This is a genomic window from Neisseria maigaei (genome assembly GCF_958267405.1).
Taxonomy (GTDB): Bacteria; Pseudomonadota; Gammaproteobacteria; order Burkholderiales; family Neisseriaceae; genus Neisseria; species Neisseria bergeri.
The window spans coordinates 1-55,570 of sequence record NZ_CATQFT010000051.1 but is presented as its reverse complement, the minus strand read 5'-3'; the positions used below and the strand labels follow the sequence as shown (position 1 = coordinate 55,570).

Annotated in this window: 60 protein-coding genes and 1 pseudogene (1 of these 61 cut by a window edge); 33 read left to right on the top strand and 28 right to left on the bottom strand. The window is 53.6% G+C overall.

The genetic code is table 11. The annotated features are described in order from the left end of the window. Both lepA and Q3O06_RS09155 read right to left on the bottom strand, forming a co-directional pair. Window positions 1-1,591, bottom strand: partial view of a translation elongation factor 4 gene (lepA, locus tag Q3O06_RS09160; protein ID WP_036490455.1) — the 5' portion only. 203 nt of this gene lie to the left of the window's left edge; 1,591 of the gene's 1,794 nt are visible here — the first part of the coding sequence; it begins with the start codon at window positions 1,589-1,591; its stop codon lies off the left edge, out of view. A 141-nt stretch (window positions 1,592-1,732) separates the two neighbouring features. Beyond that, complete coding sequence (locus Q3O06_RS09155) at window positions 1,733-2,434, bottom strand: 5'-methylthioadenosine/adenosylhomocysteine nucleosidase (protein ID WP_301818534.1); 702 nt, start codon at window positions 2,432-2,434, stop codon at window positions 1,733-1,735. 167 nt (window positions 2,435-2,601) lie between these two features. On the opposite strand from Q3O06_RS09155, the gene Q3O06_RS09150 reads away from it, so the two are divergent. The 14 genes from Q3O06_RS09150 to hemE all read left to right on the top strand — a co-directional run bounded on the left by Q3O06_RS09150 (window position 2,602) and on the right by hemE (window position 13,345). Continuing rightward, window positions 2,602-3,732, top strand: coding sequence for a PilT/PilU family type 4a pilus ATPase (locus Q3O06_RS09150; protein ID WP_025457249.1), 1,131 nt, complete (start codon window positions 2,602-2,604; stop codon window positions 3,730-3,732). A gap of 33 nt (window positions 3,733-3,765) precedes the next feature. Then, on the top strand, window positions 3,766-4,743 hold the full coding sequence (locus Q3O06_RS09145) for a DNA polymerase III subunit delta' (protein ID WP_301818513.1): 978 nt from the start codon (window positions 3,766-3,768) through the stop codon (window positions 4,741-4,743). Between the two features lie 3 nt (window positions 4,744-4,746). Then, window positions 4,747-5,097, top strand: a complete 351-nt coding sequence (locus Q3O06_RS09140; protein WP_301673577.1) for a PilZ domain-containing protein — start codon at window positions 4,747-4,749, stop codon at window positions 5,095-5,097. Between the two features lie 4 nt (window positions 5,098-5,101). After that, window positions 5,102-5,881 carry a TatD family hydrolase gene (locus Q3O06_RS09135; RefSeq protein WP_301818512.1) on the top strand — a complete coding sequence of 260 codons (780 nt, stop codon included), beginning with the start codon at window positions 5,102-5,104 and terminating at the stop codon, window positions 5,879-5,881. A 48-nt stretch (window positions 5,882-5,929) separates the two neighbouring features. Then, the gene (locus tag Q3O06_RS09130; protein ID WP_301818511.1) at window positions 5,930-6,136 is read left to right on the top strand and encodes a putative hemolysin; all 207 of its coding nucleotides are present in this window, start codon (window positions 5,930-5,932) and stop codon (window positions 6,134-6,136) included. 100 nt (window positions 6,137-6,236) lie between these two features. Further along, on the top strand, window positions 6,237-6,548 hold the full coding sequence (gene grxD / locus Q3O06_RS09125) for a Grx4 family monothiol glutaredoxin (protein ID WP_002214004.1): 312 nt from the start codon (window positions 6,237-6,239) through the stop codon (window positions 6,546-6,548). A gap of 105 nt (window positions 6,549-6,653) precedes the next feature. Next, on the top strand, window positions 6,654-7,280 hold the full coding sequence (upp, locus tag Q3O06_RS09120; protein ID WP_002217598.1) for a uracil phosphoribosyltransferase: 627 nt from the start codon (window positions 6,654-6,656) through the stop codon (window positions 7,278-7,280). A 22-nt stretch (window positions 7,281-7,302) separates the two neighbouring features. Next, window positions 7,303-7,623, top strand: a complete 321-nt coding sequence (locus Q3O06_RS09115; protein ID WP_301818510.1) for a DUF2322 family protein — start codon at window positions 7,303-7,305, stop codon at window positions 7,621-7,623. 250 nt (window positions 7,624-7,873) lie between these two features. Then, window positions 7,874-8,296, top strand: coding sequence for a protein Gly1ORF1 (locus Q3O06_RS09110; protein WP_301818509.1), 423 nt, complete (start codon window positions 7,874-7,876; stop codon window positions 8,294-8,296). Between the two features lie 17 nt (window positions 8,297-8,313). After that, window positions 8,314-9,036 carry a uroporphyrinogen-III synthase gene (locus Q3O06_RS09105; RefSeq protein WP_301818508.1) on the top strand — a complete coding sequence of 241 codons (723 nt, stop codon included), beginning with the start codon at window positions 8,314-8,316 and terminating at the stop codon, window positions 9,034-9,036. 65 nt (window positions 9,037-9,101) lie between these two features. Further along, window positions 9,102-10,436, top strand: a complete 1,335-nt coding sequence (locus Q3O06_RS09100) for a uroporphyrinogen-III C-methyltransferase (RefSeq protein WP_301818507.1) — start codon at window positions 9,102-9,104, stop codon at window positions 10,434-10,436. Continuing rightward, the gene (locus Q3O06_RS09095) at window positions 10,433-11,656 is read left to right on the top strand and encodes a heme biosynthesis protein HemY (RefSeq protein WP_301818506.1); all 1,224 of its coding nucleotides are present in this window, start codon (window positions 10,433-10,435) and stop codon (window positions 11,654-11,656) included. The genes Q3O06_RS09100 and Q3O06_RS09095 overlap by 4 nt, the downstream gene beginning before the upstream one ends. A 32-nt stretch (window positions 11,657-11,688) precedes the next feature. Then, entirely contained in the window at window positions 11,689-12,159 is a 471-nt protein-coding gene (locus Q3O06_RS09090) for a hypothetical protein (RefSeq protein WP_301818505.1), read from the top strand. Between the two features lie 121 nt (window positions 12,160-12,280). Next, window positions 12,281-13,345, top strand: a complete 1,065-nt coding sequence (gene hemE, locus Q3O06_RS09085; RefSeq protein ID WP_301818504.1) for a uroporphyrinogen decarboxylase — start codon at window positions 12,281-12,283, stop codon at window positions 13,343-13,345. Here the strand turns inward: hemE and Q3O06_RS09080 are convergent. Next, window positions 13,333-13,503, bottom strand: coding sequence for a hypothetical protein (locus Q3O06_RS09080; protein WP_301818503.1), 171 nt, complete (start codon window positions 13,501-13,503; stop codon window positions 13,333-13,335). The two genes, hemE and Q3O06_RS09080, sit on opposite strands and share 13 nt — an antisense overlap. Window positions 13,504-13,530: 27 nt before the next feature. On the opposite strand from Q3O06_RS09080, the gene radA reads away from it, so the two are divergent. Beyond that, complete coding sequence (gene radA, locus Q3O06_RS09075; RefSeq protein WP_301818502.1) at window positions 13,531-14,910, top strand: DNA repair protein RadA; 1,380 nt, start codon at window positions 13,531-13,533, stop codon at window positions 14,908-14,910. Window positions 14,911-15,185: 275 nt separating this feature from the next. On the opposite strand, the gene Q3O06_RS09070 is transcribed toward radA, so the two are convergent. From Q3O06_RS09070 to Q3O06_RS09055, 4 genes are all read right to left on the bottom strand, one after another. Next, window positions 15,186-15,665, bottom strand: coding sequence for a DUF302 domain-containing protein (locus Q3O06_RS09070; RefSeq protein WP_301818533.1), 480 nt, complete (start codon window positions 15,663-15,665; stop codon window positions 15,186-15,188). A gap of 133 nt (window positions 15,666-15,798) precedes the next feature. After that, window positions 15,799-16,158 carry a rhodanese-like domain-containing protein gene (locus Q3O06_RS09065; RefSeq protein ID WP_301818501.1) on the bottom strand — a complete coding sequence of 120 codons (360 nt, stop codon included), beginning with the start codon at window positions 16,156-16,158 and terminating at the stop codon, window positions 15,799-15,801. 38 nt (window positions 16,159-16,196) lie between these two features. Further along, complete coding sequence (recB, locus tag Q3O06_RS09060; protein ID WP_301818532.1) at window positions 16,197-19,811, bottom strand: exodeoxyribonuclease V subunit beta; 3,615 nt, start codon at window positions 19,809-19,811, stop codon at window positions 16,197-16,199. 77 nt (window positions 19,812-19,888) lie between these two features. Continuing rightward, on the bottom strand, window positions 19,889-20,797 hold the full coding sequence (locus Q3O06_RS09055) for a Dyp-type peroxidase (RefSeq protein ID WP_301818500.1): 909 nt from the start codon (window positions 20,795-20,797) through the stop codon (window positions 19,889-19,891). A gap of 269 nt (window positions 20,798-21,066) precedes the next feature. On the opposite strand from Q3O06_RS09055, the gene Q3O06_RS09050 reads away from it, so the two are divergent. From Q3O06_RS09050 to Q3O06_RS09040, 3 genes and pseudogenes are all read left to right on the top strand, one after another. Then, window positions 21,067-21,894, top strand: coding sequence for an amino acid ABC transporter substrate-binding protein (locus Q3O06_RS09050; protein WP_301818499.1), 828 nt, complete (start codon window positions 21,067-21,069; stop codon window positions 21,892-21,894). Then, window positions 21,884-22,601, top strand: a pseudogene (locus Q3O06_RS09045) (amino acid ABC transporter permease). The gene Q3O06_RS09050 and the pseudogene Q3O06_RS09045 overlap by 11 nt, the downstream one beginning before the upstream one ends. Before the next feature lie 9 nt (window positions 22,602-22,610). Continuing rightward, window positions 22,611-23,366: an amino acid ABC transporter ATP-binding protein gene (locus tag Q3O06_RS09040; protein ID WP_301818498.1), complete on the top strand. Its 756-nt coding sequence runs from the start codon at window positions 22,611-22,613 to the stop codon at window positions 23,364-23,366. A 54-nt stretch (window positions 23,367-23,420) separates the two neighbouring features. On the opposite strand, the gene Q3O06_RS09035 is transcribed toward Q3O06_RS09040, so the two are convergent. From Q3O06_RS09035 to Q3O06_RS08990, 10 genes are all read right to left on the bottom strand, one after another. After that, window positions 23,421-24,803 carry a phosphomannomutase/phosphoglucomutase gene (locus tag Q3O06_RS09035; protein ID WP_301818497.1) on the bottom strand — a complete coding sequence of 461 codons (1,383 nt, stop codon included), beginning with the start codon at window positions 24,801-24,803 and terminating at the stop codon, window positions 23,421-23,423. A 163-nt stretch (window positions 24,804-24,966) separates the two neighbouring features. Beyond that, window positions 24,967-25,476, bottom strand: coding sequence for a peptidylprolyl isomerase (locus tag Q3O06_RS09030; RefSeq protein ID WP_301818496.1), 510 nt, complete (start codon window positions 25,474-25,476; stop codon window positions 24,967-24,969). Between the two features lie 105 nt (window positions 25,477-25,581). After that, the gene (locus Q3O06_RS09025; protein WP_301818495.1) at window positions 25,582-26,997 is read right to left on the bottom strand and encodes an SLC13 family permease; all 1,416 of its coding nucleotides are present in this window, start codon (window positions 26,995-26,997) and stop codon (window positions 25,582-25,584) included. Window positions 26,998-27,226: 229 nt separating this feature from the next. Then, window positions 27,227-27,586, bottom strand: a complete 360-nt coding sequence (locus Q3O06_RS09020) for a VanZ family protein (protein WP_118820039.1) — start codon at window positions 27,584-27,586, stop codon at window positions 27,227-27,229. Next, on the bottom strand, window positions 27,583-27,789 hold the full coding sequence (locus tag Q3O06_RS09015; protein ID WP_118820038.1) for a dioxygenase: 207 nt from the start codon (window positions 27,787-27,789) through the stop codon (window positions 27,583-27,585). The genes Q3O06_RS09020 and Q3O06_RS09015 overlap by 4 nt, the downstream gene beginning before the upstream one ends. Window positions 27,790-27,849: 60 nt before the next feature. Beyond that, window positions 27,850-28,428, bottom strand: coding sequence for an aminoacyl-tRNA hydrolase (gene pth / locus Q3O06_RS09010; protein ID WP_301818494.1), 579 nt, complete (start codon window positions 28,426-28,428; stop codon window positions 27,850-27,852). A gap of 52 nt (window positions 28,429-28,480) precedes the next feature. After that, a complete protein-coding gene (locus tag Q3O06_RS09005; RefSeq protein ID WP_002217575.1) occupies window positions 28,481-28,759 on the bottom strand; it encodes an RnfH family protein in 279 nt (92 codons plus the stop codon). Further along, on the bottom strand, window positions 28,752-29,183 hold the full coding sequence (locus tag Q3O06_RS09000; RefSeq protein WP_301818531.1) for a type II toxin-antitoxin system RatA family toxin: 432 nt from the start codon (window positions 29,181-29,183) through the stop codon (window positions 28,752-28,754). Before Q3O06_RS09000 ends, Q3O06_RS09005 begins: the two co-directional genes overlap by 8 nt. Before the next feature lie 221 nt (window positions 29,184-29,404). Beyond that, on the bottom strand, window positions 29,405-31,372 hold the full coding sequence (gene ftsH, locus Q3O06_RS08995) for an ATP-dependent zinc metalloprotease FtsH (RefSeq protein WP_301818493.1): 1,968 nt from the start codon (window positions 31,370-31,372) through the stop codon (window positions 29,405-29,407). A gap of 63 nt (window positions 31,373-31,435) precedes the next feature. Then, window positions 31,436-32,056 (bottom strand): RlmE family RNA methyltransferase, encoded by a 621-nt coding sequence (locus Q3O06_RS08990; RefSeq protein ID WP_301667891.1) that lies wholly within the window; start codon window positions 32,054-32,056, stop codon window positions 31,436-31,438. Window positions 32,057-32,164: 108 nt separating this feature from the next. Here Q3O06_RS08990 and yhbY point away from each other — a divergent pair, with 108 nt between their 5' ends. Both yhbY and hemB read left to right on the top strand, forming a co-directional pair. After that, window positions 32,165-32,449 carry a ribosome assembly RNA-binding protein YhbY gene (yhbY, locus tag Q3O06_RS08985; RefSeq protein WP_118791821.1) on the top strand — a complete coding sequence of 95 codons (285 nt, stop codon included), beginning with the start codon at window positions 32,165-32,167 and terminating at the stop codon, window positions 32,447-32,449. A 171-nt stretch (window positions 32,450-32,620) separates the two neighbouring features. Next, window positions 32,621-33,622 (top strand): porphobilinogen synthase, encoded by a 1,002-nt coding sequence (gene hemB, locus Q3O06_RS08980; protein WP_107859197.1) that lies wholly within the window; start codon window positions 32,621-32,623, stop codon window positions 33,620-33,622. A 63-nt stretch (window positions 33,623-33,685) separates the two neighbouring features. Here hemB and Q3O06_RS08975 read toward each other — a convergent pair whose 3' ends face one another. Beyond that, window positions 33,686-34,843: a trans-sulfuration enzyme family protein gene (locus Q3O06_RS08975; protein WP_301818492.1), complete on the bottom strand. Its 1,158-nt coding sequence runs from the start codon at window positions 34,841-34,843 to the stop codon at window positions 33,686-33,688. Window positions 34,844-35,045: 202 nt separating this feature from the next. Between Q3O06_RS08975 and folE2 the strand changes: the two genes are divergently transcribed. The 3 genes from folE2 (at window position 35,046) to Q3O06_RS08960 (ending at window position 37,165) form a co-directional block, all read left to right on the top strand. Next, window positions 35,046-35,819 (top strand): GTP cyclohydrolase FolE2, encoded by a 774-nt coding sequence (gene folE2, locus Q3O06_RS08970; RefSeq protein WP_373323518.1) that lies wholly within the window; start codon window positions 35,046-35,048, stop codon window positions 35,817-35,819. Window positions 35,820-36,044: 225 nt separating this feature from the next. After that, window positions 36,045-36,464: a hypothetical protein gene (locus tag Q3O06_RS08965; RefSeq protein WP_002232153.1), complete on the top strand. Its 420-nt coding sequence runs from the start codon at window positions 36,045-36,047 to the stop codon at window positions 36,462-36,464. Window positions 36,465-36,499: 35 nt separating this feature from the next. Further along, on the top strand, window positions 36,500-37,165 hold the full coding sequence (locus Q3O06_RS08960) for an NAD(P)H-dependent oxidoreductase (RefSeq protein ID WP_301818490.1): 666 nt from the start codon (window positions 36,500-36,502) through the stop codon (window positions 37,163-37,165). A gap of 54 nt (window positions 37,166-37,219) precedes the next feature. On the opposite strand, the gene Q3O06_RS08955 is transcribed toward Q3O06_RS08960, so the two are convergent. The 7 genes from Q3O06_RS08955 to norM are packed head-to-tail and all read right to left on the bottom strand — an operon-like array spanning window position 37,220 to window position 43,486. Beyond that, a complete protein-coding gene (locus Q3O06_RS08955; RefSeq protein WP_301818489.1) occupies window positions 37,220-37,978 on the bottom strand; it encodes a pseudouridine synthase in 759 nt (252 codons plus the stop codon). Between the two features lie 24 nt (window positions 37,979-38,002). Then, window positions 38,003-38,893, bottom strand: a complete 891-nt coding sequence (locus Q3O06_RS08950) for an NAD(+) kinase (protein ID WP_301818488.1) — start codon at window positions 38,891-38,893, stop codon at window positions 38,003-38,005. A gap of 19 nt (window positions 38,894-38,912) precedes the next feature. Next, window positions 38,913-39,479, bottom strand: a complete 567-nt coding sequence (locus tag Q3O06_RS08945; protein WP_301818487.1) for a ubiquinone biosynthesis accessory factor UbiJ — start codon at window positions 39,477-39,479, stop codon at window positions 38,913-38,915. Between the two features lie 50 nt (window positions 39,480-39,529). Beyond that, window positions 39,530-40,306 (bottom strand): SDR family oxidoreductase, encoded by a 777-nt coding sequence (locus Q3O06_RS08940; protein ID WP_301818486.1) that lies wholly within the window; start codon window positions 40,304-40,306, stop codon window positions 39,530-39,532. Between the two features lie 54 nt (window positions 40,307-40,360). After that, the gene (locus Q3O06_RS08935; protein WP_301818485.1) at window positions 40,361-41,011 is read right to left on the bottom strand and encodes a TetR/AcrR family transcriptional regulator; all 651 of its coding nucleotides are present in this window, start codon (window positions 41,009-41,011) and stop codon (window positions 40,361-40,363) included. Between the two features lie 11 nt (window positions 41,012-41,022). Next, window positions 41,023-42,063 carry a UDP-N-acetylmuramate dehydrogenase gene (gene murB, locus Q3O06_RS08930; RefSeq protein WP_301818484.1) on the bottom strand — a complete coding sequence of 347 codons (1,041 nt, stop codon included), beginning with the start codon at window positions 42,061-42,063 and terminating at the stop codon, window positions 41,023-41,025. 43 nt (window positions 42,064-42,106) lie between these two features. After that, window positions 42,107-43,486 (bottom strand): multidrug efflux MATE transporter NorM, encoded by a 1,380-nt coding sequence (norM, locus tag Q3O06_RS08925; RefSeq protein WP_301818483.1) that lies wholly within the window; start codon window positions 43,484-43,486, stop codon window positions 42,107-42,109. A gap of 334 nt (window positions 43,487-43,820) precedes the next feature. Between norM and Q3O06_RS08920 the strand changes: the two genes are divergently transcribed. The 3 genes from Q3O06_RS08920 (at window position 43,821) to Q3O06_RS08910 (ending at window position 46,803) form a co-directional block, all read left to right on the top strand. Continuing rightward, window positions 43,821-44,993: an ATP phosphoribosyltransferase regulatory subunit gene (locus Q3O06_RS08920; protein WP_301818482.1), complete on the top strand. Its 1,173-nt coding sequence runs from the start codon at window positions 43,821-43,823 to the stop codon at window positions 44,991-44,993. A gap of 82 nt (window positions 44,994-45,075) precedes the next feature. Continuing rightward, window positions 45,076-46,374, top strand: a complete 1,299-nt coding sequence (locus Q3O06_RS08915; protein ID WP_301818481.1) for an adenylosuccinate synthase — start codon at window positions 45,076-45,078, stop codon at window positions 46,372-46,374. Window positions 46,375-46,620: 246 nt separating this feature from the next. Further along, window positions 46,621-46,803 carry a hypothetical protein gene (locus Q3O06_RS08910; RefSeq protein WP_301818480.1) on the top strand — a complete coding sequence of 61 codons (183 nt, stop codon included), beginning with the start codon at window positions 46,621-46,623 and terminating at the stop codon, window positions 46,801-46,803. Here Q3O06_RS08910 and htpX read toward each other — a convergent pair. Next, a complete protein-coding gene (gene htpX / locus Q3O06_RS08905) occupies window positions 46,765-47,604 on the bottom strand; it encodes a protease HtpX (protein ID WP_301818479.1) in 840 nt (279 codons plus the stop codon). The genes Q3O06_RS08910 and htpX overlap by 39 nt on opposite strands. Before the next feature lie 214 nt (window positions 47,605-47,818). Between htpX and adk the strand changes: the two genes are divergently transcribed. The 5 genes from adk (at window position 47,819) to rfaD (ending at window position 51,931) form a co-directional block, all read left to right on the top strand. After that, the gene (gene adk, locus Q3O06_RS08900; RefSeq protein WP_019272635.1) at window positions 47,819-48,466 is read left to right on the top strand and encodes an adenylate kinase; all 648 of its coding nucleotides are present in this window, start codon (window positions 47,819-47,821) and stop codon (window positions 48,464-48,466) included. Window positions 48,467-48,576: 110 nt separating this feature from the next. Next, the gene (pyrF, locus tag Q3O06_RS08895; RefSeq protein WP_301818478.1) at window positions 48,577-49,308 is read left to right on the top strand and encodes an orotidine-5'-phosphate decarboxylase; all 732 of its coding nucleotides are present in this window, start codon (window positions 48,577-48,579) and stop codon (window positions 49,306-49,308) included. Window positions 49,309-49,403: 95 nt separating this feature from the next. After that, on the top strand, window positions 49,404-49,796 hold the full coding sequence (locus tag Q3O06_RS08890; protein WP_003751480.1) for a DUF2185 domain-containing protein: 393 nt from the start codon (window positions 49,404-49,406) through the stop codon (window positions 49,794-49,796). A 104-nt stretch (window positions 49,797-49,900) separates the two neighbouring features. Then, window positions 49,901-50,863 (top strand): ADP-heptose synthase, encoded by a 963-nt coding sequence (hldA, locus tag Q3O06_RS08885; RefSeq protein WP_301818477.1) that lies wholly within the window; start codon window positions 49,901-49,903, stop codon window positions 50,861-50,863. Window positions 50,864-50,926: 63 nt separating this feature from the next. Further along, window positions 50,927-51,931: an ADP-glyceromanno-heptose 6-epimerase gene (rfaD, locus tag Q3O06_RS08880; protein WP_301818476.1), complete on the top strand. Its 1,005-nt coding sequence runs from the start codon at window positions 50,927-50,929 to the stop codon at window positions 51,929-51,931. Window positions 51,932-51,995: 64 nt separating this feature from the next. Here the strand turns inward: rfaD and clpA are convergent, their stop codons facing one another. Together clpA and clpS are read right to left on the bottom strand one after the other, a co-directional pair. Further along, on the bottom strand, window positions 51,996-54,287 hold the full coding sequence (gene clpA / locus Q3O06_RS08875; RefSeq protein WP_301818475.1) for an ATP-dependent Clp protease ATP-binding subunit ClpA: 2,292 nt from the start codon (window positions 54,285-54,287) through the stop codon (window positions 51,996-51,998). Between the two features lies 1 nt (window position 54,288). Beyond that, complete coding sequence (gene clpS, locus Q3O06_RS08870; RefSeq protein WP_301818530.1) at window positions 54,289-54,591, bottom strand: ATP-dependent Clp protease adapter ClpS; 303 nt, start codon at window positions 54,589-54,591, stop codon at window positions 54,289-54,291. Window positions 54,592-54,833: 242 nt separating this feature from the next. Here clpS and Q3O06_RS08865 point away from each other — a divergent pair, with 242 nt between their 5' ends. Together Q3O06_RS08865 and Q3O06_RS08860 are read left to right on the top strand one after the other, a co-directional pair. Then, on the top strand, window positions 54,834-55,037 hold the full coding sequence (locus Q3O06_RS08865) for a cold-shock protein (protein WP_002217533.1): 204 nt from the start codon (window positions 54,834-54,836) through the stop codon (window positions 55,035-55,037). Window positions 55,038-55,098: 61 nt separating this feature from the next. Next, window positions 55,099-55,317: a hypothetical protein gene (locus tag Q3O06_RS08860; RefSeq protein ID WP_301818474.1), complete on the top strand. Its 219-nt coding sequence runs from the start codon at window positions 55,099-55,101 to the stop codon at window positions 55,315-55,317. Window positions 55,318-55,570 lie beyond the last annotated feature (253 nt).

Below are 55,570 nucleotides of genomic sequence, written 5' to 3'. Positions count from 1 at the left end.
CGGCTTGGACGGCGATATCGAACATTTGGCGCGGAATCAGCTCGCGCATTTTCGCTGCCAGTTCGCGGCCTCGGTGAACCGCGCTTTGACGGTGCACAATCAGGCTCAGCGCATCGACTTTTTCTCCGTTGACCATAATGTCGAGCTTAATCAAATCAGACGGCTGGAACTCTTTGAAATGGTAGTCCAACGAAGCATAGCCGCGCGAAGTGGATTTGAGTTTGTCGAAAAAGTCCATCACGACTTCGTTCATGGGCAAGTCGTAAGTCAGCATGACTTGGCGGCCCATGTACTGCATATTGACCTGAACGCCGCGCTTTTGGTTACACAAAGTCATGACGTTGCCGACGTATTCCTGCGGCACGAGGATAGTCGCAGTGATAATCGGCTCGAGAATGGTTTCGATGCTGCCGATGTCGGGCAGTTTGGACGGATTTTCGACTTCGATTTTTTCGCCGCTCTTCAACACGACTTCGTAAACCACCGTCGGCGCGGTGGTAATCAAGTCCATGTCGAACTCGCGTTCCAAACGTTCCTGTACGATTTCCAAGTGCAACAGACCCAAGAAGCCGCAGCGGAAGCCGAAGCCCAATGCTTGAGAAACTTCAGGCTCGAATTTCAACGAAGCATCGTTCAGCTGCAATTTTTCCAAAGCATCACGCAAAGCTTCGTAGTCGTGGCTTTCCACGGGATAAAGGCCCGCGAATACTTGACTTTGTACTTCTTGGAAGCCGGGCAGTGGCTCTGAGGCGGGGTTGGCAACCAGTGTAACCGTGTCGCCGACTTTCGCCTGTCCCAATTCTTTTACGCCGGTAATCAAAAAGCCCACTTCACCGGCTTTGAGTTCTTGTTTTTGAACCGATTTCGGTGTGAATACGCCCAGCTGCTCGACCTGCGTTTCCGCCTTGGTGCTCATAAAGCGCACTTTGTCTTTCAGTTTGATGGTGCCGTTTTTCACTCGAATCAGCATGACCACGCCGACGTAATTGTCAAACCACGAATCGACGATAACGGCTTGCAGCGGCGCGTTTTCATCGCCGGTCGGCGCAGGAATTTTGGCAACGATTTCTTCCAAAACGTCTTCCACTCCGATGCCGCTTTTGGCGGAACACTGCACCGCGCCGACCGCATCGATGCCGATGATATCCTCGATTTCCTGTTCAACGCGTTCGGGGTCGGCGGCAGGTAGGTCGATTTTGTTCAAAACAGGCACGACTTCCACGCCCAAATCAATCGCGGTGTAACAGTTCGCCACGGTTTGCGCTTCCACGCCCTGCGACGCGTCAACGACCAACAGCGCGCCTTCGCAGGCAGAGAGCGAACGGGAAACTTCGTAAGAAAAGTCGACGTGTCCCGGCGTGTCAATCAGGTTGAGCTGATACACCTGCCCGTCGCGTGCTTTGTAGTTGAGCGCGGCGGTTTGCGCTTTAATAGTAATGCCGCGCTCTTTTTCGATGTCCATGGAATCGAGCACCTGCGTGCTCATTTCGCGCAAATCCAAACCGCCGCAATATTGGATGAAGCGGTCGGCAAGCGTCGATTTGCCGTGGTCGATGTGGGCAATAATGGAGAAGTTTCGGATATTTTTCATTGAGTTGTTTTTAATGCTGAACGGTAGGTTTTAGAAATGCCGTCTGAACAAACAGCGGTACGCCTGAATATCGGATGCAACGTGGAAATAGCCCGATATTCTAACGGAAAACCGCTGTTTTGGCATGATTTGATAAAGGTTTTATAAAGATTTGACGATTTCTGCCACCATTTTTGCAGAACTTGCCGCCGCCGTTTTCAAAAATTCGTCAAAGCTGATGTCTGCTTTTTCGTCCGCCGAATCGGAAACAGCGCGGATGATGACGAAAGGCGTTTCCAACTGATGACAGGTTTGGGCAATCGCCGCCGCTTCCATTTCCACTGCATTGACTTCGGGGAAGTGCTTGCAGATTTCCGCCACGCCTTCGCTGCTGTGGATGAAGCGGTCGCCGCTGACAATCAGGCCTTGTTCTACCGCCGCGCCTTCAAACGTCCGCGCCGACCGTTTTGCCGTTTCAATCAAAATGCCGTCTGAAGCGAACCTTGCCGGCAGTTGCGGCACTTGTCCCCAAACATAGCCGAATGCAGTTACATCGACATCGTGGTGCGCGGTTTCCGTACCGATGACTACGTCGCCGACTTTCAAACCCTTGCCCAAACCGCCCGCGCTGCCGGTGTTGATGACGCAGTCCGGTGCGAATTGATGGATAAGCCAAGCCGTTGCAACCGCCGCGTTGACCTTGCCGATGCCGCTCAATGCAAGCACCATGCGTTTTCCCGCCAATTCGCCTTCATAGGCGGAAAATCTGCCGAAAGAGACGGTTTTGACATTTCCCATCATCTCGCGCAAAAGCTCGATTTCCTGTTCCATTGCGCCGATAACGGCTACTGTTTTCAAAGACATATTGCTGACCTGCTGTGAATTTTGGATAGAACGCCGAATTATACACGCTAACACGGCAGGATTGAGTGGGGGCGGTTTGTCCATGCCGTCTGAAACGGTTTCAGACGGCATGGCGGGTTTTTGGTAGAATGGGAAGGTACAGATTGTTTGAAGATTGGGGGACGAAGATGTTTACCGATGAAAATATGACTGCAAAGGAAGAACTGTTCGCATGGCTGCGCCATATGAACAAAAACAAAGGTTCCGACTTGTTTGTGACGACCCATTTCCCGCCCGCGATGAAGCTGGACGGCAAAATCACCCGCATCACGGACGAGCCGCTGACGGCGGAAAAATGTATGGAAATCGCCTTTTCGATTATGAGTGCGAAGCAGGCGGAAGAATTTTCATCGACCAACGAGTGCAACTTCGCCATCAGCCTGCCGGATACCAGCCGCTTCCGCGTCAATGCGATGATACAGCGCGGCGCGACGGCGTTGGTATTCCGCGCGATTACCAGCAAGATTCCCAAGTTTGAAAGCCTGAACCTGCCGCCGGTCTTGAAGGATGTCGCGCTGAAAAAACGCGGGCTGGTTATTTTTGTCGGCGGTACCGGCTCGGGCAAATCGACTTCGCTCGCCTCGCTTATCGACTACCGCAATGAAAATTCGTTCGGACATATCATCACCATCGAAGATCCGATCGAGTTTGTCCACGAACACAAAAACTGCATCATCACCCAGCGCGAGGTCGGCGTGGATACGGAAAACTGGATGGCGGCGTTGAAAAACACGCTGCGGCAGGCACCGGATGTGATTCTGATCGGCGAAATCCGCGACCGCGAAACAATGGACTACGCCATTGCCTTTGCCGAAACGGGGCATTTGTGTATGGCGACGCTGCACGCCAACAGCACCAATCAGGCACTCGACCGCATCATCAACTTTTTCCCCGAGGAGCGGCGCGAACAATTGCTGACGGATTTGTCGCTCAACCTTCAGGCGTTTATTTCGCAACGCCTCGTTCCGCGAGACGGCGGCAAGGGCAGGGTGGCGGCAGTCGAGGTGCTGCTCAATTCGCCCCTGATTTCGGAGTTGATTCACAACGGCAACATCCATGAAATCAAAGAAGTGATGAAGAAATCCACCACCTTGGGTATGCAGACCTTCGACCAACACCTTTACCAATTGTATGAGAAAGGCGAGATTTCCTTGCAGGATGCCTTGAAAAATGCCGACTCCGCACACGATTTGCGTTTGGCGGTACAGTTGCGCAGCCGCCGGGCGCAAAGTTCCGGCCCCGATTTGGAACTGCTCTGATGGCGGTATGGATTTCCGGACGGGCAGTTTGACATGATTTATCCGTGGCATAATGAACAATGGCGGCAGATTGCGGAGCATTGGACGAGCCGTCCCAATGCTTGGCTGTTTGCCGGCAAAAAGGGGACGGGGAAGACCGCGTTTGCCCGTTTTGCGGCGAAGGCGTTGTTGTGCGAAACCCCTGCACCGGGCTGCAAACCCTGTGGCGAATGTATGTCCTGCCATCTGTTTGGACAGGGAAGCCATCCCGATTTTTACGAAATCACGCCTCTGGCGGACGAACCCGAAAACGGGCGCAAACTGTTGCAGATCAAAATCGATGCCGTCAGGGAAATCATCGATAATGTGTACCTGACTTCGGTACGGGGCGGTTTGCGCGTGGTTCTGATTCATCCTGCGGAAAGTATGAATGTCCAAGCCGCCAACAGTTTGTTGAAAGTGTTGGAAGAGCCGCCGCCCCAAGTGGTCTTTTTGCTGGTCAGCCACGCGGCGGACAAGGTTTTACCGACCATTAAAAGCCGCTGCCGGAAGATGGTTTTGCCCGCTCCTTCGCATGGGGAAGCATTGGCATATCTGCGCGACAGGGATGTGGCGGAGCCGGAAGAATTTTTGGCGTTCCATTCGGGTGCGCCGCTGTTTGATGAGGCGGACGGTGTCCGTGCGTTGCGGATTAAACTGTTGGATATTTTGGCAGAGCCGAGGTTGTTGAAGATTTTGGATTACGCCGCGCTTTTCGATAAGGAGAAACTTCCGCTCGACGTATTTGTCGGGTGGATGCAGAAGTGGCTGGTCGATTTGGGATTGTGCCTGCAACACATGAAACCCGTCTATTATCCCGCTTATGAAGACAGGCTGCTTCAGACGGCATCCGGTTTCCGCCCGCGCAATGTATTTGCGGCGGAGGATATGCTCAAACAGCTTGCCCCTTACGGGTTTCATACTTTAAATGTCAAAATGCAGATCGAGCATCTGCTCATCAATTATTTGGAATTGAAGAAAGAGAACGGGTGAATTATGTCAGACGGACAAAATATTCCGGCAAAAATGATGTCGTTGCAGCTGAAAGACATGAGTCTGCTGTACAGCTCCTATATGCCGTTTTTGGAACACGGCGGTCTGTTTGTGCAGACCGACGACGTATTTTCCATCGGGGAAGACATTCTGCTTGCCGTGGAAATTTTCAATTATCCCAAATTGTTCCTGCCGACACAGGTGGCGTGGATCAATCCTGCGCGCACTTCCTCCAAACCCAAAGGGGTGGGGCTGGCATTCACAAAACACGAAAACTGCCTGAAAGTCAAAGACCAGATCGAAGTCGAACTGGGCAGCGTGCTCGATAGCGGCAAACCCACGTTTACGATGTAACGCCATGCATATCATCGATTCGCACTGCCACCTCAATTTTGAAGGTTTGAAAGAACGCCTGCCCGAAGTTTTGTCCAACATGGAAGCAAACGGCGTGGGGCAGGCTCTCGCTATCAGCGTCAGTAGGGAAAGCTTCTCCGAAGTCTTTGCCGTCGCCGAAGCGCACGAACACATCTATTGCACCATAGGCGTACATCCCGACAGCAGGGAAGCGGAAGAATTTTCCGTCGCGGAAATGGTCGAAGCCGCCACCCATCCGAAAGTGGTCGGCATCGGCGAGACGGGTTTGGATTATTACTGGTGCAAAGGCGATTTGTCTTGGCAGCACAAACGCTTTGCAGACCACATCGAAGCAGCCAATCAAACCGGGCTGCCCGTTATCGTCCATACGCGCGATGCGGCGGCGGATACCTTGTCTATTCTGAAAGAATGTAAAACCAATTCGGGTGTGATCCACTGTTTTTCCGAAGACACAGCCTTTGCTCGGGCTGCCATGGATTTGGGGCTTTATATTTCTTTTTCGGGAATCGTTACGTTTAAAAACGCCCCTTTGGTTCAGGAGGCGGCAAAATACGTTCCGGACGACCGCATTTTGGTGGAAACCGATGCGCCGTTCCTCGCCCCCGTTCCCAAACGAGGCAGGCAGAACGAACCGGCTTTTGTGCGTCATACCGCCGAACATATTGCCAAATTGCGGAATCAAACATTGGAACAGGTTGCGGCATATACGACGGAAAACTTTTACCGGCTGTTTAAAAAAGTACCCGATATGCGGGCCGTCTGACCCTGTGCCGACGATAAGGAAAACCATGAAGGCAATTCATCCGTATGTATGTCCGCGCTGCTGCTGCCTGCCTGCCAACACGTTTCGGACAGGCATGAGGCAGTCGGTATGGCAAATTCCGCTTCCAAATTCTGCATTGCCAAAGGCGGCGGACGGGAAGCAAAAAAAGACGGAAGCGGCGGCGGATATGCCCTGTGCCATTTGCCGGACAGCAGGATTGTCGAGGAGTGGGAATATTTCCGTTCACAACATTGATACTGCACGATATACAGCAAATATTGTGGGAAGTTTCCGCTTTTGCGTATAATGCGCCCTACCTGACAAATTTTGTCAACTTTATCAAAAGGAATAAGCGATGGCTTCCATCCACGACCAAATTAAAGAAGTAGTAACGACTCACCGCGTTGTATTGTTTATGAAAGGTACAAAGCAGTTTCCGCAATGCGGTTTCTCTTCTCGCGCCGTACAAATCCTTAATGCGGCAGGCTGTACCGATTACGTTACCGTCAACGTATTGGAAAATCCCGAAGTACGCCAAGGCATTAAGGAATACAGCGACTGGCCGACCATTCCCCAACTTTATGTGAACGGCGAATTTGTCGGCGGTTCGGACATCCTGATGGAAATGTATGAGGCAGGCGAGCTGCAAGAGCTGCTGAAAGCCTGATGGATTCGGCAATGCCGTCTGAACGTGTTTCAGACGGCATTTTCTTTTCCGGCAAATTAAAAAAAAGTATAATGACGCGTCTCAAAATCACACTGGAACACCGCGATGAACGTTAACGTTATCAACCATCCGCTCGTCCGCCACAAATTAACCCTGATGAGGGAGGCAGATTGCAGCACCTACAAATTCCGAACGCTTACCACAGAGCTGGCACGCCTGATGGCGTACGAAGCAAGTCGTGATTTTGAAATCGAAAAATACCTTATCGACGGATGGTGCGGTCAGATTGAAGGCGACCGCATCAAAGGCAAAACCCTGACCGTCGTCCCCATCTTGCGCGCCGGTTTGGGTATGCTCGACGGCGTGCTCGACCTGATTCCGACTGCCAAAATCAGTGTAGTCGGACTGCAGCGCGACGAGGAAACGCTGAAACCTGTTTCCTACTTCGAGAAATTCGTGGACAGTATGGACGAACGTCCTGCCCTGATTATCGACCCGATGCTGGCGACGGGCGGTTCGATGGTTGCCACCATCGACCTTTTGAAAGCCAAGGGCTGCCGCAACATCAAAGCCTTAGTCTTGGTTGCCGCGCCCGAGGGCGTGAAGGCGGTCAACGACGCGCATCCCGATGTTACGATTTACACCGCCGCGCTCGACAGCCACTTGAACGAAAACGGCTATATTATTCCCGGTTTAGGCGATGCGGGCGACAAGATTTTCGGCACGCGCTAACTGACTGATTTTCGGAGTTGATATGAATTTTCAAGATTATCTCGCCACATTTCCTTCAATCGACCATCTGGGCGGTTTGGACGTTCGGGATGCCGAAGGCAAAACGGTTCACCACATTCCCGCCGTTCAGGGCAAGCTCGGTTCGCTCAAGCTGTACAATGCTTTGGCGGAACGTTTTGACGGAAAATTGGACAAAGAAGCGGCAGAGCAGGGTTTGATATGGTTTGCCGAACACGTTGCCGACGCGCGCGCCTACCCCGGCAAGCATCCGAACATCGATCTGCTGGAAAATGTCGTACAAAGCGGCGAAACCTTCCTGCTCAAGCCGCTTGCCGCGCAATAATTTTCGACCATGCCGTCTGAAATCCGTTTCAGACGGCATTTTGTCGGAAAGAAGACCGTAAAACGGGCATTTTCTTTTCTATTTCAGGATACGGGCAATGATGTTTCAACACGCAGGACGATACATAAAGCGTCGCCCTATGTGTTGCCCTAATTTGAAAGGGGTTACACCCCTCTCAAATAAAATCTGATGCTGCTGCCACGAAGGACGGATGTCCAAATGGCGGGGTTTCAACCATTAAGGAAATACGATGAAAAAAATGTTCCTTTCTGCCGTATTGCTTCTGTCGGCTGCCGCTCAAACCGTGTGGGCGGATACGGTGTTTTCCTGTAAAACGGACAACAACAAATATATAGAAGTCCAAAAAATCGACCGCAATCTTTACGAATATTCGTTCGGCAGTGCGGCAAAAAAAGAAATTGCCATACGCAACAGCAAAGCTGACCTGTTGGGGCGTTCCGACAGGTGGCAAGGTATGGGCAGCGGTCGTTGGGCAACGATGAAATTCCAAAACGGCGAATTTATGTACACCGTATGGACAGACTTCGATTCCGTGACTCATACGGAAAGCAGCGGTGTCGTTGTGGAGCGTAGGGGCAAGGAAGTCGCACGGTTCGGCTGTACGCCGAAAACCGCACAGGCGAATTTCAACGATGACGATTTTTCCTGGTAATCGGGGAGGATAAGGCGATGGAAACAGCGAAACCCGTCATGCTGATTGTCCGTCCGTCGGGCAGGGCGAAGGACGATGTGGAAATCTGCCGTCGTGCCGGATGGCAGGCGGAAGTGTTGAGTCCGATTGAAATCGAAACCGACGAAGCAAGCCTGAAACGGCTGCCGGAAATGTATGCCCGTGCGGATGCCGTGTTTTGGGTCAGTCCGACCGCCGTTGAAACCGCCGCGCAGTACTTGGACTTTTCAGACGGCATAAAGATGCACATTTCCGTAGGGCAGGGCAGCCGCCGTGCCTTGGCGCGTTATGCGGGCGCGGGCGTGTTTGCACCTGAAGACGGAAACGACAGCGAGGCGGTTTTGCGCCTGCCGGTTTGGGATGGTCTGCGCGAAGGAGGGCGCGTCTTGTTCGTGCGCGGACACGGCGGGCGGGATTTTCTGATGAATGCCTTGCAGGAGAAAGGTTTTCGGACGGAGGTGGCAGAAGTCTATTTCAGACGGCATAAACCTTTGAACTTTCAAAATTTCCAATCCGAGAATATTACTGCCGCCTATATTACGTCCATAGAACTCGTGCAGTCGTTGTTTGCACAGGTTCCTCCGCAATTTTCCCGATTCTTCAAATCCTTGTTATACTTTACCCATCATCCGCGTATTGCGGAGGCCTTGAAACGCGAAGGAGTACGGTCGGTGGAAACCGTCCCTTCGCTGGAATACGCACTTTCTCATTTTCCTGTTTGAAAGGTTCGGATCCGTTGCGGACGGTCCGGCCTTTCTAAAAAGCTTAATCGATAAGGAGCAAAACGGTGAGCGAACCTGAAAACAAATCATCCGAACCCGTACGCGAGATACAGGCATCAAAAGAAATGCCGTCTGAAACCTCTTCCCCACGCAAAGAAAACGAAACAGAAGTACACATTCCTGCCGCTCCTTTTATCGTCAAACAGTCCGGCAGCAACGCTTTGGCGGCCTGCGCCCTGGTATTGGCGGCCTTGGGTCTGGGTGCAAGTGGTTTTTTGTTTGTCCAAGGACAGAATGTCTTGAAAAACCAAGAGTTGGCATTCAACCAAAAAATCGACAAAGCCGCTTTGGGCGAGTCGGAAAATGCCGCCCTGCTCAAAGACAACCTCAACCGCCAAAGTGCCATACAGTCCGAACTCGACCGTTTGGACAGCGGTGTCAAAGCCAACGGCGAACAAATTCTGATGACGCAAAAAGCCTATCGTGAGCTGACCAAAGGGCGTGCCGATTGGCTGGTGGACGAAACCGAGACCATACTCAATCTGGCGGCGCAACAGCTGGTGCTGACCGGCAATATCCAAACGGCAGTCGGCGTGCTGGAACATATCGACAGCCGCCTGTCCCGTTTCAATCAGGCAGAGCTTCTGCCGATCAAGCAGGCGGTTAGCAGCGACTTGGCGGAATTGAAAAACCGTCCTTATGTCGATATTTCCGGCACGGCACTGCGCATCGACCGGTTGGAAACCGCCGTATCCGGACTGCCGTTGATTTTGGACGGCGTATTGAAACCGGGCGTACAGGCCCGCAACGAAGCCGTTTCCGCATCATGGTGGCAGAACGTATGGGAAAAATCCCTCGGCACATTGAAAGGGCTGGTCGAAATCCGCCGTTTGGAAAACAACGATGCCATGCTGATTTCTCCCGAACAGGCATATTTTGTGCGTGAAAACCTGCGCCTCCGCCTTTTGGATGCGCGGACTGCATTAATGCAGCGCAACAGCGAAGTCTATCAAAGCGATTTGAACAATGCCGAAACCGTCATCAGACAGTATTTTGATGCCAAATCCCCCGCCACGCAGTCGTGGCTGAAAGAACTGGCGGAATTGAAGGCGTTGGATGTGCGCATGACGGCGGATGACGGTTTGAAAAACAGCCTAAATGCCGTCCGCGCCTATCGCGACGGTACGCGCATGACGGCGGCGGAAAATCAAGAAGTGGAACAGGCGACTTCCGAACTGGCAAACGAAAACACAGCTTCCGAAGCGGCTGCCGCATCGGATGTGAAGACCATAGAAGCACCGTCCCTTCCGTCGGAACGCAAACCGGAACAGCCTGCAAAAAAACAGCCCGTACCGGAAAAGGCAGGGCGTTTGCCCTCCGCTAAAGGAGAACGCGCATGAAAACGGTAGTCTGGATTGTCGTCCTGTTTGCCGCCGCCGTCGGACTGGCGCTGGCTTCAGGCATTTACACCGGCGACGTGTATATCGTACTCGGACAGACCATGCTCAGAATCAACCTGCACGCCTTTGTGCTGGGGCTGCTGATTGCCGTTGCGGCTTGGTATTTCCTGTTCAAATTCATTATCGGCGTACTCAATATCCCCGAAAAGCTGCGGCGTTCGGGTTCGGCGCGGAAAGGCCGCAAGGCCGCGCTTGCCTTGAACAAGGCGGGTTTGGCGTATTTTGAAGGGCGTTTTGAGAAGGCGGAACTTGAAGCCTCGCGCGTATTGGGCAACAAAGAGGCCGGAGACAACCGGACTTTGGCATTGATGCTGGGCGCGCACGCCGCTGGGCAGATGGAAAACATCGAGCTGCGCGACCGTTATCTTGCGGAAATCGCCAAACTGCCGGAAAAACAGCAGCTTTCCCGCTACCTGCTGCTGGCGGAATCGGCGTTGAACCGGCGCGATTACGAAGCGGCGGAAGCCAATCTTCATGCGGCGGCGAAGATGAATGCCAACCTTACGCGCCTCGTGCGTCTGCAACTTCGTTACGCCTTCGATCGGGACGACGCGTTGCAGGTTCTGGCAAAAACCGAAAAACTTTCCAAGGCGGGCGCATTGGGCAAATCGGAAATGGAACGGTATCAAAATTGGGCATACCGCCGCCAGCTGGCGGATGCTGCCGATGCCGCCGCTTTGAAAACCTGCCTGAAGCGGATTCCCGACAGCCTCAAAAACGGGGAATTGAGCGTATCGGTTGCGGAAAAGTACGAACGTTTGGGACTGTATGCCGATGCGGTCAAATGGGTCAAACAGCATTATCCGCACAACCGCCGCCCCGAGCTTTTGGAAGCCTTTGTCGAAAGCGTGCGCTTTTTGGGCGAGCGCGAACAGCAGAAAGCCATCGATTTTGCCGATGCTTGGCTTCGGGAACAGCCCGACAATGCCCTGCTGCTGATGTATCTCGGACAGCTTGCCTACGGCCGTCGGCTGTGGGGTAAGGCGAAAGGTTATTTGGAAGCCAGTATCGCCCTGCAACCGAGCGTTTCGGCGCGTCTGGTGTTGGCGAAAGTCTTTGACGAAACCGAACAGCCGCAAAAAGCCGAAGCACAGCGCAAATTGGTTTTGGAAGCCGTCTCCGATGACGAACGTCACGCAGCGTTAGAGCAGCATAGCTGATTTTGGGAAATATCTTTATCTGGGAGAATTTGATGGGGTCTTCAGATTCCTTTAAGGAAAAGAAAGAAATATTTGAAATTGGAACGCCTGCTTATCGCCAAAAGTTAATTGATGTTTGGAAAAAGAGCATTAATGGAAACGAAAAATCTTGGGTGCTCTTTGAAAATGGGACTTGCGTCATTTTACTTGAACCGGAAAAAGATTTGGCGAAACAAGCTAAAGAGATGTTAAGCAAATGGGGCAAGGTTCAAATAGGAACACCATCTGCAGATTTTGGTATTATCACTTTAGATAGTGGCGATGGATATGCCGTTTCATGCCATCATCCCGAAATTTTTACGCTAATCCTAAAAGAAGAAGGATTGGATGAAGATTTCAAAATCGGTATTGAAGGGCGCTCTCATCGCGATTGTGATGCTGAAGAACCCAAAGTTATCCATATCGAAGATAAACGCACCATTGAACCCCCCCTGAAAACCTGCTGCCGTTTAATCATCTACTGATGATTACCTAGGCAAATGTGTCCGCCCCCCTTTCAGACGACCTTTCATTGCGGAAACCGCCGCAAAGATTGTCTGAAAACTGTTTTCCTTCTCCGTTTTACAAACAAACCGAAAGCCCCGCATGACTCTTTTAAAAAACGACACTTTCCTCCGCGCCCTGCTCAAACAGCCTGTCGAATACACCCCGATTTGGATGATGCGTCAGGCGGGGCGTTATCTGCCCGAATACAAAGCCACACGCGCGAAAGCGGGCAGCTTCCTCGATTTGTGCAAAAACACCGGATTGGCGACCGAAGTCACCATCCAGCCTTTGGAACGCTTCGATTTGGACGCGGCGATTCTGTTCTCCGACATCCTGACCGTCCCCGACGCAATGGGCTTGGGACTGTACTTTGCCGAAGGCGAAGGTCCGAAATTCGAACGCGCCTTACAACACGAAGCCGACATCGCCAAATTGCACGTCCCCGATATGGAAAAACTGCAATACGTCTTTGACGCGGTAACTTCCATCCGTAAAGCACTGGACGGTCGCATACCGCTTATCGGCTTCTCCGGCAGCCCGTTTACGCTCGCCTGCTACATGGTTGAAGGCGGCGGCAGCAAGGAATTTCGCACCATCAAAACCATGATGTATTCGCGCCCCGATTTGCTGCACAAAATCCTCGACACCAACGCCCAAGCCGTTACCGCCTACCTCAACGCCCAAATCGACGCGGGTGCGCAGGCTGTGCAGATTTTCGACACTTGGGGCGGCGTGTTGAGCGATGCGGCGTTTAAAGAATTCAGCCTCAAATACATCCGCCAAATCGTTGCCGGATTGAAACGCGAAAGTGAAGGTCGTCGCGTTCCCGTCATCGTATTTGCCAAAGGCGGCGGGCTGTGGCTGGAAAGCATGGCAGAAATCGGCGCAGACGCATTGGGCTTGGACTGGACGTGCAACATCGGCGAAGCACGCCGCCGCGTCGGCAACCAAGTCGCCCTGCAAGGCAACTTCGACCCGTTCGCCCTCTTCGGCACGCCCGAATCCATCCGTACCGAAGTCGCGCGCATCCTAGCCGACTACGGACACGGCAGCGGCCATGTCTTCAACCTCGGACACGGCATCAACCAACACGCCGGCCCCGAACACGCCAAAATTTTGGTCGATACCGTACACGAATTGTCGCGGCAGTATCACGGCGGGTAAGCCGGCAGGAAACCGCCCGATATGCCGTCTGAAGCCGAGAGATGGCCGGTTAGGGTAAAAATAAGGCAATGCGGCAATATCCGCCGTGTATGGATAGTACATGACGGCGGCGTTGCCGTATTGGCGCAATCCCAACCGTCCCTATTTTCAGACGGCATTTTTGTTTTCAGATGCAGGGAAAACCGATGGCAAAAACGCTTAAAACCCTTTACCAATGCACCGAATGCGGCGGCACCTCCCCGAAATGGCAGGGCAAATGCCCGCATTGCGGCGAGTGGAACACGCTTCAGGAAAGCCTGGTCGCGCCCGAGCCGAAAAACGCCCGTTTCCAATCTTGGGCGGCGGACACTTCGACCGTCCAATCCCTCTCCGCCGTTACTGCGACCGAAGTGCCGCGCAATCCGACCGGCATGGGCGAACTCGACCGCGTATTGGGCGGCGGTTTGGTCGATGGTGCGGTCATCCTGCTCGGCGGCGATCCCGGCATCGGCAAATCCACGCTGCTGCTGCAAACCATCGCCAAAATGGCGCAAAGCCGCAAAGTGCTGTACGTTTCCGGCGAAGAATCCGCCCAACAGGTCGCCCTGCGCGCGCAACGTTTGGAACTGCCGACCGAAGGCGTGAACCTGCTTGCCGAAATCCGCATGGAAGCGATTCAGACGGCCTTGAAACAGCATCAACCCGAAGTCGTCGTCATCGATTCCATCCAAACCATGTATTCCGACCAAATCACTTCCGCCCCAGGCTCCGTGTCGCAGGTGCGCGAGTGTGCCGCCCAACTGACGCGCATGGCGAAACAGATGGGCATCGCCATGATACTGGTCGGACACGTTACCAAAGACGGCGCGATTGCAGGCCCGCGCGTACTGGAACACATGGTCGATACCGTGCTGTATTTCGAGGGCGACCAACATTCCAATTACCGCATGATACGCGCCATCAAAAACCGCTTCGGTGCGGCAAACGAATTGGGCGTGTTCGCCATGACCGAAAACGGTTTGAAAGGCGTGTCCAACCCGTCCGCCATCTTCCTTGCCAGCTACCGTGATGATACGCCCGGCTCGTGTGTTTTGGTTACACAGGAAGGCAGCCGCCCGCTTTTGGTCGAAATTCAGGCGTTGGTCGATGACGCGCACGGCTTTACACCCAAACGCCTCACCGTCGGCCTTGAACAAAACCGCCTTGCGATGCTGCTCGCCGTCCTCAACCGACACGGCGGCATTGCCTGTTTCGATCAGGATGTATTTTTAAACGCCGTCGGCGGCGTGAAAATCGGCGAACCAGCGGCGGATTTGGCGGTCATCCTCGCGATGCTTTCCAGCTTCCGCAACCGCCCTATGCCTGAAAAAACCGTGGTTTTCGGCGAAATCGGATTAAGCGGCGAAGTCCGCCCCGTCGCGCGCGGACAAGAGCGGCTCAAAGAGGCGGAAAAGCTCGGCTTCAAACGCGCCATCGTCCCCAAAGCCAATATGCCGCGCAACGCCAAAGAGTTTCCGAACCTGAAAATCTACGGTGTTTCGAGTTTGCAGGAAGCCATTGATATTTGTCGGGAAGATAGGGATTGAAAGGAAATGCCGTCTGAAATCAGGTTTCAGACGGCATTTGGTTTGTGGCGGATTGAAACAAGAAGGCATACCGGCGACAGATAAGATTTGCGGCAAAGTTGCCTGTGATATGGCAAAAACGCACACGCCCGTCATCCCTGCGAAGGCGGGAATCCGGAATCGTCCGTTTCGGCAATGATTGGAAATCACGGCAACCCAACCGCTTGGATTCCCGACTTCGCGGGAATGAGGGGCGTGTGCATTTGATTTCCATCCGCCATATGTCGGCGACGGGTTTATTCGCCTACGGTTTTTTGTATCAGTTTTTCGGCGTTTGCCAAAGTGTTTGCCACTTCGTCAAAACCGATGCGGCTGCCGGCAATCAGGGCGCGCGTATCGGTATAGGCGGCGCGTACTTTGCCGTCCGTTTCGGTAACGAGGACGCGCAGGGGCAGTTGTAGGGCGAAGACGGGGTCTTTGACCATCAGCGGCGTACCGGCCTTGGGCGTGCCGAAGACGATGACTTTTGCCGGCTGCATGGTCAGGCCGTTTCGGCGGGCGGCTTCCTGATGGTCGATGACGGCAAAAATGTCCATCCCTTTGCTTTTTATGGCGGTTTCAAGGCGGCTGACGGTTTCGTCAAAACTGTATTTCGAGGTGAGGGTATGCGTGGTCATAGCGGTTTCGTTTTGGGTTTGCGGTTTGCCGGCAGGGTGTGCCGAAGCGGTTGAAATGCAGAGTGCGGATGCGGCAATCAGGGGGAGTATGTGTTTCATCGTATTTCCTTTTTCCTTTTCGGTTTGTTTGTCAGGCTTCGTATGGGGCGGCACGCGCCGCGCCTGTGATGCCGTGCCGCGTGCCGGAACGCCGTATGCCGTCTGAAAGCCTGTCCTTTCAGACGGCATTGCGTCATTTCATCCCTTTTTTGAGCAGGTCTTCATAACCGCCGTGATTGGCAACATTTGTATAACCTGCTTTTTTCAGCTCTTGAAGGGCGGCTTCGGCACGCCGTCCGCTGCGGCAGTAGAGGTTGAGCGGCGTGTCTTTGTCGGGCGCGGCTTCGTGTATGCGGCGGACGATTTGGTCGACGGGGATATTGACCGCGTTGTGCAAATGCCCTTCGCTGAATTCCTGTTCGGAACGGACATCGATCCAAACGGCTGAATGTTGCGTGGTTTGGGCGGCGGATACGGGTTTTTGCGGGGCTGCCTGTGCGGCAAAGGCGGCTGAGGCAATGAGTGCGGCGGTAATCAGGTGTTTGATATTCATAGGGTTCTCCTGCGGTTGTCGTCTTAAGGGACGGGAAGTTATTTTATCTGTTCCAAAGCGTCGGCATCTATGTCCCAACGCCAAACGCCGCCGCCTTTGCCGTCTATGCCGCGCAAAAACAGGTAGCGGACGGAAACGGCGGCGGGCGGTTGTCCGCGCAGTTTGAAGTAGCGCGCGGCGGCAACGGCGTAAATCAGTGCCTGAAGGTAATAGTGGTGGTGTGCGACGGCTTCGTCCATCGCCTGCCGCGTGTAGGCGCATGCGTCCGCACCGAGGTAGTTTGATTTGTAGTCGATGACGCAGATATTGCCGTCGGGGTCTTGGCAGACCATATCGATAAAGCCGTTTAAAAAGCCGTTGACGGTGTGGAAGTCGAGCGTTTCGGCGGCGGCACGGCAGACTTCGGGCAGCCGGACATCGTTGCGGGCAAACCAGTCGCGCAGCCGTTTGAGGCCGAAGTCTTCGGTGTGGAGGGTAAAGCCCATTTCGGGACAGCGGCACTCGGGCGGAATGTCGGACAGGCCGTATGCCCCCGTCAGCGGCGTTTTGCGGCAGGCTTCCGCCATTTCGGCAACGGTGGGCAGCCATATTTCTTCAAAACCGTATTTTTTCAGCTTGTCGGCAATGAGGGTTTCCTGTTCGGCGGCTGCTTGTCCGAATTTGAAATCTTCAAGAATTTCGTGCAGGCACAGCCCCGTCTGAGTGCCTTTCGGAAAGCCGTGTACCGATATGCCGTCTGAAGCCGTCGGCATTTCAGACGGCATGGTTGATTCTGCCGTTTCTGCAGGGTCTAGGGAAGGCTGCACATCTTCCTCGCCGCCGTCGGGCGTTTGGGTTTGGCGGCTTAAGGCGGTAAAGCTGGTGTGGCGGATGAAGCGGAAGCCGCGCTTGGGAAGATTGTTTGCGGCAAATTCGGCGGTTTGACCGGCGTTGCCGCAATATACGGCAGGGGGCGGCGCATCTTCTGTGAAGGCGAAATCCGTGCCGTCAGGGGCGTTGTCCGCCACGCGCTGCCAGTTGCGTTTGAGCATCGCGATGCCGTCTTTTTCACATGCATAGGCACGGCGGACGGTTTCGCGGCTGTCTTGCGGCAAGCCTTCAATCAGGTAGGCAAGGGGGTTGTCGGCGGTATCGGAAGAATAGGCGGCGTAGATGTTGAGCTGTTCCTCGGCACGCGTCAGCGCGACATAAAGCAGGCGCAGGCGTTCCGCCATTTCTTCATCGGCATATTGCTTTTGTTCGTCTTCCGACAGTTGCGCCTTTGCTAACAGTTCGGTTCGGTTTGCGCTTTGGTGGAGGATTTGCCAGTCGGACGGCCCGGTATCTTGCGCGTCCCACGCAAACGGACAGTACACCAGCGGATACTGCAAACCTTTCGAGGCGTGCATGGTAACGATTTTGACCAAATCTTCGTCGCTTTCCAAACGGATGGCGCGGTTGTCGCCGCCGTTGTTGCCGGCCAGGCTGATTTGGTCGCGCAGCCATTTGTGCAGCGCGGCGGGGTTTCGGTTTTGCGCGTCTTCGGCGGCAAGCAGTTCGAGCAGTTGGAAATAATTGGTCAGGCTGCGCCCGTTGTTCCGACTTAAGAGGCGCGTTTCGATGCCGTGTGTTTGGGAAAACTGCTGCATAGCGGCGAAAATGCCGTATTTATTCCAGTTGTCGAGCACGGTTCGGGCAGATTCCGCCCAATGCAAAATTTCGCTTTCGTTTTGGTTGAAGTCGTGCAATTGCTGCGCGTCATAACCGAATATGCTGCTTGTCAGGACAAAGCGCAGCGTTCCGGCGCGGCGCGGTTCGAGCCAGAAGCCGAAGAGTGCGGACAGGGCGGCGGCTTCGGGCGAGGCGAACACGGATTCGCGCGAAAGCAGGACGCTTTGCACCTGCCGTTTTTTCAGGGCGGCGGAAACCATCACCGCCTCGTTGTGCGTGCGGACCAGCACGGCAATATCGCCCGACTGCAGCGGGCGGCCTTTGAAATTCAGACGGCCTTCGGCGGCTTCGTTGAGCGCGCGGGCGATTTCGTCGGCGCAATAGTCGGCGGCACGGCGGCGCAAAACGTCTTTGTTGGCTTTTTCATTGTCGTTTTCGTGCAGCCAACGGAGCTGTACGGCAGAACGTTTGGGCGATAACCTGCTTTCGGCACGCGCCGCACCGACTTCCGAATAGCCGATGTTTTCCAAAACGAACGGGCGTTCTTTGAGGCGGAACAGCGCGCCGATGCTGCCGATAAGCGCGGCATGGCTGCGGTAGTTGGTGGCGAGCGTGTAGCGGTGCTGCGCGTCTTCCGCCGCCTGAAGGTAGGCGTAAATGTCCGCACCGCGAAAGCTGTAAATCGCCTGTTTGGGATCGCCGACCAGAAACAGCGGGCGGTTTCGGGCGATGAAGATTTTTTGGAAGATTTCGTATTGCAGCGGGTCGGTGTCTTGGAACTCGTCGATCAGCGCGGTTTCCCAGTTTTCGGCAACGGCACGGGCGAGGGTTTCGGCGTGCGGATTGTCGGTCAGCGCGGTGTGGACATCGAGCAGCAGGTCGTCGAAACCGCGTTCGCGGCGCGATTTTTTCATCTCGGCAAGGCTGCGGTTGAGGTATCCGATTAAATCCAGTTGCAGCCGGATCATTGTTGCTTCTTCCGCTTCTTCGAGTGCGTCCAAATCGCGCCCGAAGTCTGCCAGTTTCTGCAATTCGGCAAATACTGCCGCATCGGGCGTTTTGCCTTTTTTCAGTCCGGCTTCGAGTTTGTCGGACGAAAGTTTCAAGAGCCGTTCGTGCAGCTTCGCCTCCAAAAAGGGCAAATCCGGCGACAGGGCTTTTTGTTCCAACGCGTCAAACAGTTCGGCAAAACTGTTTTTCCGATACGAATTGCCGTTTAAAAGGGGGTGGATGCGCCAAAAAGTTTCTTTTAATTCAGCCAGATTTCCGCAAATGTTTTGCCAGCTTGCCAAAGCGGAATCCCGGGCTTGCGGCAAATCCGCCTGCGGACGGCGGGAATTCAGGTACGGGCGGGACAGGTAGGCGCGGATTTGGGAAAGGACGGTTTGCGGCACAGCTTTGCGTTTAAACGCCAATGCGGCAAGCACCGGGTCGCCGCTGACGCGTTCGCGCCAAAAATCTTGCGCCGGGACGAGCAGGCGGTCGCCGTCTTCTTCGGTCAGTTCGACATCGAACGGTGCTTGGCACAAAAACGCGTAGTCGCGCAGGATGCGCTGGCAGAAGCCGTGGATGGTGTAGATGGCGGCGTTGTCGAATTGCCCGATGGCGGCTTTGAGGCGGACAATCAGGCGCGTCCGGCTTTCTTTTTGCAAAGCCTGTTCCAAGAGTGCGGGCAGGAAGGTGTCGCCTTTGTGGTGTTCGGCGCAGTAGGCGGCAATGCCGTCTGAAAGCGCGCCGTCTCCAAGTTCGGCAATTTCTTTGCTTTCCAAAACCTGCAACACATCGTCCAAACGCGCGCGCAGGCGTGTTTTCAGCTCGGCGGTGGCGGCTTTGGTGAAGGTAACGACCAATACGTGCTCGACGCTTTTTTGTTCCAATACGATCAGGCGCGTAAACAGGGCGGCAATGCCGTAGGTTTTGCCGGTGCCGGCAGAGGCCTCAATCAGGTTGGTGCCGGAAATGGGGACGGTCAGCGGGTCGAATGCTTGGATGGGTGCGGACATAGTGCACGCTCGGGAAACGATTGGACGGTAAAACGGGAAATGCCGTCTGAAAAAGGGTTCAGACGGCATAGTCCGGCTTAGAGGTTTTGCAGGCGTTCGACAGACGGGGCGTAGTAGTATCCGCCCGAAACGGCGGTGGAGAGGTGCCGGAGCAGCAGGTCGGTTTTGCCGTCCGTGTCGCCGAACATACTCAATAATTGCGCTTCGATATTGTGCAGCGTGCGGCAGTATGCGGTAAACATCAAACCGTGTTCGCCGCTGATTTTGCCGAAGGGCAGGCTGCGGCGGACGATTTTCAGACCGATGCCGTTTTCTTTCAGGTTGACGCGTCCCAAGTGCGAATCGGGCAGGCGGACATCGCGGCTGAATTCGTCGTCGGTTTCCTTGCTGCGGCCGACCGAGGCCTCCTGTTCGGCGACGGGGACGGCATCCCATTTTTTCAAATCGTGCAGGTATTTTTGCAGCAGGACATAGCTGCCGCCCGCATCGGGCAGCCCTTCGGGGATGATGGCGACTTCTCGGATTTTTTCATCGCCCTGCGGGTTTTCCGTGCCGTCGACGAAACCGTCCAGCCCGCGATCCTGATACAGACGCAAACCGTGTTCTTCGGACGCGACGCATATGCTGCTGCCGAACGCGCCCAAAACGGATTGGGCAAGCGCGTAGGCGGCGTTTTGGCGGAAGGATTGGATGTGGATGTACATATCGTGCTGCGTGGATGGTGCAAGCCCATTGCCCATTTCGGGGAAGGGTTTGATTTCACTGCCTTCGTCCGTGTGTCCGAATGTTTCCCAGGTTTCGCTGCCGAAGGCGATGGTCATACCCAAAATATCGTCCGGAAAACGGGTTTTCAAGACGGATAACGCGTCGAGCGAAGCGCGGCAGGCGGCTTTAATATCGTTGAGGCGGTTGGCGGCGAAGTCGGCTTCGATAAAGATGCCGGCTTGGGCGTGGTCGGGAATGATGGCGGATTGGGGTGTGTTCATGATGTTCCTTTTTGGTGTCATCTGTTTCGGGTGGATTATAGCACCGAATCGGCAGGCGGATTTTTGCCGGAACGGCGTGCGTGAATCCGCCGTTTGCGTACCTGATGCTGCTTTTCGGTTTCGTGCCGCCCGCCGCCTTTATTCCCGCTTCCGGCGGCTTCGGCATATCTTTTCCATTCCGGTTTGGAATAGCCATATAAAAAAGTATTCTTTGTGTTTGCCGCAATTTCACTTAGAATGCCGCACTTGCACACTTTTTACAGGAGAGGATGATGTTGAAAAAATTCGTACTCGGCGGCATTGCCGCATTGGTTTTGGCGGCCTGCGGCGGAGAGGGCGGCAGCGCGTCTTCTTCTGCTCCAGCCCAATCTGCCGGCGAGTCCGGTTCTTTAATCGAACGCATCAACAATAAAGGTACGGTTACCGTCGGTACAGAAGGCACTTACGCACCGTTTACCTACCACGACAAAGACGGCAAATTGACCGGCTATGATGTGGAAGTTACCCGCGCCGTGGCGGAAAAACTGGGCGTGAAAGTCGAGTTTAAAGAAACGCAATGGGATTCGATGATGGCGGGTTTGAAGGCGGGACGTTTCGACGTGGTGGCAAACCAAGTCGGACTGACCAGCCCCGAACGCCAAGCGACATTCGACAAATCCGAACCTTACAGCTGGAGCGGTGCGGTTTTGGTTGCCCGTAAAGACAGCAACATCAAATCTATCGACGACATCAAAGGCGTGAAAACCGCACAATCCCTGACCAGCAACTACGGCGAAAAAGCCAAAGCTGCAGGCGCAGATTTGGTGGCTGTTGATGGTTTGGCGCAATCGCTGACCCTGATTGAACAAAAACGCGCCGATGCGACTTTGAACGATGAATTGGCGGTATTGGACTACCTGAAGAAAAACCCGAATGCCGGCGTGAAAGTCGTGTGGTCCGCGCCTGCCGATGAAAAAGTCGGTTCCGGCCTGATTGTCAACAAGGGCAATGACGAGGCCGTGGCGAAATTCAGCACGGCAATCAACGAGCTGAAAGCCGACGGCACGTTGAAAAAACTGGGCGAACAATTCTTCGGAAAAGACATCAGTGTTCAATAATTTCCTTGCCTCTCTGCCGTTTATGACGGAAACACGCGCCGATATGATTGTCAGCGCGTTTTTGCCTATGGTCAAAGCCGGCTTCGCGGTGTCTCTGCCTTTGGCGGCAGCCTCTTTCGTTATCGGTATGGTGATTGCGGTAGCCGTTGCTTTGGTGCGAATCATGCCCTCCGGCGGCATTTTCCAAAGATGCTTGCTGAAGCTGGTGGAATTTTATATTTCCGTCATTCGCGGTACGCCGCTGTTTGGTGCAGTTGGTCATCGTATTCTATGGTTTGCCTTCCGTCGGCATCTATATTGACCCGATTCCTGCCGCCATCATCGGCTTTTCGCTCAATGTCGGCGCATACGCTTCCGAAACCATACGCGCGGCAATCTTGTCCGTACCTAAAGGCCAATGGGAAGCCGGTTTCTCCATCGGTATGACCTATATGCAGACGTTCCGCCGCATTATCGCGCCACAGGCATTCCGCGTTGCCGTGCCGCCTTTGAGCAACGAGTTTATCGGCTTGTTCAAAAACACCTCGCTTGCCGCAGTGGTAACGGTAACGGAGCTTTTCCGTGTTGCCCAAGAGACGGCAAACCGTACTTATGACTTTTTGCCCGTCTATATCGAAGCCGCTTTGGTTTACTGGTGTTTCTGCAAGGTTCTGTTCCTGATTCAGGCGCGTTTGGAAAAACGCTTCGACCGCTATGTCGCCAAATAAGGGAAAGCCATGATTAAAATCCGCAATATCCGCAAAACCTTCGGCGAAAACACCATTTTGCGCGGCATCGATTTGGATGTGGGCAAAGGACAGGTGGTCGTCATCCTCGGGCCTTCAGGCTCGGGCAAAACGACGTTTCTGCGCTGTTTAAACGCTTTGGAAATGCCTGAAGACGGACAAATCGAGTTTGACAACGAGCAGCCGTTAAGCATCGATTTTTCCAAAAAAACGACAAAGCACGACATCTTGGCACTGCGCCGCAAGTCCGGCATGGTGTTCCAACAATACAACCTCTTTCCGCACAAAACTGCGTTGGAAAACGTGATGGAAGGACCGGTTGCCGTACAAGGCAAACCTGCCGCCCAAGCGCGCGAAGAAGCTTTGAAACTGCTGGAAAAAGTCGGCTTGGGCGACAAGGTTGACCTTTATCCCTACCAGCTTTCCGGCGGTCAGCAGCAGCGCGTCGGCATTGCCCGCGCATTGGCGATTCAGCCCGAGCTGATGCTGTTTGACGAACCGACTTCCGCGCTTGACCCTGAATTGGTGCAAGATGTTTTGGATACCATGAAGGAATTGGCACAAGAAGGCTGGACGATGGTCGTCGTTACCCACGAAATCAAGTTCGCGCTGGAAGTTGCCACGACCGTCGTCGTGATGGATGGCGGCGTTATCGTAGAGCAGGGCAGCCCGAAAGAGTTGTTCGACCACCCCAAACACGAACGGACGCGGAAATTTTTAAGCCAAATCCAATCTGCCAAGATTTGATTAACCATGTGTGAAAAATGCCGTCTGAAACTTTCAGACGGCATTTTTCTATCTTTACAGAGGCCAGATTAAATTTGGATTGCTTTCAATGACTGCTTTGAATTGGTTTTGAATACGCTCAATCGCTTCTTGCGTATCCGCCTCGAAGCGCAACACCAAAATCGGCGTGGTATTGGAAGCACGCATCAGTCCGAAGCCGTCGGGAAATTCAACGCGCAAGCCGTCGATGGTGATGATTTCGGTCGCACCTTTAAACTTGGCATTGGCAGCCAACTCTTCAATCACTTTGTGGCCGTTGCTGCCTTCCGGCAGGTCAATGTTGAGTTCCGGAGTGGAAATGCTTTGCGGCAGCTTGTTCAACACTTCGGACGGATTATCGAAGGCAGACAGGATTTCCAAGAGGCGTGCACCGGCATACATGCCGTCGTCGAATCCGAACCAGCGTTCTTTAAAGAAGATGTGTCCGCTCATTTCACCGGCAACCAGCGCGCCGGTTTTTTTCATGGCGGATTTGATAAAGCTGTGGCCGGTTTTTTCCATCACAGGTTTGCCGCCGTGTTCTTTAATCCAAGGCGCAAGCAGACGGGTGGATTTGACATCGAAAATGACTTTCGCGCCGGGATTGCGGTTCAAAACGTCTTGGGCGAACAGCATCAGTTGGCGGTCGGGATAGATGATGTTGCCGTCTTTGGTAACCACGCCCAAGCGGTCGGCATCGCCGTCAAACGCCAAGCCGATTTCGGCATCGCTGTTTTTCAGTGCAGCAATCAAATCTTGCAGGTTTTTCGGTTTGGAAGGATCAGGGTGGTGATTAGGGAAATTGCCGTCCACTTCGCAGAAAAGTTCGGTTACTTCATTGCCCAAACCTTTATAGAGTTTGCCTGCAAATGCGCCGCCGACACCGTTGCCCGTGTCGATAGCGATTTTCATGGGGCGTTTGAGTTTGATGTGGCCGACGATGTGGTCGTGGTACGCGCCGGAAATGTCTTTTTCGGTTACGCTGCCTTGTTTGCTGGCGGCAACAAAACCGTCTTTTTCAATAATGGCTAAAAGTTCTTGAATGGCTTCGCCGGCGAGCGTGTCGCCGCCGAGCATCATTTTGAAACCGTTGTAATCGGGCGGATTGTGGCTGCCGGTAATCATCACGCCGCTGCCTCCGCATTCGTTGACGGCGGCAAAATAGAGCATGGGTGTGGCAACCATGCCGACATTGAGGACATCGATGCCGCTGTCGGTCAGACCGCGCTGGATGTGTGTCATCAGTTCGGGGCCGCTCAAGCGTCCGTCGCGTCCGAGCGCGATGCGGGCGATGCCTTTTTCGGCGGCTTTGGCGGCGATGGCTTTGCCGATGAGATAGGCGGCTTCGTCGGTCAGGGTTTTGCCGACGATGCCACGGATGTCGTAGGCTTTGAAGATGTCGCGGGCGATATTTGCCATGATGGTTTCCTTGTTGTGGTTTCAGGAAAGGAGGCTATTTTAACACGTTGCAATATTGTCTGAAGACCTGCGGGAGGTGTTCAGACGGCATATGTGCTTGGATTTTATGCCGCCTGAAACAAAAAAAGCAGCCTTTTATGCAGGCTGCTTCCGGATTATCGGTTTATACGGCTTCGGCTTTGATAATAATGACAGGTTCGGTCGGAACATCATCATGGTAGCCGTGGCGTTTGGTGGATACGCCTTCGATGGCGTCGACAGCGTCAAAACCGTCAACTACCTTGCCGAATACGGCATAACCCCAGTCTTGTACGACGGTTCTGCCGTACATTTCTTTGGAGCGGTGGTTGAGGAAGGCATTGTCGGCAGTGTTGATGAAGAATTGTGCACTGGCGGAATGGGGGTCGGAAGTGCGTGCCATGGCGATGGTGTATTTATCGTTGGGCAGGCCGTTGGACGCTTCGTTTTGAATCGGATCGCGCGTTTCTTTTTCGTTCATGTTTTCATCCATGCCGCCGCCTTGAATCATGAAGCCTTTGATGACGCGGTGGAAGATTACGCCGTCGTAGAAGCCGTCTTTGACGTATTGCTCGAAGTTTGCGGAAGTAACGGGGGCTTTGTCGAAATCGAGTTCGATTTTGATGTCGCCTTTGTTGGTGTGCAGGATAATCATATGTTTCCTTTCGTTGAAAATCACAGGCAAAATTGGGAGGCTTGCGGAAAATCCAATGCCGTCTGAACGGATTATGTCAGACGGCATCGTTTTAGGGAATCGGATTTACATCAGGAAGAAGTATGCCCACAGCGAAACCAGCGCGATACAGAGGATGTTCAGCAGTATGCCGACATTCATCATTTCGCGTTGTTTGATTAAGCCCGTGCCGAATACAATCGCGTTAGGCGGTGTGGCAACCGGCAGCATAAAGGCACAAGATGCGCCGACACCGATGACGAATACCAAGACTTGTTCGGGCAGACCCATTTGCGCGGCGATGCTGGCGAAAATGGGCACAAGCAGGGCGGCAGAAGCCGTGTTACTGGTGAACTCGGTCAGGAAGATGATGAAGGCGGCAACCACGAAAATCACCAGCAATGCAGGAGAATGGGAGAATGTGGAAGCAACTTGCTGACCCAGTGCTTCAGATGCGCCGGAAGATTGCAGCAGCGCACTCAGGCTGATACCGCCGCCGAAGAGCATCAATACACCCCAGTCGGTATTGCGGGCAACTTCCTTCCATTGCGCCACGCCGAATACGACGACAGCAACGGCGGCAATCAGGGCGATAACGGTATCGGGGTTGGAAATACCGAATGCGGCTTTGATTTTGGAGCTGAATACCCAAGAGACGGCGGCGGCAAGGAAAATCAACAGTGCGATAACGCGGTGCAGCGTCCACGGAATCGATTCGGCTTTAACTTCCACGCGCTCGTTCAGGTTGGGCTTAAGGATGACGTACAGGGAGAACAGCATCAGCGGCAGAATCAGCAGCATCATGGGCAGACCGAGTTTCATCCAGCTGACGAAATCGAGATTCAGGGCTTTGGCGGCAATCATGTTCGGCGGCGAACCGACGACTGTTCCCAAGCCGCCGATACTGGCGCAATAGGCAATGCCGAGCAAAACGAAGACATAGGTTTTGCGTTCTTTTTCCTGGTCGAGGTGGCTCATCATACCCATTGCCAAAGGCAGCATCATCGCGGCGGTGGCGGTGTTGCTGATCCACATGGACAGAAAGGCGGTAACGAGGAACAACATCAAAACCGCCGCTTTCATATTGCCGCGCGACAGGCGCAGCAGGCTGACGGCGATTTTGCGGTCGAGACGCTGCATATGCAGGGCGGTGGCGAGTGCGAAACCGCCGAAGAAGATGTAAATCGTCGGGTCGGCGAAACCTGCCATTGCCTTTTTGATGTCCATGTCGGGGAAACCGAGTACGACGGCGAGAATCGGCACCATCAGTGCGGTTACGGTAATGTGGACGGCTTCGGTGAACCAAAGTGCGGCAACGAAAATCAGCAGCGCGATGCCTTTGTTGGCATCGGGGGCGTAGGGCAGGATGTGGTAAATGCCGAAACAGGCGACGGCGGAAATAATGGTGGTCAGCAGCCCCTTAAAGTCGGTAATCGGCTTTTGCGCACTGAGCAGCTCGACGTTTTCGGGATGCTGGGTTTTGTCCTTTGCATGCAGGTTCATGAATGCTCCTTTAAGGTAACAAAATCGGTTTTTCTTTTGTGTTGTGCAATTCGAAACGGTTTGCGGAACCGCCGGTTCTGCAACTGGTTCGAGTATATTTGTAATCCGATGTAGTGTAAATATATTGTAAACAATTTGTCGGTTTTGCTTATGAGATGGGATTGATATGTAAGGAGAAAAACAGGATGCATCAGGGGGGATTCATCCTGTTTGGGAGAAATAAACCGATTCAGTCCGGGCGGCAGGCGGCGCGGGCGGCAAAGAGTGCGAGAACCGTACCCGCCATATCGGCAAGGACATCGCCCAAACTGCCGGTTCGCGTTGCGGTAAACCATGCCTGCGCGCATTCGCTGACTACGGCGAAACAGAAGGCGAACGCAATCAGGCTGCGGTAGGGGATGGGGCGGCTTTCGGTTCTGAATGCTTTGGTCAAAAGCCAGATTTGTGCGAAAAACAGGGCGAGGTGTGCGGCTTTGTCAAAATGCGGAAAAGGCGGCGGCGCGGTTTCGGCGGGTCTGAGCAGCGCATAGATGCCGCCCGCAAACCACAATGCGGAAAGCAGGGTAAAGCGGTTGCGCGGCAGCTTCATGCTGCCTCCTCGTCCAGCCACGTTTGGCAGATTTCGGACAGGTGCAGGAATTTTCCGCCGCGTGCGGCAAGTATGTCGCGCCATTGTGCCACTTCTTCGGCGGACGGTGCGTCGTCGATGCTGCATTCGTACAGCAGGAAATCAAGGGTTTCTTCGATGACTGGGACGGATTCAGTTTGGATAAGCTGCTTGAGTTCGGTCATGACTGTTCGGATATGGAAATCGGGGAAATGCCGTCTGAAAGGGCTTCAGACGGCATCGGGTCATTTGCTGTGCAGGAAGCGTGTTGCTTCTTCCCATTTGCCGGAAATGATGTCGGGTATGGCTTGCAGGGATTTGGCGATGGCATCGTCAATCTGTCGGCGGTGTTCCGCGCTGGGTTTGTTCAGGACATAGCCGACGACGAGGTTGCGGTCGCCCGGGTGGTCGATACCGAGGCGCAGGCGGTAATAGTCTGCCGTGCCGAGCCGTGCCTGAATGTCTTTCAAGCCGTTGTGTCCGCCGTTTCCGCCGCCGAGTTTGAACTTAATCCTGCCGCAAGGAATGTCGAGTTCGTCGTGGACGACGAGGATTTCTTCGGGTTTGATTTTATAAAACTGCGCAAGGGCGGCAACTGCCTGTCCGGAACGGTTCATGAACGTGGTCGGCTTGAGCAGCCAGACATCGCCGTCGGGCAGGGTGGCACGGGCGACTTCGCCGAAGAATTTTTTTTCTTCTTTAAACGAAGCCTTCCACTTCCACGCCAGTTCGTCGAGGAACCAAAAGCCTGCATTGTGGCGGGTCTGTTCGTATTCTTTGCCCGGGTTGCCCAAGCCGACAACCATTTTGATTGTGTTTGACATGATATTTTCCGTGTTTTTATCGAATGCCGTCTGAAGGCTTCAGACGGCATGGTTATTCTTCCTGATTTTGAACGCGTTTGCGGCGCGCTTCTTTGGGGTCGATCAACAGCGGACGGTACACTTCGATGCGGTCGCCGTCGCGCAGCGGCGTGTCGTCCTTGACGGCTTTGCCGAAAATGCCCAAAGGCGCGGAATGCAGGTTTAAATCTTCAAATATGCCGTCCAAACCGCTTTGCAGTGCGGCGGCGCGGACGGTTGTTCCCTCGGCAAGCTGCATCGTTTTCAAAACCTGCCGGTCGGGCAGCCCGTACACAATCTCAATTTCAAGCATAACGGCGATCCGCCTCTTTAACGAACGCCTCGACCAGCGTGGCGGAAAGGTGGTTGAAGACGGGGGAAATCATGGCTGAAAGGATGGCGTTGGAAAAATCGTATTCCAAATTGAATTCGATTTTGCACATATCGTCGCCCAAATCGATAAATTTCCACGTTCCACGTAAGGTTTTGAACGGGCCTTCGAGCAGTTCCATACGGATTTCCCTGCCCGGAATGTTGCGGTTGTGCGTGGCGAATGATTGGCGAACGTGCATATAGTCCATAAACAGCCGCGCCTTCAGTTCGTTGCCGTTGCGCCCGATGACCTCGGTTTTGCTGTACCACGGCAGAAAGTGCGGATAATCCTCAACCTTGTCGACCAGCTCGAACATTTTGTCTGCGCCATGCAGCACCAAGATGTTTTTTTCAACTTTTTTCACGGGCATCACCAATGCGGTCGTGTATTCGAAGGGCGGTATTATAGCGGTTTAATTTTAAACCGGTACAGCCTTGCCCCGTTCTGATTTCAATTTAAACCGCCATATCGCAGATTCGCAAAAACCGATACGGCTTTGGCGTTTCAGACGGCATTGGGCGGGAAATGCCGTCTGAAAACAAGATGGGAAAACGGCAGCTTGCGGGCTGCCGTTTGTTCGGGGAGTTAAGCCTTGTTTTCAGGCTGCTGCTCGGACTCTGTCGAGGCGGTGTCTGCCGGGGCAGGTGCTTCGGTTTCTTCCCGAGACGGAGCGTGCGGCGCGTTATCTTCCTCCGCGTCCGCATTCTCGCGCAGGTTGTGGCTGTAATCTTTGGGCGGGCTTGGCTGCTTGCCCGCCATAATTTCCAATACCTGATCGCGGTCGATGGTTTCCCATTCCATCAGGGCTTTGCACATGGTTTCCATCTTGTCGCGGTTTTCATCGAGGATTTTGTAGGCAACCTGATACTGCTCGTCCAAAATCCGGCGGATTTCCGCGTCGATGTCCTGCTGGGTTTTCTCGGAAATGTTTTGAGAACGGGTTACGCTGCGTCCCAAGAAGACTTCGCCTTCGTTTTCCGCATAGACCATCACGCCCATTTTGTCGCTCATACCGTAGCGCGTTACCATTTCGCGCGCCATTTGGGTTGCGCGTTCAAAGTCGTTTGATGCGCCGGTGGAGATGCGTCCGACAAAAATATCTTCGGCAATCCGTCCGCCGAACAGGATGGAGAGCTGGCTCAACATCTGATCTTTATACATACTGATGCGGTCGCGTTCGGGAAGCTGCCAAGTCAGACCCAGCGCACGTCCGCGCGGCATAATGGTTACTTTGTGGACGGGGTCGGTAAAGGGCAGGCTTTCGGCAACAATCGCGTGTCCGGATTCGTGATACGCCGTCGCACGTTTTTCGTCTTCGTGCATCACCATACTGCGGCGTTCCGGACCCATATAGATTTTGTCTTTTGCGTCTTCAAAATCGCTCTGATCGACTTTGACTTTGTTGCGGCGGCCGGCAAACAGGGCGGCTTCGTTGACCAAGTTCGCCAAATCCGCGCCGGAAAAGCCCGGCGTGCCGCGCGCGAGGGACAATAAATCCACAGATTCGTCCAAAGGCACTTTTTTAGAATGGACATTCAAAATCTGTTCGCGCCCCCGGATGTCCGGCAGGGGGACGACCACTTGGCGGTCGAAACGGCCGGGGCGTTGCAGCGCAGGGTCGAGTACGTCGGGACGGTTGGTTGCCGCAATGATGATGACGGTTTGGTTGCTCTCAAAACCGTCCATTTCAACCAATAATTGATTTAATGTTTGCTCGCGCTCATCATTGCCGCCGCCCAAACCTGCGCCGCGTTGGCGGCCTACCGCGTCAATTTCGTCGATAAAGATGATGCAGGGCGCATTTTTCTTTGCCTGTTCGAACATGTCGCGGACGCGGCTTGCACCGACACCGACAAACATTTCGACAAAGTCAGAACCTGAAATGCTGAAGAACGGTACGCCAGCCTCACCTGCAATTGCTTTCGCCAAGAGCGTTTTGCCGGTTCCCGGGCTGCCCGCCAGCAGGATGCCGCGCGGCACGCGACCGCCGAGGCTTTGATAGCGGTTCGGCGCTTTGAGGTAATCGACGATTTCCTGCACTTCTTCTTTGGCTTCGTCACAGCCGGCGACATCGGCAAAGGTCACTTTGTTGGCATCTTTGTCCAGCAGGCGGGCGCGGCTTTTTCCGAAGGAGAATGCGCCGCCTTTTCCGCCGCCGCCTGTCTGCATACGCATAAAGTAGAACCATGCGCCAATCAGCAGCAGGACGGGCAGCAGGCTGTAAAACAGGGCAGTCAGCGCGCTCGGTTTTTCTTCCGGCGTTACTTTTACGCGGACGTTTTTGTCTAAAAGCGTTTTGATTAGGTTGTCGTCCAAAGGCGCGTTGGTGAAGAAGGTGCTTTTGTCGGTGCGCTCGCCTTTAATCAGGTAACCGCTGACGACGGATCCTTCGATGTTGACGCCGGATACTTCGCCGTTGTTGACCTGTTGGATGAACTGAGAATATTCGATTTGTCCGTTGTCTTCTTTTTTACCGTCTAAAGCGTTGAACGCAGCCATCAGGCCGATACCCAAGGCGACCCAGACAAGGATTGATTTAAAGGTGTTCCCCACTTAGCAAGGCTCCATAATTGAGGTGTAAAACGGAAATGATTGTAAAGCACGCCGTCTGTATTGTCAGCGTTTATTTTTGCCCAATAAATAAATCTCACTGGAGCGATTGCGCGAGGCTTCGGGTTTGCGTGTCTGCACCGTGCCGAAAATTTCGCGCATGGCTGCCATGTATTCCTGATAGCCTGCACCCTGAAAGACTTTGACCAGAAAGCTGCCTCCGGTTTTCAGGTGTTGCGAGGCGAAGTCCAAAGCCAGTTCGCACAGATAAAAGCTGCGTGCCTGGTCGGTTACGGCATTGCCCGACATATTGGGCGCCATATCGCAGATTACAAGGTCGAGCGGGCGGTTGTCCAACAAGGTTTCAAATTGTGCCAGTACGTCGTTCTCGCGGAAGTCGCCCTGAATGAAGGACACGCCCCCTATGGCTTCCATAGGCAGGATGTCCAAGGCGAAAACTGCTCCGGAAGTACCCGTCAGCTTGGCGGCAACCTGCGACCAGCTTCCCGGCGCGCTGCCCAAGTCGGCAAGTACCGTGCCGGGTTTGATCAGCTTGTCTTTTTCGTTGATTTCCAAAAGTTTGTATGCGGCACGGGCGCGGTAGCCGTCTTTTTGCGCCATATGGACGTAATGATCGTTGACGTGTTCGTGCAGCCACGCTTTTGAGGATTTGGAACGTACAGCCATAGTGGTTCGCGGGTCGGAATGAAACCGCGTATTGTACGTTAATTTTGCCGTTGTCGTGCCAAATCGCGTACAATGCCGCATTATTCTTTTTATTCAAGCAGTAGGAAAATGACGGATAGCAAATTGAACACCAAAGAAATTTTGGAACTGAAAGCGCGCGCGCACCATCTCCATCCTGTTGTGATGGTCGGTCAGCAGGGTTTGACGGACGCGGTCATCAAGGAAACCGATGCGGCACTGACGGCGCATGAGCTGATTAAAGTGCGCGTATTCGGCGACGACCGTGCCGAACGTATCGAAATCTGCAATGCCTTGTGTGAGGCGGTTGACGCGCAACCGGTTCAGCATATCGGGAAACTTTTGGTATTGTGGCGTAAGAATATTGAAGCCTGATTTTGGAAGGGGTTTGTTCTTTAACGGGCGGGACGCTGTCCTTCGGCGTGGCATTTCGGTGTGCCGAAACCCTTTCCGGTGAAAACGGATTTTGATTACCGCCCGATGCCGTCTGCAAGTTGCGGCGGCTTCTGTATGATTTGAATTGTTGACAGGATGATTGGAGGAATTATGCAGTTTCCTTACCGCAATGTTCCGGCTTCGCGTATGCGCCGTATGCGCAGGGACGATTTTTCACGCCGCCTGATGCGCGAGCATACGCTGACTGCCGATGATTTGATTTATCCGGTGTTCGTATTGGAGGGATCGGCACGCGAGGAGGATGTGCCTTCTATGCCGGGCGTGAAGCGTCAAAGTTTGGACAGGTTGCTGTTTACGGCGGAGGAAGCGTCAAATTTGGGAATACCCATGCTGGCACTGTTCCCTGTCGTTACGGCAAATAAGACGGAATGTGCGCAGGAGGCGTATAACCCTGAAGGACTGGTGCCGACAGCCGTCCGCGCCTTGCGCGAGAGGTTTCCCGAACTGGGCATTATGACGGATGTTGCGCTCGATCCTTATACGGTTCACGGTCAGGACGGACTGACGGACGAAAACGGTTACGTGATGAATGATGAAACCGTAGAAGTCTTGGTGAAACAGGCTTTATGTCATGCAGAGGCGGGCGCGCAGGTGGTTGCCCCTTCCGATATGATGGACGGGCGTATCGGTGCGATTCGCGAGGCGTTGGAGGATGCGGGTCATATCCACACGCGGATTATGGCGTATTCCGCCAAATATGCTTCGGCGTTTTACGGGCCGTTCCGCGATGCGGTGGGCAGTTCGGGCAATTTGGGCAAGGCAGATAAAAAGACCTATCAGATGGATCCGGCAAATACCGATGAGGCGCTGCACGAAGTGGCGTTGGACATTCAGGAAGGTGCGGATATGGTGATGGTTAAGCCCGGTTTGCCGTATTTGGACGTTGTCCGCCGCGTGAAGGACGAGTTCGGCGTACCGACTTATGCCTATCAGGTTTCGGGAGAATACGCGATGTTGCAGGCAGCGATTGCCAACGGCTGGCTGGACGGCGGCAAAGTGGTTTTGGAAAGCCTGCTGGCATTCAAACGCGCCGGTGCGGACGGGATTTTGACCTATTACGCTATTGAGGCGGCAAAGATGCTGAAGCGTTGATTTTCGGCCGAGTTGATTGAAATGCCGTCTGAAACCATGGTTTCAGACGGCATTTTGCGTGGATTATACAGTCGTATCGAGTGCGGCGGAAATATCATTCCAAATATCATCTACATCTTCGATACCGACAGAGAAACGCAGCAGGCCGACCCTGATGCCCATTTCCATTTTCACATTATGCGGCACGCCGCTGTGGGATTGGGAATAGCAATGGTTGACCAAACTTTCCACGCCGCCGAGGCTGGAAGCCATTTTGACCAGTTTCATGTTTTTAATCACGCTATTAGCCGCTTCACGCGTGTCGTTTTTGAGATAAACCGTAACCACGCCGCCGATGCCTTTGGGCATTTGTGTTTTCGCCAGTTCGTAATGTTCGTGCGACGGCAGGCCGGGATAGAACACTTTTTCAATGGCAGGATGGGCTTCCAAACGGCGCGCAATTTCGAGCGCGTTTTGGCAATGGGCGTTCATGCGCAGAGCCAGCGTTTTGATGCCGCGCAACACCAGCCAGCAGTCCATCGGGCCGGCAATCGCGCCGGTATGCACCATCATGTCGTGCAGCGGTTTCGCCAGTTCTTTGGTTTTGGCAACGACGATGCCCATCAATACATCCGAATGGCCGCACAAATATTTGGTAGCAGAATGGAACACAAAATCGCAACCCATATCCAACGGCTGTTGCAGATACGGTGTGGCAAAAGTGTTGTCGATACCGACCAGCGCACCGGCTGCTTTGGCTTTCGCCGCAAGGGCTTTGATGTCTACCAAGCGCAAAAGCGGGTTGGACGGCGTTTCCAGCCAAACCAGTTTGACCTTGTGCGCTTTGAGCAGCTCGTCCAAATTATCCGGCTTGCCCAAATCGGCAAAAACAACGTTCACCCCCCATTTTTGATAAACATCGACCAATAAGTCATACGCGCCGCCGTAAATATCGGCGACGGCGACAATGGTATCGCCAGGGCGTAGGAAAGTGCGCCACACGGCATCAATTCCCGCCATACCGCTGGAAAACGCAAAACCTGCCGCACCGTGTTCCAAATCGGCAACGGTGTCTTCTAAAATCTGACGGGTCGGGTTGCTCAGGCGCGAATAACGGTAAGGCACATTTTCGCCAATCTCGTGCAACGCAAACATACTGTTTTGATAAATCGGCGGCATCAGCGCGCGGTTGTGTTCGTCGCAATCGTAGCCGGAATGGATGGCTTGGGTGGCGAATTTCATCTGTTTCTGCCTTGTAAGATATGAATAAGTCGGGATTTTATCACTATCCCGAAAATAGAAACAATCAATGCAGCCGCCAAAAGCAAGTGATATAATCTCGCATTTGCAGGCAGGCGGTCAACAGCGTTTTTTCAGATGGCATCTGCCTGCCATACAATACACACATCTCAATAATTATCTGAATATTAAGGACAAACAGCGCATGAACGCCATTGCAGACGTGCAATCCAGCAGAGATTTACGCAACCTGCCGATCAATCAGGTCGGTATCAAAGACCTGCGCTTTCCGATTACCCTGCAAACTGCAGAAGGCATCCAGTCCACCGTTGCCCGTCTGACCATGACGGTTTACCTGCCCGCCGAGCAGAAGGGTACGCATATGTCGCGCTTTGTCGCATTGATGGAGCAACATTCTGAAGCCTTGGATTTCGCACAATTGCATAGGCTGACTGCCGAAATGGTCGCGCTTTTGGATTCCCGCGCCGGCAAAATCAGCGTTTCTTTCCCATTTTTCCGCAAGAAAACCGCGCCGGTTTCCGGTATTCGGTCCTTACTGGATTATGATGTCTGTCTCACGGGCGAAATCAAAGACGGGGCATACGGCCACAGTATGAAGGTCATGATTCCTGTAACCTCGCTTTGCCCGTGTTCCAAAGAAATTTCTCAATATGGCGCGCATAATCAGCGTTCGCACGTTACCGTCAGCCTGACTGCCGATGCCGAAGTCGGTATCGAGGAAGTCATCGATTATGTGGAGGCGCAGGCGAGCTGCCAACTCTACGGCCTGCTCAAACGCCCCGATGAAAAATACGTTACCGAAAAGGCCTACGAAAATCCGAAATTCGTGGAAGATATGGTGCGTGATGTCGCTACTGCACTGATTGCCGACAAGCGTATCAAGAGCTTTGTCGTCGAGAGTGAGAATTTCGAATCTATCCACAACCATTCGGCTTATGCCTATATCGCGTATCCGTAGGCGTGTTTGCGATGAACTAAATGCCGTCTGAAAGGCATTGGGGCGGCATTCGCGAATCTGCCGCCGCTTCACTTTCCGAGCCGCCGAAGGACGGGCAAAGTCCGGATAAGGTCCGACGGCGAGGGCGGCTTGTATGGTGCGGCAGAGCCGTATCGGTTTGAAATCAATTTGCAATCAAAGTAATAATATGAATAGTAATATTTATGAAAAATTAGGAGATTAATGATGAAAAGAATTAAGTGCTTTTGTGATAAATTTCCATCAGGAGATACATTTAGAATGTGTATCATTCTGGATGACTATGATAATAGGGTTGATTATTATGTAGGAATATATGATTACATTACGTCTACCTTAATGAGCGATATTTACTATCGATCCACGATTGATGAGCATTTCAAGATTATAGAATTAATAGAAAATAATCCAAATGAAATTTATGATGATGGCGGTGGTCAACAATTTTGCCTAGAATTTCATCATGATAAGGTCATTTTTTACCACAATGAATTTGATGAAGAAGATGGTTATCCAGTATTAAGCTGTTCGCTGCATACTTTTAAAACTGCTTTAATTGCTTGGAATGCTTTTTTGCAATTGCCTAAAAGTATTCATTCGGTGGTGGAGACTGTGATTGAGGAATAAGCATAATTAGCTTAATGAATAGAAAAGGATGCACGATGACAGTATTAAGCAAAGAGCAGGTCCTATCCGCATTTAAAAACCGCAAATCATGCCGGTATTACGATGCGGCACGCAAAATCAGTGCCGAGGATTTTCAGTTTATTTTAGAACTCGGGTGTTTGTCGCCCAGTTCGGTCGGTTCGGAGCCTTGGCAGTTTGTTGTAGTTCAAAACCCCGAAATCCGACAGGCAATCAAGCCGTTTTCTTGGGGTATGGCGGATGCTTTGGATACCGCCAGTCATTTGGTGGTGTTTTTGGCGAAGAAAAATGCCCGCTTCGACAGCCCGTTTATGTTGGAAAGCCTCAAACGGCGCGGCGTTACCGAACCGGATGCCGTAGAAAAATCTTTGGCGAGGTATCAGGCGTTTCAAGCTGACGATATCAAGATTTTGGACGATCCGCACGCCTTGTTTGACTGGTGTTGCCGCCAGACCTATATCGCGTTAGCCAACATGATGACGGGTGCGGCGATGGTAGGTATCGATTCCTGTCCGATAGAAGGTTTCAACTATGCCGATATGGAACGCGTATTGTCCGGGCAGTTCGGTTTGTTCGATGCTGCAGAATGGGGCGTGTCCGTTGCCGCGACATTCGGCTACCGGGTTCAGGAAATCGCCACGAAAGCGCGCAGGCCCTTGGAAGAAACCGTTATTTGGGCATAAGGCAATGCCGTCTGAAAACGCAAGGATTTTCAGACGGCATTTTTTAATGCTTATTTAAAACGATTCGCCGGGAGCGAGATAACGCCATTTGCCGGGCGGCAGCCTGCCGAGCTTGACCTTGCCCATGCGGATGCGTTTCAGCCCGACGACGCGCAGCCCGACCAGTTCGCACATACGGCGGATTTGCCGCTTTTTACCCTGTTTCAACACGAAGCGCAGTTGGTCTTCGTTTTGCCATTCTACTTTGGCGGGACGCAGTTTCTCGCCGTCCAAACTCAATCCGTGATTCAGTAAGGCAAGTCCTTTTTCGTCCAATTTGCCGCGCACGCGTACTAAATATTCTTTTTCACTGCCGCTGTTTTCGCCGATAAGCTGCTTGGCGATACGGCCGTCTTGCGTCAACACCAGCAATCCGACTGAATCGATATCGAGCCTGCCGGCGGGGGCAAGACCGATTTTGTGTTTCGGATCGAAACGGATACGGCTGGTGTCGCCTTCCCAGTGATTTTCAGGGGTAATCAGTTCGGCGGCGGATTTATAGCCTTTTTCCGCTTGTGCGCTGACATAGCCGACGGGTTTGTTCAACAGGATGGTAATGCGTGCTGCCTGCTGTTCGTGGGCTTTCTTGTTCAGTTCGATACGGTCTGCCGGTGAAATTTTCTGACCAAGTACGGCGGTTTTGCCGTTGACCGTTACCCAGCCTTGTTCGATATAGCCGTCGGCTTCGCGGCGCGAACAAAGCCCCAGTTGCGCCATGCGTTTGGAGAGGCGCACGGCATCTTCTGTATGGCCGGGGGGAGTTTTTGGATTCATAGGTGTTTTCCGGTAAGGGTCGGTTCAGACCAATTGTTCGCCCCAGTGCAGTTTTTGGCGCAGGGTTTTGAAATATTGGTAGTCGGTCGGGTGCAAAATGCGTAAGGGGTTGCGGTAGCGGCGGATGGTGATGCGGTCGAGGTTTTGCACGTCGATATGGGTTTGACCGTCGAAATGGACGCGCGCGTCGCCGCCTTGGGTAACGAGGATTTCTATTTCGGACGTGTCCGGAATGGCGATGGGGCGGTTGGTCATAGATTGCGGACAGATAGGTACGAGTGTGAAGGCGTGTAATCCTGCCTGCATGATAGGGCCGCCGGCGGCAAGCGAATAGGCGGTCGATCCGGTGGGGGTGGAGACAATCAGCCCGTCCGAACGTTGTGTATAGACGAATTCCTGATTGACGAAGACTTCAAATTCAATCATCTGTCCGGCACCGCCGCGGGAGAGGACGGCATCGTTGAGGGCGAGGGCGCGTTCGGCGGTTTTGCCTTCGCGGATGAGTGCGGCTTCAATCAGGATGCGCTCTTCGGCAAGGTATTTTCCTTCTAAAACAGGCAATAGCTTGTCCGTCATATATTCGCGGGGAATTTGGGTAAGAAAGCCCAAATGACCTTGGTTGATGCCGATAATCGGAACGGCGCGCGGGGCGATTTCGCGGGCGGCAGAGAGAAAGGTGCCGTCTCCGCCTAAGACGGCGACCAGGTCGCAGTATTGCCCCAGTTCGGTCTTGTTGACGATATGGCAGCCAGCGGTGTCCCGGGTGTAGATGCAGCCTTCCCTTATGCCGACTTCGTCGAGATAGACGGTAAAGCCGTGCTGCTTCAAAAATGTAATCAGTGTGTGTGCAGTATCTTGGATGTCGGGCGTGTTGGGGCGGGTTACGATGCCGATGTTGTGAAAAGGACTGTTCATGTCGGATGCCGTCTGAAGGTTAGTCTATCCAAATGTCGCGTTCGAGCCGGTCGAGGCGTTCGTTGAGGCGTTCCACGCCGTCGCGCAGTCTGCTTATTTCGTCGAGGCAGTCGGCAAGGGCTTCGTTGCCGATGTTTGCGGACTCGGGTTCGCGGGAAAATCCGCCGATTTGTTCGGCGATGTTCCTGCCGATTTGTTTGATGCCGTGTCCGATGTCGGCGGCACGGCTGCCGATGTCTGATTGCGTGCCGAAAATCCGTGCCAATTCGTCCGATGCGCGGGAACGCAGGCTGCCGAGCAGGGACAGTACCGCGATGCCGAGGATGAGGTCGCCTTCGAGCCCGATGTCGCCCGCCCCGGGTTCGCCGCCTTGGAGGATTTTCTGTATCGCGCTGTTGCGGAAGATGATTTCGGTGTCTGCAAAGCCGTTTCCCGCCGAGAGCAAACCGTCTTTTGTGATGCGTCCCGCCAGTTTCAGCCCGGCAATGTTCAGGGTCAGTGTTTTGCCTGCAAAGGCGGCAAGTTCCGAGCGGCTGTCCGGGTTTTGCAGAATCAGGCGGTTGATGATGGGGAGGAGGGCGGACATATTTTCTGATTGGGGCGGAGAATGCCTGTTTGTTGCTGTTACCGGTTATTTTACAGGCTTAACCCGTTATCGCAAACGGTACGGATGATTTTGCCCACGCTGTCGTCGAGTGCGAAATCCGGCGCGGGCAGACCGAGTTTGGCGGCTTCTTCCGTATAAAATTCGCGGCGTGCCGGGTGGCGCGGTTCGATAATGTTTTTCAGCCGCCTGCCGCCGGGTTTGAATGCCGTCTGAAACAGGCTTTCGACGGCGATGTCGCGGTGGGCGATGTTGACAGGCCAGTTGCCGCCTTGGATGTTTTGCTTTTGAACAAGGCGGCTGACGGGATGGCGTTCGGCGCAATAAAGCCCGCCCGGCCGCAGGATGTCGATGTTCGGAACGCCGCTGTCGAGCAGGTGTTGTTCGGCGGCGAGGATTTGTCGGGCGGACTCGGTTTGCGGATTGGGTGTGGCGGTTTCGTCGCATTCGCGCACTTTATCGCCGTAAACGCTTGTGCTGCTGGTGAAAATCAGGTGTTGCACGTTGCACGCCCGGGCAAGCTCTGCCCATTGTTTGACGGTGTCGGCGTAATGCGTCAGGGAAGAGGGCGGCAGCAGGAAATACCAAACGGGTTTGTCGGCGTGGTTTTGCCACAATGCCGTCTGAAAGGCATCGGTGCAGCCGAGGTCGAAGATGTCGAGGTGTATGGGCAGGTTGATGTCGTCCGAAGTCAGGCTGCGTTTTATGGCGGAGACGCGGCTGCCGTGTCGGTAAAACTTTTGTGCCAGCGGCAGGCCGAGGTAACCTAGGCCTGTGATGGAGATATGGGGCGGGAGGGCTGCGCGCATTCGCTGATACCGTCGGGTAAGTGCCGTCTGAAAACTGATTCGGACGTTATGGGTTTACGGGTTGCCGTTGCCGATTTTCCGGTCGTATTCCTCGCGATGTTTCGGCAAGAGGTAGGGACGCAGGAGGCTTAAGGTACGACGGACGCCGCGTGTTTTGGAGTCTTCGGTCAGCTTGGTACGCCCGCGCAGGGAGCTGTCGAAGTCGAACCAGTATTTCGTGACCATCCACATATTGACGGCGAGGTCGTTCATGGCGGTTTGGTCGGCTTGGATGATGTTTAAGCCGTTGAGCTGGGTAAGCAGGTTGACCAAGAGCGGGGAGACTTTGGCTTGGGTGAAGGTATTGTGTTCGCCCAACAATTCGGCACTGCGTGCAAGCAGGGTGTTTACGTCGCTAAAGAGGAAGCGGTATTCCCACATCACGTCGTAAATGCCCGCCATATAGTTAATGGAGTCTTCCACATCAGACGGCAGCACGGCTTCATTCAGGTATGCCAGCAGGGCTTCGCTGTAACGTTTGAACAGTTGGACGATGATTTCGTCTTTGTTGCGGAAGTGGTAATAGAGATTGCCCGGACTGATGCCCAAATGTGCCGCGATATGGTTGGTACTGATGTTGCGCTCGCCTTCCTCGTTGAAGAGCGCAAGGCTGGCATCGATGATGCGGGTGTAAGTATTGGTTTTTGCAATGCGGGTCACGGGCATACTCCTTGGATTTATAGGCTGAACGAAGCGGGCAGCCAATTGGGTTCGGCGTGCAATTCTACCTGAAACCGAGCAAATACTGTAAATTTGATGTGTTGCGCCAACTGCCGAACGTCGTTTGCCGAGGCGTTGTTTTTGTTCACTAAAACCAAAGCCTGTTTGTCATGTACCGCCGCGCCGCCGATTTGGAAGCCTTTCAGACGGCATTGGTCGATCAGCCAGCCGGCGGCGAGTTTGACCGAACCGTCCGGCTGCGGATAATGCGGCATATCGGGATGCTGCTGCAACAGGGTGGCGGCTTTTTCTGTGCTGACGACGGGGTTTTTAAAGAAACTGCCGACATTGCCCAAAACTTTCGGGTCGGGTAATTTGCTGTTGCGGATGGCGGATACCGCATCGGAAACGTCTTTCGCCGTCGCCTCCGTGCCTGCACTCAATTCGGCAACCTTCGCTGCCAAATCGCCGTAACCCAAGTTCGGCACAAAATGCGTTTTTAATGCAAATACAACCGAAACAATCACATAACGCCCTTTGCCTTCCTGCTTGAACAGGCTTTCGCGGTAGGCGAAGCGGCAGTCGGTATTGGAAAGGGTTACAAAGGTTTCCGTATCCAAATCGAAGCAGTGCACGCTGTGAATCACGTCTTTCGCCTCAACGCCGTATGCGCCGATGTTCTGCACGGGCGACGCGCCGACCGTACCCGGAATCAGGCTCAGGTTTTCCAAACCGCTCAAACCCAGCGCGACGGTGTGCAACACGAAATCGTGCCAAATTTCGCCCGCCTGCGCTTCAATCAGAACCATGCCGTCTGAACGCGCAATCTCGCGTATGCCCTTGTTTTCCATATGGACGACCAAGCCGTCGTAATCCTGCATCAAAAGGATGTTGCTGCCGCCGCCCAGCCATAAAACGGTATCGTGGTCGAACTCGGGCAGTCGGACGATGTCGCGCAATTCGCCGGCGTGTTCAAGCGCGATAAAGGCTTGGGCTTGGGCGCGAAGACCGAAAGTGTTGTAAGGGGTGAGGTCGGTTTGGTATCGGATGGGTTGCATGGTTTGAGCTTTAACTGTATTTGAATTGAAGTGTACTGCGTTTTCAGACGGCCTTGTGTGATTTGACCAACTCCATACTGCATTTTTCCAAGCACCATACCAAGGCGATGGCGGCGATGGTGAGCGAGGCAATCAATGCCGTCCAGAAGCCGTAAATGCCCATACTGAAACGGTAGGCAAGCAGGTAGCCAGGCAGCAGGCCGCAGCCCCAGAAGGCGGCGGCGTGGATGAACATCGGCACTTTTGTGATTTTGTAGCCGCGCAGGGCATAGGACGCGATACATTGGGTGAAGTCTGCCGGTTGGAACAAGCCGGCGAACAGCAGGACGGTGGCGGCGATGCTTAAAACCGCCGGATCATTGTTGTACATACTTACCAGCAGCGAACGGAATAATACCAAAGAAAGCACGGTAATCACGGCGAGCACCCAGCCCGACACCAGCGACACGCCCGAAATATAACGCGCCCGCGAAAATTCGCGCCGCCCCAGCGAAAAGCCGATACGCACCGTCCCTGCCGAGCCGACGCTTTGCGGAATCATGTAGAGAATCCCCGACAAACTGATGCCGACCTGCTGCGCCGCCACATAATCCTCGCCGAAGGGCGCAATCAAAAACACGATAAACGAAAACGCGCTGGCTTCCAAAAAATAAGACAGCCCGATGGGCGCGCCGATTTTCCAAATCTGTTTGAACACCGCCCAATCCGGTTTGCCGAATTTTGCCGTCAGTCCGAACGGGCGGAAGAATTTTTCCTTGGCGATATAAATCCACAACGCCAGCGCGCTGAACCAAAACACCGCCATCGTCGCCAGTCCGCAGCCCGCGCCGCCCAAAGCGGGCATACCGAATTTGCCGTAAACGAAAATATAGTTCAGCGGCACGTTCAACACAAACGCCGCGAAGCTGACCAACATAATCAGGCGCGGGCGGTTCAGGCTGGAAGCGTAGGCGTGCAGGGCGCGGTGCACCATTGCCGCCGGCATCGCCAGGCTGGTGAACAACATATACTGCGCCATCGTGCCTTCCACATAATCGCTCAAGGTCAGCCAGTTGCGGAACGGCGTAATCGCCGCCCACATCAATACCATGCCGAACATCCCCAAAAACAGCCCGAACCAAATCCCCTGCCGCCCCGTTTCGCCTACTTCGTCGGTTTTACCCGCGCCGTAAAGCTGGGCAATCATCGGGTTCAGTGCCGCCATAATGCCCATAAAGGTAATGTAAACCGTGGCAAACGCGCTGCTGCCCAAAGCCACCGCCGCCAAGTCCTCCTTACCCGCACCGCCCGCCATCACGGTATCGACGAAACCGATGCCCACCTGCGCGACCTGCGCCAACAGCATGGGCAGGGCAAGGGCGGCGAGCAGGAGGATTTCTTTCAGGAAGACGGAAAAGGAAAAGCGGTTGAGGTCGAGCAGCATAAGTGTTCAATCAACAAAAATGCCGTCTGAAGCAGAAAACGGCAGCAGGGAATGATGAGAAATAATGGTGCATATTATATAGTAAAAAAATGCCGTGCCGTCAGACGGCGGATACAGGGTGTAAAAGTATATTCAGATTGTGTGTATTTTATGGTAAAGTTTGGTTTTAACGACTTGACGGCATTGAGCCGTCGGACAGGGGCTGTTCGGACTCTGAATCGGAAGGAAGCATCGCCGTTTTGACAGCGGCGTGATGCGTTGCGGCAAAGATGCCGTCTGATTGCAGATCGGGCAGCCTTTTGTGTTTACAGGATAAAATAGAAGGCAGATTCTCATGCAGACATGGCAGCTTCCGGAACATATCGCCGACGTACTGCCCACGAACGCGCGGCAGCTTGAAAGCGCGAGGGAGCAGTTGTTGGCACTGTTCCGCGTACACGGTTACGAGTTGGTCCAACCCCCGTTGATGGAATACAGCCACTCCCTGCTGACGCATATTGACGCGGGCTTGTCGTTGAAAACCATTTTAGTGGTCGATCAGTTGAGCGGCAGGCAGTTGGGCATCCGTGCTGATATTACGCCGCAGGTGGCGCGTATCGATGCCCATCTTTTGTCCGCCAACCAAGGGATTAACCGATTGTGTTACGCAGGCTCCGTGTTGCACGCGCGCCCGGATGGGCTGGTCAATGTGCGCGAACCTTTGCAGGCGGGTGCGGAAATGTACGGTTTTGCCGACATCCGTGGCGACATCGAACTGATTGACCTGATGCTCAAAAGCATGAAGATTGCCGATATAGGCGAAGTTTTGCTGTCGCTGGGGCATATCGGCGTATTCCGCGCCCTATCCGATGCGGCGCATCTCGATGCCGAGCAATCGGCAGAACTTTTGTCGCTGATGCAGGATAAAGATACCGGGGCGGTCGAAGCGCAGGTCAAGGCTTGGAAACTGGACGGTATGTGGGCAAAAGCATTCTCGCTGCTGCCGCGCCTGTACGGCGGGCGGGAAGTGTTGTCCGACGCGCGCGGACGGTTGCCGGATTTGTCGGCGGTCGGCAGCGCGTTGGACGAATTGCAGGCGGTGTGCGACGCATTCCCCGATTGTGAAATCCATATCGACTTGTCCGAGCTGCGTGTCGACAATTACCACACGGGCTTGCTGTATGCCGCCTATGCCGCCGATTTCCACGACGTGGTCGCGCGCGGCGGGCGTTATGACGGATTGGGCGGATATTTCGGCAGGGCGCGCCCGGCAACGGGATTCAGTTTCGACTTGCGCAGCTTTATCGGGCGTTTGCCCGCCATAGAACGGCAGCCCGCCGTGTTGGTCGATGCGGAAGATGCCGAAGCGGCGCGCGAAGCAGTCGAAGCCTTGCGTGAACAAGGGCAGTGTGTCGTGATTGACTACGGTATCGGGCACAATGTTTCGGAAGAGCTTGCAGGCCGTCTGAAAAAGACGGACGGCGTTTGGCAGGTCGTGAAATGCCAAATACCCGTTCATAGCGGATGAAAGGCAAGCCGTGGCGGGCCGCAAAGCCGCACCGGTTTGGGGATTTCCGCAATAATTTTTAATATCGATAGGTTATATGGCTATGGCTAAAAATGTTGTAGTAATCGGCGCACAGTGGGGCGACGAGGGTAAAGGTAAAATCGTTGACTGGCTGGCGGAGGAAGCCGGAGGTGTCGTGCGTTTCCAAGGCGGCCACAATGCGGGTCATACTTTGGTCGTCGGTGGCAAGAAAACCATTTTGCGCCTGATTCCGAGCGGCATTCTGCACGAAGGATTGGATTGCTTTATCGGTTCGGGCGTTGTCGTTTCCCCCGAAGCCCTGTTGGGCGAAATCGACGAGTTGAACGCGGCGGGCGTGCAAAACGTCGAAGGCCGTCTGAAAATCGCACCGACCTGCCCGCTGATCCTGCCTTACCACATCGCGCTCGACCAAGCCCGCGAAGCATCCCGCGGTAAAGGCAAAATCGGCACGACCGGCCGCGGCATCGGCCCTGCCTACGAAGACAAAGTGGCACGCCGCGCCATTCGCGCCGTCGATTTGCTGCATCCTGAAAAACTGCGTGAAAAACTGGATGCTGTCCTTGCTTATTACAACGTTCAATTGCAACATCTGCACCATGCCGAGCCGGTGAAAGCGGAAGACGTGATGGCGGTTATCGAAAAAGTCGCGCCGCGCATTACGCCGATGATTACCGACGTATCCCGCGTGTTGAACGAGAAAAACAAAAACGGCGAAAAACTGCTGTTTGAAGGCGCGCAAGGCACGCTGTTGGACATCGACTACGGCACTTACCCCTTCGTTACCTCGTCCAACTGCCTCGCCGGCGCGGCTTCGGCAGGCGCGGGCGTAGGTCCTCAAATGCTGGATTATGTTTTGGGCATCGTCAAAGCCTATACCACGCGCGTCGGCTCAGGCCCGTTCCCGACCGAATTGTTCGACGAAGTAGGCGCAGGTTTGGCGGAACGCGGACACGAATTCGGTTCGGTAACCGGCCGCGCGCGCCGTTGCGGCTGGTTCGATGCCGCCGCCCTGAAACGCTCCATCCAAATCAACGGCATTTCCGGTATGTGCATTACCAAACTTGATGTAATGGATGGCGTTGAAACCATCAATATCTGTGTCGGCTACGAATTGCCCGACGGCGGCAAAACCGACATCCTGCCTTGCGGCTCTGATGCGGTAGAAGCCTGCAAGCCGATTTACGAAACCATGCCCGGCTGGAGCGAATCGACTTTCGGTGTGAAAAGCTACGACGCATTGCCTGCCAATGCCAAAGCTTATCTGAAACGTATCGAAGAAGTGTGTGGCGCGCCGGTAGCCATCGTCTCCACCGGTCCAGACCGCGAAGAAACGATTGTGCTGCATCATCCGTTCGCATAAGGTTTTGCAGTAAAAATGCCGTCTGAAGCCTTAATTGGTTTCAGACGGCATTTTTGCTGCTGTTTTATCTGATATAGTGGATTAACAAAAATCAGGACAAGGCGACGAAGCCGCAGACAGTACAAATAGTACGGAACCGATTCACTTGGTGCTTCAGCACCTTAGAGAATCGTTCTCTTTGAGCTAAGGCGAGGCAACGCCGTACTGGTTTTTGTTAATCCACTATATTTTCTGTCCGGACACGGTTTGTCGGGGGTATATCAATGCGGCGTATCCGGTACGGAAATGGATACGGTTGGTGCCGGTATGGCAAACCTGATGTTTTCAGACGGCATATACAAAAAAACCGTACTGCTTGCGCGTACGGTTTTTTTGTCGTTTCAAATCGGCTCAGAGCGATTTGAGGCGGGCGATTCGGTTGTCCAGTGAAGGGTGGGTGCTGAGCAGGGAGTCGCGCGTATCTCCGGCGATGCCCATTGCGTTCATTTCTTCGGGCAGGTCGACAGGATTGCCTTTAAGCCTTTGCAGGGCAGAAATCATTTTCGGCGCACCGACCAGTTTTGCCGCGCCCGCATCGGCGCGGTATTCGCGTTGGCGGCTGAACCACATGACAATCAGGCTGGCAAGGAAGCCGAACAGGATTTGAAATACGGTGCTGACGAGGAAGTAAGTCCCCTGCGACTGGCTGCCGTCGTTGTTTCGGGCAATCAGGTTGGCAATAATGCGCGACAGGAACACGACAAAGGTATTGACCACGCCTTGAATCAGCGTCAGCGTAACCATATCGCCGTTGCCGACGTGCGCCATTTCGTGCGCCAAAACCGCTTCCACCTCATCGCGTGTCATGTGGTCGAGCAAACCGGTGCTGACGGCGATCAGGGAGCTGTTTCTCGATGCGCCCGTGGCAAAGGCATTGGGTTCGGGGGAGTGGTAGATGGCGACTTCGGGCGTTTTCAGGTTCCATTGCCGCGCTTGGGCTTTGACAGTGTTCAAAAGCCAGGCTTCTTCTTCGGTGCGCGGCGTGTCGATGACTTCCGCGCCGACCGATTGTTTGGCGATGAATTTGGACATCAGCAGCGAAATAATCGAACCAGTGAAGCCGACGACGGCGGAATACGCCAACAGGCTGCCCGTGCCGCCCCGGCTGTTGATGCCCAGAACCGCCAAAACAATGTTGATTACGACCAAAACAGCGATATTGGTAGCCAAAAACAGAAAAATTCGTTTCACGGATGTTCCTTTTTGGTAGGGTGTGATGTTTTGAAATTTTGGGGATTGTCCCAAAAAGTTGCCGGCTTGTGAATATCAGGCTCGGCAAAGGTATGCAAAACATTTGCTTGCAAATGGCAGTTTGTGCAGTTGGTTTTTGAACTATTGTGCCAAGCCGTGTAGAATCGTAAATTATCTGTTTGATTCCAATAAACACATTTAAAAGGATAACTTCATGAAAGCATTACTTTTAGGCGCACCGGGTGCGGGCAAAGGCACTCAGGCGCAATTTATTACCGCCGCGTTCGGCATTCCGCAAATCTCTACCGGCGACATGCTCCGCGCGGCCATTAAAGCAGGCACCCCGCTGGGTTTGGAAGCGAAAAAAATCATCGATGAAGGCGGTTTGGTACGCGACGACATCATCATCGGCATGGTGAAAGAACGCATTGCCCAAGACGACTGCAAAAACGGTTTCCTGTTTGACGGTTTCCCACGCACATTGGCACAAGCCGAAGCGATGGTTGAAGCAGGCGTGGATTTGGACGCGGTTGTTGAAATCGACGTACCCGACAGCGTGATTGTCGACCGTATGAGCGGCCGCCGCGTGCATTTGGCTTCCGGCCGTACTTACCACGTTACCTACAATCCGCCCAAAGTCGAAGGCAAAGACGACGTAACCGGCGAAGATTTGATTCAGCGCGACGACGACAAAGAAGAAACCGTCAAAAAACGCCTTGCCGTGTACCACGAGCAAACCGAAGTGCTGGTCGATTTTTACAGTAAGCTGGAAGGCGAACACGCGCCTAAATACATCAAAGTTGATGGTACCCAAGCAGTAGAAGCCGTGAAAGCCGAAGTATTGAAAGGTTTGGGCAAATAAGTTTTGCCAAAGTTAAATCATGAGGCCGTCTGAAAAAATGTTTTCAGACGGCCTTTTGTGTACAAAAGCTGTTAAAATCGAAGCTATAACCGTTTATCCGCAGGCATCTTATGAATCCCTTAATCTCCGACTTCCAAACCCAGCAACAACGCACTCCCGTCATCGTCGCCCTTGATTTTGCCAACGAAAAAGACACGCTCGGATTTGTCCGCAACCTTGACCCGACATTGTGTCAAATCAAAATCGGCAAAGAGCTGTTTACCGCGACCGGTCGCAGTTTGGCAGAAAGCTTAATCAATCAAGGTTTCAAACTTTTCCTCGATTTGAAATACCACGATATTCCCCACACCGTTGCGCAGGCATGCAAAGTTGCCGCCGATATGGGCGTTTGGATGGTCGATATGCACGCATCGGGCGGCCGCCGCATGATGGAAGCCGCCGTAGAAGCCGTTGCCGGATATCACACCAAGCCGCTTTTGATCGGTGTAACCGTGTTGACCAGCATGGAACAAAGCGACTTGGCCGAAATCGGTTTAAACATCGCCCCTGAAGAACAAGTCATCCGCTTGGCGAAACTGGCGCAAAGTTCAGGATTGGACGGCGTGGTCTGTTCCGCCCAAGAAGCCGCACCGTTGCGCCGCGAGTTGGGTCAGGATTTTGTCTTGGTTACACCGGGTATCCGCTTGGACGTTGCCGGCAACAACGACGACCAACGCCGCATTATGACACCGGCCGAAGCCTTGGCGGCGGGTTCGACTTATCTGGTGATGGGTCGCCCCATTACCCGAGCCGCCGATCCGGTCGCCGTATTACGCGAAGTGAACCGCGTGGCGAACGCTTAAACATCAACAATTTTGATGCTGTTCAAAGAAACTGCCTCACTTTGATACGATAGATCAATAGCCGGAAGATTTCAGCTTAGAAAGGAATTTATCTGATGTCTCAATGTGGTTCAGATGTGAGTAATATTTTTGATTATGATGCATTTCCGGAAGATGATTTGCTTGTAAAGGATACCCCTGTCGGGTGGTATGCGATTGTGTCGCATAAAATTGTCGAAGAGGGGCTTCCTATTAAATTTATGTATCGGGAACATCAAGGGGATTTACCATTTGATAGCGGATGGCGGGTATTTTCCGGAACAGAAGATAATGAATACACGAATAACCCTGATAACTTCTCCTTTCATAGTTTGACGCGGCTTACTCATTATCAAGCAGATGTTGGGGAGCTGTTTTGGGCGGATATAGGCAGTGTTTTTGAGAAAAAAGAAGGAGAGGATTGTTTTTCTCCCGTTACTGATTGGTCTCCTTTTGACTTTGAAGAATAATAAAAAGCCGGATTTTATTATTAATCAGTAAATTTGCCAGATAATTACTGAGAATACATTGAAGTTTTCACACACAAATAATAACTTATTTTGGAGTGCATAAAATGCCCGCCAAGTTCCAACAAGAAACCCTCAAATCCCGTTTCGCACAAGCCAAAGTCCTGGTTGTCGGCGACGTGATGCTCGACCGCTATTGGTTTGGCGACGTGTCCCGAATTTCGCCCGAAGCCCCCGTGCCGGTGGCAAAAATCGGACGTATCGACCAACGCGCGGGCGGTGCGGCGAACGTTGCGCGCAACATCGCTTCGTTGGGCGGCAGGGCAGGGCTGTTGTCCGTAACCGGCGACGACGAAGCCGCCGACGCGCTTGACGCGCTGATGGCGCAGGACGGTGTCGCCTCCTATCTGATGCGCGACAAACAAATTGCCACCACCGTCAAACTGCGCGTCGTCGCCCGCAACCAGCAGCTTATCCGCCTTGATTTTGAAGAACATCCCAACCGCGAAGTGTTGGAACAAATCAAGCGGAAATACCGAGAAGTTTTGCCCGAATACGATGCCGTTATTTTTTCAGACTACGGAAAAGGCGGTCTGTCGCACATCTCCGATATGATCGATTGGGCAAAACACGCAGGTAAAACCGTATTAATCGACCCCAAAGGCGACGATTACGAAAAATACGCCGGCGCAACCCTGATTACGCCCAACCGCGCCGAATTGAAAGAAGTGGTCGGCAGTTGGAAAAACGAAAGCGAACTGACCGAAAAAGCCCAAAACCTGCGCCGCCATCTCGACCTGACTGCCGTTTTGCTGACCCGAAGCGAAGAGGGCATGACCCTGTTCAATGACGGCGAACCCATTTACCAGCCCACCCGCGCCCAAGAAGTTTACGACGTGTCCGGAGCAGGCGACACCGTCATTGCCGGAATGGGCTTGGGGCTGGCGGCAGGTTGCACGATGCCCGAAGCTATGCACCTCGCCAATACCGCTGCCGGCGTCGTCGTCGCCAAACTCGGCACGGCGGTCTGTTCGTTTGCAGAGTTGGTTGAAGCACTGGACGGGCAATAAATCTTTTCAGACGGCATGACCATCCAATGCCGTCTGAAACCCTCAAAACAAAGGAAACCCAATATGACCATCATCGTAACAGGCGCGGCCGGCTTTATCGGCAGCAACATTGTCAAAGCCCTCAACCGGCGCGGCATTACCGACATCGTCGCCGTCGATAATTTGAGCAAAGGCGAAAAATTCAAAAACCTTGCCGAGTGTGAAATCTCCCACTACCTCGACAAACACGAATTCATCCGCCAAGTGAGGGAACACATTTTACCTTATCAAAACATCGAAGCCGTTTTCCATCAAGGCGCGTGTTCCGATACGATGAACCACGACGGTTTGTATATGATGGAAAACAACTACCAGTACACGCTGGATTTGCTGGACTGGTGTCAGGACGAACGCATCCCCTTCCTTTATGCCTCCAGTGCGGCGGTTTACGGCAAAGGCGAAATCTTCCGCGAAGAGCGCGAACTCGAAAAACCGCTTAATGTGTACGGCTACTCCAAATTCCTGTTCGACCAAGTATTGCGCCGCCGTATGGAAGAAGGCTTGACCGCCCAAGTCGTCGGCTTCCGCTACTTCAACGTTTACGGACAACACGAACAACACAAAGGCCGCATGGCATCCGTCGCCTTCCACCATTTCCACCAATACCGCGAACACGGTTACGTCAACCTGTTCGGCAGCAACGACGGTTACGGCAACGGCGAGCAAACCCGCGACTTCGTCAGCGTCGAAGACGTTGCCAAAGTCAACCTCTACTTCTTCGACCACCCCGAACTCTCGGGCATCTACAACCTCGGCACCGGCCGCAGCCAACAGTTCAACGAACTTGCCGCCGCCACCGTCAACGCCTGCCGAGCTGCCGAAGGCAAACCTGAAATGAGCTTGAAAGAGTTGGTAGAAGAAGAACTTATCCGCTACATCCCATTTCCCGACGCGCTCAAAGGCAAATACCAAAGCTTCACCCAAGCCGACATCACCAAACTGCGCGAGGCAGGTTATACGGAAGAATTTTTAGATGTAAAGGCCGGTGTGTCGCGTTATGTCGGATGGATGCTGGAAAATTTGGCGTAAACACGATTGGTCATTTTGTTTGAAAGAAAATGCCGTCTGAACCTTTCAGACGGCATTTTTGATTTTATGCGGAGGCGGTTTTTATTTTGACTTTGCTTTTCTTAAATTTCAACACGGCTTCTTCTTTTGCCGTATCCCAGTCTATCCGCACAAAGCCGCCGTCGGATAGTTTGCCGAACAGGAGTTCGTCGGCGAGCGGTTTGCGGATTTTTTCCTGAATCAGGCGGTGCATCGGGCGCGCGCCCATTTGCGGGTCGAAACCTTTTTCCGCCAGATATTTGCGCAATGTCGGTGTGAATTCGGCTTCAACTTTTTTGTCGAGGAGCTGGTGTTCGAGCTGGAGCAGGAATTTGTCCACGACTTTGGCGATGACGGGTTCGGACAGGGGCGCAAACGGGATAATCGCGTCCAAGCGGTTGCGGAACTCGGGCGTGAAGAGTTTGTTGATTGCCTGCATTTCGTCTCCGCGTTCGCGCTTGGCGGTAAAGCCGAGGCTGGGACGGCTGAGGCTTTCCGCGCCTGCGTTGGTGGTCATAATCAGGATGACGTTGCGGAAATCGGCACTCTTGCCGTTGTTGTCGGTCAATTTGCCTGCGTCCATGACTTGCAGGAGGACGTTGAAAATATCGGGGTGGGCTTTTTCGATTTCGTCCAAGAGCAATACGCAATGCGGCTGTTTGTTGACGGCTTCGGTCAAGAGGCCGCCTTGTTCAAAACCAACGTAGCCCGGCGGCGCGCCGATGAGGCGCGATACGGCGTGGCGTTCCATGTATTCGGACATATCGAAGCGTTGCAGCGGTACGCCCATTGAGTAGGCAAGCTGTTTGGCGACTTCGGTTTTGCCGACGCCAGTAGGGCCGGAGAAGAGGAAGCTGCCTATGGGTTTGTCGGGCAGGGCGAGGCCGGAGCGCGACATTTTGACGGCGGCAACCAACGCATCAATGGCATTTTCCTGACCGTAAACCATGTTTTTCAAATCGCGGCCGAGGAATTGCAGCACTTGTTTGTCATCGTGCGACACGGTTTTTTCAGGAATCCGCGCGACTTTGGCGATGACGGTTTCGATTTGCGCTTTGCCGATGACTTTTTTCTGTTTGGATTTGGGCAGAATCCGTTGCGCCGCGCCGGCTTCGTCCATCACGTCGATGGCTTTGTCGGGCAGGAAACGCCCGTTGATGTAGCGGGCGGAAAGTTCGGCGGCGGTTTCGAGTGCGCCTTGCGTATAGCGGACTTGGTGGAAGGCTTCAAACATCGGTTTCAAGCCGCGCAGGATTTGTACGGTTTCGGAAATGGTAGGCTCGACCACGTCGATTTTTTGGAAACGGCGGCTTAAGGCGTGGTCTTTGTCGAAAATGGTGCGGTATTCGTCGTAGGTGGTCGCGCCGATGCAGCGCAACGCGCCTTTCGCCAGCGCGGGTTTGAGCAGGTTGGACGCGTCCATCGTGCCGCCGCCGGTGCTGCCCGCGCCGATGATGGTGTGGATTTCGTCGATGAACAAAATGGCGTGCGGGATTTTTTCGAGCTGTTTCAAGACGGATTTGATACGCGCTTCAAAGTCGCCCCGGTATTTCGTGCCCGCCAAAAGCGAACCCATATCCAGCGCGTACACTTCGGCCTCTTTGAGCGCGTCGGGAATGTCGCCGTTGACGATTTGATGTGCCAAACCTTCCGCCAGAGCGGTTTTGCCCACGCCCGCTTCGCCGACCAAAAGCGGATTGTTTTTGCGGCGGCGGCACAGGATTTGCACCAGCCGTTCCATTTCGTGTTTGCGACCAATCAAAGGGTCGATACGGCCGGCTTTGACTTCGGCGTTGAGGTTGACGGTGTACTCCGATAAAGGGTTTTTGCTCGGTTTGATGCGGTTCTCATTATCGTCGTCCATGCCGTCTGAAGAATAGTTGCCATCGTCTTCATCTTCATCGGGAGAGCCGTGGGCAATACAGCGCAAAACTTCGAAACGCGTAACCGATTGCAGCTTGAGGAAATAGACGGCGTGGCTGTCGGTTTCGCTCATCAGCGCGACCAAAACGTCCAAAGGCTCGACCAAGCCTTTGCCTGCCGATTGGGTATGCACCATCGCCCGTTGGATGACGCGTTGGAAGCCGAGCGTGGGCTGGGTTTCGACCGTGTCTAAAAGGTGGTCGGGAATCAGGGGGGTGTTTTCGGTAACGCTGGCGGCGAGTTGTTCGGACACCACTTTCAAATCCGCGCCGCAGAGCTTAAGGACGTTGGGGACGGCGGCATCTTCTTCGATGAGTACCAAAAGCAGATGCTCGAGGCTGATAAATTCATAATGAGCCTTACGCGCCTCGCGGTAAAGCTGCTGCAAAATCTGTTCCAATTCGGGTGAAAGCATATTAAATCTCCTCGACAATACATTGCAGCGGATGCCCTTCGGCTTTTGCCCGTTGCATGACTTGTTGTTGTTTGGTTTGGGCGATGTCTCGTGTGTAAGTGCCGCACAAGCCTTTGCCTTCGTGATGAACCAAGAGCATCACCGCCACCGCCTGTTTCTGCCCGAGCATAAAGATTTCGGTCAGGATTCCGACCACAAAATCCATCGTGGTGTAATCGTCGTTCAATAAAAATACGCCGTAACGTTTCGGCGGCTGCGTGTTCAGGCGGTGCAAAAGCGTGTCGGATTGGTGTTGCGCGGTCATAGCGTGTTCCATTTGAAAGCCGCGTTCAGACGGCATTTTTGTTGTATTTTCGGTACTTTCGCCTATTTTCCCACTTTTTTGGCAACACGGCTTGACGTTTTGCCTTAACAAATGTAAAAAGACGGTTAAGCAGGATCGGGCATCCGCCGAGTATATCAAGCCGGAAGGAACGCCGGACGGTCAGGTTTGCCGTATGCCTTGTTTTGCTGATTTTGTTAATTTTTAAGTATAGGAAGTTTCTAATGGCAACCGGTATCGTAAAATGGTTTAACGACGCTAAAGGTTTTGGTTTCATCACTCCTGACGAAGGCGGCGAAGATTTGTTCGCTCACTTCTCAGCGATCAATATGGAAGGTTTCAAAACCCTGAAAGAAGGCCAACGCGTCTCTTTCGACGTAACCACCGGCCCTAAAGGCAAACAGGCCGCCAACATTCAGGCAGCTTAATCCCTGATGTACGGTCAAACGTATATTTGAAAACGGCGGGACAGGAAATGTCCCGCCGTTTTTGTCTGCCGTTTTGCGGGCGGCGGGTCAGGCGGCCCGTGCGGGGCGGCTTCAGACGGCATCGGACGGCAAACCGGGAAACTCCTGCGGATTGGGCGCGCCCATCCCGTCCGACGGCAAAATGCCGTCTGAAGCCGGCGGCGGAAAAATCCCCAATCCCCGCCCGCCTTATCCTGAACTTGTGTGTACCCTGTTGTGGAAAAGTAGCTTAGTATTTTGACGGATAAGGGAAAATCAGTGCTGATGAAAAAATGTGCAATTGTAAGGCGACGGCAGCTTTTGCACAAATTTACGGCAGCTTTTGCACCACCGAAGCATAGGAAATTGTATCAGCTTTTGCGCAAATTTATCCCCGTTTAATGGTCTGTTAAACGGTGAAGCGCACCGAGAAAAATCTCGGCATTTTCTGAGAAAAAACTTTGGCAATTTATTGCATTATTTGCAACTCCCTTGCACTTTTATAAAAGCGACGA

Coding starts and splice junctions, on each gene's coding strand:
- Q3O06_RS09155 (WP_301818534.1), bottom strand. CDS start 2,434: ATGTCTTTGAAAACAGTAGCCGTTATCGGCGCAATGGAACAGGAAATC.
- Q3O06_RS09150 (WP_025457249.1), top strand. CDS start 2,602: ATGTTTACCGATGAAAATATGACTGCAAAGGAAGAACTGTTCGCATGG.
- Q3O06_RS09145 (WP_301818513.1), top strand. CDS start 3,766: ATGATTTATCCGTGGCATAATGAACAATGGCGGCAGATTGCGGAGCAT.
- Q3O06_RS09140 (WP_301673577.1), top strand. CDS start 4,747: ATGTCAGACGGACAAAATATTCCGGCAAAAATGATGTCGTTGCAGCTG.
- Q3O06_RS09135 (WP_301818512.1), top strand. CDS start 5,102: ATGCATATCATCGATTCGCACTGCCACCTCAATTTTGAAGGTTTGAAA.
- Q3O06_RS09130 (WP_301818511.1), top strand. CDS start 5,930: ATGTCCGCGCTGCTGCTGCCTGCCTGCCAACACGTTTCGGACAGGCAT.
- grxD (WP_002214004.1), top strand. CDS start 6,237: ATGGCTTCCATCCACGACCAAATTAAAGAAGTAGTAACGACTCACCGC.
- upp (WP_002217598.1), top strand. CDS start 6,654: ATGAACGTTAACGTTATCAACCATCCGCTCGTCCGCCACAAATTAACC.
- Q3O06_RS09115 (WP_301818510.1), top strand. CDS start 7,303: ATGAATTTTCAAGATTATCTCGCCACATTTCCTTCAATCGACCATCTG.
- Q3O06_RS09110 (WP_301818509.1), top strand. CDS start 7,874: ATGAAAAAAATGTTCCTTTCTGCCGTATTGCTTCTGTCGGCTGCCGCT.
- Q3O06_RS09105 (WP_301818508.1), top strand. CDS start 8,314: ATGGAAACAGCGAAACCCGTCATGCTGATTGTCCGTCCGTCGGGCAGG.
- Q3O06_RS09095 (WP_301818506.1), top strand. CDS start 10,433: ATGAAAACGGTAGTCTGGATTGTCGTCCTGTTTGCCGCCGCCGTCGGA.
- Q3O06_RS09090 (WP_301818505.1), top strand. CDS start 11,689: ATGGGGTCTTCAGATTCCTTTAAGGAAAAGAAAGAAATATTTGAAATT.
- hemE (WP_301818504.1), top strand. CDS start 12,281: ATGACTCTTTTAAAAAACGACACTTTCCTCCGCGCCCTGCTCAAACAG.
- Q3O06_RS09080 (WP_301818503.1), bottom strand. CDS start 13,503: ATGCCGTCTGAAAATAGGGACGGTTGGGATTGCGCCAATACGGCAACG.
- radA (WP_301818502.1), top strand. CDS start 13,531: ATGGCAAAAACGCTTAAAACCCTTTACCAATGCACCGAATGCGGCGGC.
- Q3O06_RS09070 (WP_301818533.1), bottom strand. CDS start 15,665: ATGAAACACATACTCCCCCTGATTGCCGCATCCGCACTCTGCATTTCA.
- Q3O06_RS09065 (WP_301818501.1), bottom strand. CDS start 16,158: ATGAATATCAAACACCTGATTACCGCCGCACTCATTGCCTCAGCCGCC.
- recB (WP_301818532.1), bottom strand. CDS start 19,811: ATGTCCGCACCCATCCAAGCATTCGACCCGCTGACCGTCCCCATTTCC.
- Q3O06_RS09055 (WP_301818500.1), bottom strand. CDS start 20,797: ATGAACACACCCCAATCCGCCATCATTCCCGACCACGCCCAAGCCGGC.
- Q3O06_RS09050 (WP_301818499.1), top strand. CDS start 21,067: ATGATGTTGAAAAAATTCGTACTCGGCGGCATTGCCGCATTGGTTTTG.
- Q3O06_RS09040 (WP_301818498.1), top strand. CDS start 22,611: ATGATTAAAATCCGCAATATCCGCAAAACCTTCGGCGAAAACACCATT.
- Q3O06_RS09035 (WP_301818497.1), bottom strand. CDS start 24,803: ATGGCAAATATCGCCCGCGACATCTTCAAAGCCTACGACATCCGTGGC.
- Q3O06_RS09030 (WP_301818496.1), bottom strand. CDS start 25,476: ATGATTATCCTGCACACCAACAAAGGCGACATCAAAATCGAACTCGAT.
- Q3O06_RS09025 (WP_301818495.1), bottom strand. CDS start 26,997: ATGAACCTGCATGCAAAGGACAAAACCCAGCATCCCGAAAACGTCGAG.
- Q3O06_RS09020 (WP_118820039.1), bottom strand. CDS start 27,586: ATGAAGCTGCCGCGCAACCGCTTTACCCTGCTTTCCGCATTGTGGTTT.
- Q3O06_RS09015 (WP_118820038.1), bottom strand. CDS start 27,789: ATGACCGAACTCAAGCAGCTTATCCAAACTGAATCCGTCCCAGTCATC.
- pth (WP_301818494.1), bottom strand. CDS start 28,428: ATGTCAAACACAATCAAAATGGTTGTCGGCTTGGGCAACCCGGGCAAA.
- Q3O06_RS09005 (WP_002217575.1), bottom strand. CDS start 28,759: ATGCTTGAAATTGAGATTGTGTACGGGCTGCCCGACCGGCAGGTTTTG.
- Q3O06_RS08990 (WP_301667891.1), bottom strand. CDS start 32,056: ATGGCTGTACGTTCCAAATCCTCAAAAGCGTGGCTGCACGAACACGTC.
- yhbY (WP_118791821.1), top strand. CDS start 32,165: ATGACGGATAGCAAATTGAACACCAAAGAAATTTTGGAACTGAAAGCG.
- hemB (WP_107859197.1), top strand. CDS start 32,621: ATGCAGTTTCCTTACCGCAATGTTCCGGCTTCGCGTATGCGCCGTATG.
- Q3O06_RS08975 (WP_301818492.1), bottom strand. CDS start 34,843: ATGAAATTCGCCACCCAAGCCATCCATTCCGGCTACGATTGCGACGAA.
- folE2 (WP_373323518.1), top strand. CDS start 35,046: ATGAACGCCATTGCAGACGTGCAATCCAGCAGAGATTTACGCAACCTG.
- Q3O06_RS08965 (WP_002232153.1), top strand. CDS start 36,045: ATGAAAAGAATTAAGTGCTTTTGTGATAAATTTCCATCAGGAGATACA.
- Q3O06_RS08960 (WP_301818490.1), top strand. CDS start 36,500: ATGACAGTATTAAGCAAAGAGCAGGTCCTATCCGCATTTAAAAACCGC.
- Q3O06_RS08955 (WP_301818489.1), bottom strand. CDS start 37,978: ATGAATCCAAAAACTCCCCCCGGCCATACAGAAGATGCCGTGCGCCTC.
- Q3O06_RS08950 (WP_301818488.1), bottom strand. CDS start 38,893: ATGAACAGTCCTTTTCACAACATCGGCATCGTAACCCGCCCCAACACG.
- Q3O06_RS08945 (WP_301818487.1), bottom strand. CDS start 39,479: ATGTCCGCCCTCCTCCCCATCATCAACCGCCTGATTCTGCAAAACCCG.
- Q3O06_RS08940 (WP_301818486.1), bottom strand. CDS start 40,306: ATGCGCGCAGCCCTCCCGCCCCATATCTCCATCACAGGCCTAGGTTAC.
- Q3O06_RS08935 (WP_301818485.1), bottom strand. CDS start 41,011: ATGCCCGTGACCCGCATTGCAAAAACCAATACTTACACCCGCATCATC.
- murB (WP_301818484.1), bottom strand. CDS start 42,063: ATGCAACCCATCCGATACCAAACCGACCTCACCCCTTACAACACTTTC.
- norM (WP_301818483.1), bottom strand. CDS start 43,486: ATGCTGCTCGACCTCAACCGCTTTTCCTTTTCCGTCTTCCTGAAAGAA.
- Q3O06_RS08920 (WP_301818482.1), top strand. CDS start 43,821: ATGCAGACATGGCAGCTTCCGGAACATATCGCCGACGTACTGCCCACG.
- Q3O06_RS08915 (WP_301818481.1), top strand. CDS start 45,076: ATGGCTAAAAATGTTGTAGTAATCGGCGCACAGTGGGGCGACGAGGGT.
- adk (WP_019272635.1), top strand. CDS start 47,819: ATGAAAGCATTACTTTTAGGCGCACCGGGTGCGGGCAAAGGCACTCAG.
- pyrF (WP_301818478.1), top strand. CDS start 48,577: ATGAATCCCTTAATCTCCGACTTCCAAACCCAGCAACAACGCACTCCC.
- Q3O06_RS08890 (WP_003751480.1), top strand. CDS start 49,404: ATGTCTCAATGTGGTTCAGATGTGAGTAATATTTTTGATTATGATGCA.
- hldA (WP_301818477.1), top strand. CDS start 49,901: ATGCCCGCCAAGTTCCAACAAGAAACCCTCAAATCCCGTTTCGCACAA.
- rfaD (WP_301818476.1), top strand. CDS start 50,927: ATGACCATCATCGTAACAGGCGCGGCCGGCTTTATCGGCAGCAACATT.
- clpA (WP_301818475.1), bottom strand. CDS start 54,287: ATGCTTTCACCCGAATTGGAACAGATTTTGCAGCAGCTTTACCGCGAG.
- clpS (WP_301818530.1), bottom strand. CDS start 54,591: ATGACCGCGCAACACCAATCCGACACGCTTTTGCACCGCCTGAACACG.
- Q3O06_RS08865 (WP_002217533.1), top strand. CDS start 54,834: ATGGCAACCGGTATCGTAAAATGGTTTAACGACGCTAAAGGTTTTGGT.